We start from the raw sequence: 55165 nt of genomic DNA, 5'->3' as shown, positions 1-55165 counted from the left end.
GCCGAAGTGGCCGGCGTCCGCCGCGATGGCGGCTCCGGTGCGCGGCGCCTGCAGGACAAGCTCAAGGGCTTTGATGGCGCAGGCTATCGCAGCGAGGGCAATGCCGCGGTCGAGAAGGACTGGGCCGAGTTCTAGACCAGGCCAGACGACATTTCCGGGCCCCGTTCGCCAGCGCGAACGGGGCTTTTTTGCGCCTGTTCCGGCACAGATGAAGCAGGTTGGGCCCTGGATGCGTTCGCGCCTGTCTCAAGTCTTGCACACAAGAAGGCACCCGCTTGGCGCCTTTTTGCTTCGCTCGGCAGCAATCTTGCTTGCTTTACCGGGCCTTAACTCGGCACCGGCATATTGTTCGGCGGACGCATTTAATATCTGACGCGGCCGGCCCGCGAGGGCGGCAGCGTGTCGAGTTGAGGCCTGATGACGTCAACACGCCTGACTAGCAGCCTCGGCCAGACGGATCGATCCCTCGATCCGGGCGGATCCCGGCCTTGGGTCGACCGCCCGCATGCGCATGGCGGGCCGGGGTGATCCTCCCGCTCCGTCCGCCCTGCCGCACAATGCCGAACCAGCCAACGAAAATGACCATCCTCTACATTCAACCTAGCCCGATCCGGAGCCTCAATTGACCACCTTTTTCACCGGCAGCATTGCCCGGCGTCTCTATAGCCTGCTGTTTCTGTTTACGATCGGTTTTGCCGGCGTCGTGGTCTTCCAACTGGTCGAGATGCGGCGGAACCTGGTCGAGTTCAAACACGAGGAGCTGCAGAGTGTCGTCGAGGCCGCCATCTCGGTGCTGGCCGATTACGACCAGCAGGTGCAGGACGGCACGCTGAAGCTGGAGGATGCGCAGACCTATGCGGCGGACTCGGTGCGCGCCATGACCTACCAGGACGGGGAATACCTGTTCATCGACAGCTTCGACTATATCAACATCATGCATGCCAAGCAGCCGGAGAAGGAGGGCACCGACCGTGTCGGTGTGACCGACGTCAATGGCAAGTTCTACATGAAGCAGATGATCGACGAGGCCAAGGCCGGCGGTTCGACCTTCATGGACTATGCCTGGAAGGGCCCCGAAGGCGTGTCGCGCGACAAGGTCACCTATGCCCAGGCGTTCGAGCCATGGGGCTGGGTGGTGGCGACCGGCGTGCTGAACGAGACGGTCGATGCCGCATTCGCCTCGGCGGCGTTGACCAGCGCCGAGATCACCGGCGCCATCGTACTGGCCATGCTGGTACTGGGCTTTTTCATCGTGCGCGGTATTACCAAGCCGATCGGCAAGCTCAATGACAATATGGTCGAGATCGCCGGTGGCCGGTTCGAGACCGAAGTGCAGGGCACCGAGCGCAAGGACGAAATCGGTCGCATGGCGCAGGCTGTCGAAGTGTTCCGTGAGAACGGGCTGCGGGTCAGCCAGATGACCGAAGCGGAAGCGGCGCGGATCATCGCCGACCAGGCCGCGCGCCAGCAGATGATGAGCGAGTTGCAGAGCGCCTTCGGCCAGGTGGTGGATGCGGCGATTGCCGGCGACTTCACCCGTCGGGTCGAGACCGAATTCCCCGATCCCGAGCTCAATGGCCTGGCCTCCAGCGTCAACAACCTCGTCAGCAATGTCGACCGCGGCATTGCCGAAACCGGCCGTGTGCTGACGGCATTGGCCCATACCGACCTGACCGTGCGCATGCAGGGCGAGTATGAGGGGGCCTTCGCCAAGCTCAAAGCCGACACCAATGCGGTGGGCGATACGCTGAGCGAAGTGGTGACGCGGCTCAAGGACACCTCGCGGGCACTCAAGACCGCGACCGGCGAAATCCTCTCCGGTGCCAATGATCTGAGCGAGCGCACCACCAAGCAGGCGGCGACCATCGAGGAAACCTCGGCGGCCATGGACCAGCTGGCCTCGACCGTGGCTCAGAACGCGACGCGGGCCCGCGATGCCAGCGTCAATGCCGGCGATGTCACCAAAACCGCCGAAGAGGGTGGCGCGGTGATGGAAAAGGCCAATCTGGCCATGGCGGCGATCGAAGCCTCGTCGGGCAAGATCTCCAACATTATCGGCCTGATCGACGATATCGCCTTCCAGACCAACCTGTTGGCACTGAATGCCTCGGTGGAAGCGGCGCGGGCCGGCGATGCCGGCAAGGGCTTTGCCGTCGTGGCAGTGGAAGTGCGGCGACTGGCGCAGTCGGCCGCCTCGGCTTCAGCCGAGGTGAAGGTGCTGATCGAGCAATCGGCAGGCGAAGTCAGCCAGGGCTCCAAGCTGGTTTCGGATGCGGCCGGGCGGCTTTCGGCCATGCTGTCGGCGGCTCGCGCCAACAGCGTCTTGATGGATGGCATTGCCCGCGACAGCCGTGAACAGGCTTCGGCCATCGAAGAGGTCAATATCGCGGTCCGGCAGATGGACGAGATGACCCAGCACAATGCGGCGCTGGTGGAAGAAACCAATGCGGCCATCGAGCAGACCGAAGCCCAGGCGAGCGAACTCGACAATATCGTCGATGTGTTCACCACCGAAGATGTCCGTCCGGTGGCGGCCGAGCGCACCAGCCGGGTGGCCACGCGGCCTGCGGCCCGACCGGCACCCAGCAAGGTGCAGCAGACGGCCCGCTCCTATCTGAGCAATGGCAATGCCGCGCTCGCAAGCGACTGGAACGAATTCTAGTCGTCGCGCCGAACTGAACTGAACCGGCAGGCCACCCCGCACCAGCGGCGGTGGCCTTTGCTTTGGCAGGCGGGGTCAGGACGGACTGGTCGCCAGAGATCGAAACCCGGATGCAAGGTCAGTCGCCAATTGAGTGGGGCGGCGCGAGCCGAAAAGGGCGTGGCTTGAGGAGAAAATAGTAACAAGTTGTCCAATTTTCGGGTTTTTCCGTAGTTGATCGAAGGACCTCCTTAATATTCGCGGCGCACACTTTTTTCATTGATCGGGGGAGACGTCGCATGGGCAGCCTGTTCGGTGGTTTTGGATTGTCGAGCCGGAACGAAGACCGCTCCAAGATCGATGCGATCATGCGCTCGCAGGCGGTGATCGAGTTTTCGCTCGATGGCAAAGTGCTGACGGCGAACCAGAATTTCCTCGATGTGCTGGGCTACGAGCTGAGCGAGATCGTCGGCCAGCACCACCGCATGTTTGTCGAGCCGGCCGAAGCGCAAAGCGCCGGCTACCGGGCCTTCTGGCAGGAATTGGGGCAGGGCAAGTTCCAGTCCGCCGCCTATCGCCGGATCGGCAAGGGCGGCAAGGAAGTCTGGATCCAGGCGAGCTATAACCCGGTGTTGGGGCCATCCGGCAAACCGATCAAGATCATCAAGTTTGCCAGCGACATTACCGAGCAGACCAACCGCTCAGCCGGCCATCGGGCGCAGATCGAGGCCATCTCGCGGGTACAGGCGGTGATCGAATTCAGTCTCGATGGCACGGTGATCACGGCCAATGAGAATTTCCTGACCGTGCTGGGCTATCGCCTCGAGGAGATCGTCGGCCAGCATCATCGCATGTTCTGCGATCCCGATTTTGCCCGCGGGACGGACTATGCCGCGTTCTGGGAACGGTTGCGGGCAGGCGAATATGTCGTCGCCGAATTTCAGCGTGTCGGCAAGGGCGGCAAGGAAATCTGGATCCAGGCCTCCTACAATCCGATCCTGAATGCCGATGGCAAGCCGGTCAAGGTGATCAAATTTGCCACCGACATCACCGAGCGCAAGCGGGCCGAGGGCATTATCGCGCTGTTGTCGTCGAGCCTTGCCAGGATGGCAGAGGGCGACCTGACCGGGCGGGTGGATATTCAGTTCAGCGGTCAATACGAGCAATTGCGGCTGGCGTTCAACCAGTCGCTGGGACGGCTCTACGATATCGTCACACGGCTGCAGCGCACCTCCCGCTCGCTCAAGACGGCTACGGGAGAAATCCTGTCGGGCGCCAATGATCTGGCAGAGCGCACAACGCGGCAGGCGGCCACCATCGAGGAGACCTCGGCCTCCATCGAGCAGCTCTCCAGCGCCGTGCTGGACAATGCCGAGCGGGCGGCAACAGCCAGCATCAAGGCACAGGCGGTGTCCAGCAATGCCACCGAGGGCGGTGCGGTGATGAACGAGGCCAATGCGGCAATGGCCGGGATCGAGGCGTCGTCGGCCAAGATTTCAAGCATTATCGGGCTGATCGACGACATCGCTTTCCAGACGAACCTTCTGGCGCTCAATGCTTCTGTCGAGGCGGCGCGGGCCGGCGATGCCGGCAAGGGGTTCGCCGTGGTGGCAGTGGAGGTGCGGCGCCTGGCGCAATCGGCGGCGGGCGCTTCGGCCGAGGTCAAGCAATTGATCGAGGCCAGCGCCGACGAGGTGCGGGTGGGCTCCAAACTGGTGGGGCAGGCCGCCGAAAAACTGCGCGATATTCTGTCGGGGGCGCAGGAAAGCTCGAGCCTGATCGACTCCATCGCCCAGGCCAACAGGGAGCAATCGGCTGCGCTCGAGGAAGTGACTGTAGCGGTGCGGCAGATGGACGAAATGACCCAGCACAATGCGGCGCTGGTCGAGCAAACCAATGCTGCAATAGAGCAGACCGAAGCGCAGGCGAGCGGGCTGGACGGCATTATCGACGTGTTCACGCTGGATGAGGACGCGATCGTCGGGGGCAAAGACATCAGGTCATTGCAGCAACGGGCGGGCGCAGCCGGGCGGGTGGTGGCAGCGGCACGGCGCTAGGTGCTGTCACCAATGAAATTGCGGGCGCCGCGGCGGGCGCATGGGGGCAAGTTGCTGGCGGGGCCCACCGGGCCTACGGGACTACCCTAATATTGCCGGCGGGCGACAGCGGGCATCCTGATCGCGTTTGAGGCTTTCACCTGATTCGGGGCCAATGCCAGTGAGCAGGTCCGCGTCGGTGCATAGGGGAGGAACCATGACCCGCCACGCCGAACCGATCATTGACGCCCTGCAATCGCGCCTCGATTTCATCGGAATGGACCAGTCGGCGCGGGATCGCCTGGCGCGGGTGCAGGCCCATGTCGACAGGCACCTGCCGCTGGCCCTGGACAAGTTCTACGCCAAGATATCGGGCGTCCCCGCCGTGCAGAAATTCTTTTCCGGCAAGGAGCAGATGCAGCGGGCCCAGGGCAAGCAGACCGGCCATTGGAAGGCCATCGCGGCGGGCGAGTTCGACAATGCCTATTTCGAGGCCAGCACAAGGGTCGGGCTGCGCCATGCGCAGATCGGGTTGGAGCCGCGCTGGCATATCGGAGGCTATGGCATCATCCTGGAAACCCTGCTGGCGGGGGTGGTGCACGACTTCATGGCCGATGTGCTGGTGCAAAAGAGCGCCATGTTCGGTCGCAAGGCGCCGCTGGATCCCGTGCATGTGCTGGCCGAGGCCGATGCGCTGGGCGCGGCGCTGGCCGATGTGGTCAAATCCATGCTGCTCGATATCGATATCGGGGTGTCCACATATTTCGAGAAGCTCGCGGCGGAAGCCGCCGAACAGCAGGCCGAAGCCGCAGCCAAGATCACGCGGGCGGTGGAGCTGACCGGCGAGGTGCTCAAGGACCTCTCGAAGGGCGATCTCACCAACCGGATCAGCGCCGAGTTCGAGCCCGAATTCGAGCAGATCAAGCAGGACACCAATGCGGTGGCCGAGCGCCTGGCCGATATCGTGATGCAGCTGCGTTCGACCTCGCGATCATTGAAGACGGCGACGGGGGAGATCCTGTCGGGCGCCAACGACCTGAGCGAGCGCACCACAAGGCAGGCGGCCACCATCGAGGAAACCACCGCCTCGGTCGAGCAATTGTCCGGCGCGGTGCTGGACAATGCCAAGCGCGCGGCGACGGCCAGCCAGAAGGCGCAACTGGTGTCGAGCAGCGCCACCGAGGGCGGGCAGGTGATGAACGAGGCCAATGTGGCCATGGCGGCGATCGAAACCTCGTCGGGCAAGATCTCCAATATCATCGGATTGATCGATGACATTGCCTTCCAGACCAATCTGCTGGCCCTGAACGCCTCGGTCGAGGCGGCGCGGGCGGGCGATGCCGGCAAGGGGTTTGCCGTGGTGGCGGTGGAAGTGCGGCGGCTGGCGCAATCGGCGGCTGGCGCATCGGCCGAGGTCAAGCAATTGATCGAGGCCAGCGCCAATGAAGTGCGCAACGGCTCGCGGCTGGTGGGGCTGGCCGCCGAAAAACTGCTCGATATCCTGGCGGGGGCGCAGGAAAGTTCGGGGCTGATCGATGCTATCGCACAGGCCAGCATGGAGCAGTCGGCGGCGCTTGAAGAAGTGACCGTGGCGGTGCGGATCATGGATGAAATGACCCAGCACAATGCGGCGCTGGTGGAAGAGACCAATGCCGCCATCGAGCAGACCGAGGCGCAGGCCAATGCGCTGGATGGGATTGTCGCGGTGTTCAAGGTCGATGAGGCGGAGGCGTCGCCAGGGCGGGCCGAGGGCGTCCGGCAACAGCAATCACGCGCCAATACTGCCGCACGCGCGGGGGGGCGGCGGGACGGCACGGTGGTGGCACTGGCCAAAGAATGGTCTGAATTCTAGCAAGTGCAGTAATTCGTATCGCTTTGTTTACCCTGTATGCGCAGATAGTGGTGGTGCTTGATCTCAATCAAAGCCGGGCCTTCCCGGACCGCCGAGACAGGCCCCGTTACTTGACCGAGCGTATCCATGACCAACTCTGCCCCGCCGATAGCCGAAAACCTGCAGACCCGCCTCGATTTCATCGGACTGGACCAGCAGGCCCGGGCCCGACTTGCCAGTATGCAGGGGCATATCGACAGGCATCTGGAGCCGGCCCTCGCGGCGTTCTACGACAAGCTGGCGAATGTGCCGGCCGTGGCGTCGTTCTTTTCGGGGCGCCCGCAGATGGACCGGGCCAAGGGCAAGCAGGTTGGCCATTGGCAGGCGATTGCCTCGGGCCAGTTTGACGACGACTATCTGCAGGCCAGTACGCAGGTCGGCCTGCGGCATGCCAAGATCGGGCTTGAGCCGCGCTGGCATATCGGGGGCTATGGGTTGATCCTGGATACCCTGGTGCGTGGGGTGATCCATGACATGATGGCCGAGATCGTGGCGCCGCAAACCGGCCTGCTCGGCCGCAAGAAGCCTCTCGACCCTGCGGCCGTGCTGGCCGAAGCCGACGCGATGGCCGAGGGCCTGGTCGACGTGATCAAGGCGACGCTGCTCGATATCGATATCGGGGTGACGGCCTATTTCGACAAGCTGACAGCCGATGCCAGTGCCAGCGAAGCTGCTGCGGCGGCCAAGATCAATCGGGCGGTGACGCTGACCGGCGCGGTGCTCAAGGACATGGCGGCAGGCGACCTGACCAGCCGCATCGATGCCGACTTCGACCCCGAATTCCAGCAGATCAAGGACGATACCAACGCTGTGGCCGACCAATTGGCCAGCATCGTGGCCCAATTGCAGGCGACATCGCGTTCGCTCAAGACGGCGACCGGGGAGATCCTGGCCGGGGCCAATGACCTGGCCGACCGCACCACGCGCCAGGCGGCGACCATCGAGCAAACTTCGGCAGCGGTCGAGCAATTGTCGGTGGCGGTGGTGGAGAACGCCAAGCGGGCCGAGACGGCCAGCGGCAAGGCGCAGGCGGTGTCGCGCAATGCCACCGAGGGCGGCAGCGTGATGGAAGAGGCCAATGGCGCCATGGGGGCGATCCAGACCTCGTCGAGCAAGATTTCCAACATCATTGGCTTGATCGATGACATCGCCTTCCAGACCAATTTGCTGGCGCTGAACGCTTCGGTGGAAGCGGCGCGGGCGGGCGAGGCCGGCAAGGGCTTTGCCGTGGTGGCGGTGGAAGTGCGCCGACTGGCGCAATCGGCGGCGTCGGCATCGGCTGACGTCAAGGTGCTGATCGAGGCCAGCGCCAAGGAAGTCCGGTCGGGATCGCGGCTGGTGGAGCAGGCCTCCGAAAAGCTGCGTGACATCCTGCTGGGCGCGCAGGAAAGCTCGGTGCTGATCGATTCGATCGCCCACGCCAATAAGGAACAGGCGGCGGCGCTGTCCGAAGTCACCATTGCGGTGCGCCAGATGGACGAGATGACCCAGCACAACGCAGCGCTGGTGGAGGAGACCAATGCCGCCATCGAGCAGACCGATGGGCAGGTCCACGAGATGGATCGGATCATCGATATCTTCCGGCTGGACGCTGCCGACGAGCGGCGGAGCGCCGTGGTCGCCATCCCGGCGCACAGCAATGTGCGGCGCCTGGCATCCTGAGGCCGCAATTGCGCCGGAGCGCGGCATTGCCCTGTTGGGTTGATGCGTGCCGGATCGAAACCGCAAAGTGGAGACGGTAGATGGCACGCATCGGCCTGGTGGCGCATGACGACAAGAAGGACGAGCTGGTCGCCTGGGCCCATGCGCACCATGACCGGCTCAGTGCGCACGAATTGTGGGGCACGGGGACAACTGGCAGCCGGGTGAACGCTGCCACCGGACTGCAGGTGCGCCTGCTCAAGAGCGGACCGCTGGGCGGGGACCAGCAATTGGGCGCGATGATTGCCGAGGGGCGGCTGGACGTGCTGATCTTCTTCATCGATCCGCTCTCGGCGCAGCCCCACGACGTCGATGTCAAGGCCCTGACGCGGCTGGCGACGCTTTACGACGTGTTCTTTGCCTGCAACAAATCCACCGCCGAGGCGGTGCTGGCGGCCCTGTGATCCCCAGATTTGCTCTGTTCGAGCCCTCGAGCATGGTTGACCCCTTGGTCAGCTTATGACCAGATGCGGCCAAATGACCCGCAGCAAGCAGGGCCAGGCAACATCAGGAAACGGGACGAATTTGGGTGTCCTTTGACGCAGTCATCGACGTTCGCAACGTCAGCAAGCGCTTTGGCGGTCTCACCGCCGTCAACAATTGTTCGCTCAGTGTGCAACGCGGCTCGATCACCGGGCTGATCGGCCCCAATGGGGCCGGCAAGTCGACATTGTTCAATATCGTGGCCGGCAATATCGTCCCCGATAGCGGGCAGGTGTTGTTCGACGGGCAGGACGTGACCGGGCTGGCCCCGCACCAATTGTTCCGCCAGGGCATGTTGCGCACCTTTCAGATCGCACACGAATTTTCCAACATGACGGCGCTGGAGAACCTGATGATGGTTCCAGGCGACCAGCCGGGGGAGTCGCTGGTCGATTCCTGGCTGCGGCCGCGGCTGGTCAAGGCGCGCGAGACCGAGGTGCGCAAGAAGGCCCTCGACGTCATCGATTTCCTCAAGCTCGGCCATGTGCGCAACGAGCTGGCGGGGAACCTGTCGGGTGGACAAAAAAAGCTGCTCGAACTTGGCCGCACCATGATGGTGGACGCCAAGGTGGTGCTGCTGGACGAGGTGGCGGCAGGCGTCAACAAGACGCTGCTGCATGACCTGGCCGCCAATATCGAGCGCATGAACAAGGAGCTGGGCTATACTTTCTTCGTCATCGAGCACGACATGGATCTGATCGGGCGGCTTTGCGATCCGGTGATCGTGATGGCGCAGGGTGAGAAGATCGCCGAGGGGCCGATGAGCGAAATTCGCGCCAATGCGGCGATTGTCGAGGCCTATTTCGGCTCGCCGGTGGAGGCCGACTGATGGCGCTGATCGAACTCAAGCACGTCGTTGGCGGCTATAGCAGCGTGCCGATCCTCAACGGGGTCGATATTGCCATCGAACAATCCGATATCGGGGTGATCGTGGGGCCCAACGGGGCCGGAAAATCGACGACGCTCAAGGCGATCTTCGGGCTGCTCAAGGTGACCGGCGGCACGATCGAATTCGGCGGCGAGAACATCGCCAATTCCCTGCCCGACAAGCTGGTGCCCAAGGGGCTGAGCTTCGTGCCGCAGGAAAAGAACGTCTTCACCTCGCTGAGTGTGGAAGAGAACCTTGAAATGGGGGCGTTCACCCGCAAGGACGACTATGCCCAAACCATGGCCTGGGTCTACGAAATGTTTCCGGTACTGGCCGAAAAGCGGCGGCAGCCGGCGGGCGAGCTTTCGGGCGGGCAGCGCCAGATGGTGGCCATGGGCCGGGCATTGATGAGCAAGCCGTCGCTGCTGATGCTGGACGAGCCCTCCGCCGGCCTGTCGCCGCGCTATGTGATCGAGATTTTCGAGACCATTGTGCGCGTCAACAAGGAGGGCGTCGGCATCCTGATGGTCGAGCAGAATGCCCGGCAGGCGCTGGCCTTTGCCTCCAAGGGGTTCGTGCTGGCAAGCGGGCGGAACCGGTTCACCGGCACCGGGGCGGAACTGATCGCCGATCCGGAAGTCGCCAAGAGTTTTCTGGGAGGTTAGTCGCTTGGACGAGCTGGTTTTTTTCATCAACCGCGTCTTGATTTCCGGCACGGTGCTGGGCTCGATCTATGCGTTGGGCGCCATTGGCGTCACGTTGATCTTCGGCATTCTGCGTTTCGCTCATTTCGCGCATGGCGACATGATGACCATGGGGGCGTTCATCGCCTTCCTGCTGGCCAGTGTCTGCACGGCGCTGGGCATTGTCACGCCCATTCCCAGCGGCTTTCTGGTGCTGCCGGTGGCCATGGCGATTACCGCGGTGATTGCGCTGGGGCTCGACAAGGGGTTTTACGCACCCTTGCGCAAGCGCGGCGCCAAGCCGGTGACGCTGCTGATTGCCTCGATCGGCGTGACGCTGATCCTGCAGGGCCTGCTGCGGCTGATCTTCGGATCGGGAACGCGCTCGTTCTATCAGAGCGAGCCCAAGGAAATCTTCCGCATCGACATGTCGGCCCTGGGCGGCTCGCGCCCGATCACCATTACCGAACCACAGGTGCTGATGATCGTGGTGACCGCGCTGCTGGTGCTGGGGCTGCACTTCTTCCTGACGCGCTCGCGGCTGGGCAAGGCGATGCGCGCCATGGCCGACAATGCCGACCTGGCGCAGGTTTCGGGCATCAATACCGCGCTGGTGGTGCGGGTGACCTGGATCGTGGCGGGGGCGCTGGCCTGCGTTGCGGGCACCATGCTGGCGCTGGACGTGGCGCTGATGCCGGACCTGGCGTTCAATATCATCCTGCCGATCTTCGCGGCGGCGATCGTGGGTGGCCTCGGCCATGTCTATGGCGCCATTGTCGGGGGCTTCCTCATCGCCTTTGCCGAGACGCTGTCGGTGTTCAACTGGACCTCGGTGCTGCGTCCACTCAATGACTTGCTTCCCGAAGGGATGGCGCTGCCGGCCAACCTGGCGCTGGTGCCCACCGAATACAAACTGACCGTGGCCTTCGTAATCCTGGTGATCACGCTGCTGGCGCGGCCGACCGGTATTTTCAAGGGGGCCTCATCATGAGCGGGGAAGCCCAGGCGAAGCGCATCGATCTCGCCAATCCGACGGTGCGCGCCATCGTACTGTTCAGCGCCATGTTCGTGCTGATCCTGGCGGTTGGCTTTGTGCAGGGCGCGGCCAATAGCGGGCTGCTGCTGACCCAGGCGCTGGCCTATGCGCTGATCGCGCTGGGGCTCAATATCCAATGGGGCTATGGCGGGTTGTTCAACTTTGCCGTGATGGGCTTCATGATGGTGGGCGGCGCCTCCGTGGTGTTCGTGTCGTTTCCAGTCAATGCGCTGTTCTGGGACAGCGAGGGGCCGGTCATGCTGGGGCGGGCGTTGCTGGCGTTCCTGGCCGGCGTACTGCTGGTCTGGGGCGCGCGGCACTCGCATCGCCTCGGGGTTCGCGGGGGCTGGAAGACAGCGCTGCTGGTGCTGGCCTGGTTCATTGCCTATGTGGTTTATCGCAGCCAGATCGACCCGGCGGCCGCCTATATCGAATCCACGGCCGGCTTTGTCGGCGGGCTTGGGCTCAATCCGATCCTGGGCTGGCTGTTCGGCGGGCTGGTCGCAGCTGTCATCGCCTATATTGTCGGGCGGATCAGCCTGGGGCTGCGCACCGATTATCTGGCCATCGCCACGATCGGTATCTCGGAAATCATCCGGGCGCTGCTCAAGAACATGGACTGGCTGACGCGCGGCACCATGACCGCATCGCCGATGCCCTGGCCGGTCAACCTGCCGCAGGATTATCAGGCGCAGGGCATTCCGATCAGCGAATCCTTCGTCTATGCGCGCTTTGGGTTCTTCGCGCTGCTGCTGGCGATCTTCATCGTGGTGTTCTTCTTCGTGCAGCGCGCCTATGGCGGGCCGTGGGGCCGCATGATGCGGGCGATCCGCGACAACCATATCGCCGCCGGTTCGATGGGCAAGAATGTCACTGGGCGGCAGCTGGAACTGTTCGTGTTCGGCTCGGTGCTGATCGGCATGGGTGGCGCGATCCTCGTCACCTTCAACCAGATTTTCGATCCCGCCGGCTATCAGCCGATCAACCATACCTTCATGATCTGGGTGATGGTGATCGTTGGCGGCGCCGGCAATAACTGGGGCGTCCTGCTTGGGGCGGTGCTGATCTATATCGTGTGGATCATTTCCGATCCGCTGGCGCAGGCGATCTTCCTCAACCTGTCGAGCTGGAGCCAGTCGCTCGGCTGGGGCGCGATCCCGGAAATCGACTCGCGCGCGCTGCAGATGCGGGTGTTCGTGTTGGGCATCATCATCACCGTGGCATTGCGCTATGCGCCCAGGGGCCTGTTGCCCGAAGTGGTCAAGCGGGAGGTCTGAGGCTTAGGCAGATGGACCACCCGGACAGGCCGGGTGGTCTTGCCATAGCGCAGGCGATTACGCGCGGGCGCTCACCCAGAGCCATTGCGTCGGGACGTTGTCATAGCCAGTGCCGGCGCGTTCGGTGAGGGTGAGGTCGGCCCAGGGGGCGGCGGCCTGGAAATGGGCGAGCAGGGCCGGAGCCTGCAAATAATTGTAATAGCGGCCCAGGCTGTCGCGGCCCTCTTCGGAGCCGGCCTTGAAGCTGGCGACCAGCAGGCCGCCGGGCCGCAGGGCGCGGTGGATACGGGTGAGGTCATCGGTCAGCTCGCTGCGCGGCGCATGCAGCAGGGCGGCGCTGGCCCAGACCCCGTCATAGGTGGCAATTTCCTCCAGTTCGGCAAAGCGCATCAACCGCACCGGCCGGCCGATGCGGCGCTCGGCCTGGGCGGCGAGGGCGGCGGAGGCGTCGGTGGGTGTCACGGCGAAGCCGCGTTCCAGCATATGGGCGGCATCCTGGCCGCCGCCGGTGCCCAATTCGAGAATGGCGGCGCCGGGCGGCAGCTGCGCCAGAAACGCGTCGAGCTGGGCCTGCGGCAGGTCGCGGGCGCGGCCGGCATAAACAGCGGCGTTGTCGGCGTAGAATTTGAGCGTGGGATCGTCGGCCATGCAGAACTCCAGAAATGCAAAAGGCCCGGGATCGCTCCCGGGCCAGATGTCTCAACGGCTAGGAATTGATCAGGGGATCTGACCCTTGTTGACGATGGTGCCGCCTTCGACGACGAAGTAGTCGATGCCGCCGGCAACGTCGCCCGCTGCGTCGAATTCAACGTCGCCCGATGCGCCACGGTAGTCGATGTCGGTGCCGGCCTTGATCAGCTCGACAGCCTTGGTCCATTCACCCGGCAGGATGATTTCGCCGGGAGCGCTGGCGACTTCACGCAGGGCGGCGGAGACGCCCTGGCGTTCGGCGGAGCCGTTCTTCTCGATGGCCAGAGCCAGCAGGAAGGCAGCGTCGTAGGACTGCGGGCCATAGGTGGTGTCGGGCACGAGGCCGGCATCGGTCGCCAGCTTGGCATAGATGTCATAGGCGTCGCCGGCAGCGGCAGCAGCCTGGGTCAGGATCAGGCCTTCAAGCGAAGCCGCGTCGCGGCTGGCGAGCAGGGCTTCACCGGCCATGCCGTCGCCGCCAACGAACAGATCGAAGCTGCCAGCTTCCAGCGCCTGGTTGAGGATGGCGCCGCCGCCAGCATTTTCGTAGCCGTAGATCACGAGGGTGGTTGCACCCGAGGATTCGATCTGGCCGATTTCCGGACGGTAGTCGGCCTTGCCGTCTTCGTGGGCGACATTGGCCGCAACAGTGCCGCCGCCAGCGGTGAAGGAGGCGACGAACTGGTCAGCCAGGCCCTTGCCGTAGTCATTGTTGACGTAGGTGACGCCGACTTCATTGATGCCCTGCGACAGCAGCAGCTCGGCGGCCTTGGCGCCCTGGAAGGCGTCGGAAACCACGGTGCGGTAGACAAGGTCATTGTCGTCGAGGCCGGTCACGGTCGGCGCGGAAGCGGATGGGGAGATCATCACCACATTGCCGGGGATGGCAGCGGTATTGGCGGCAGCCAGGGTCGAGCCGGTGCAGTAATCGCCGAAGATCGAAGTCACGTTCTCGGTGTTGACCAGACGGTCAGCGGCCGGGCCGGCGGTATCGGCCGAGCAGGCGCCGTCAGCCACGATCGAGACCAGCTTGTTGCCACCCAGAATGCCGCCCTGGGCATTGACGTGGTCGACAGCCAGGTTGCCCGCCGAAACCATGCCGCCGGCAAAGCCGGCGATGGGGCCGGTCACGTCGGCGAGAAAGCCCAGCTTGACGTCGTCGGCCATGGCCGGCATGGCGACCGCGAGAGCCGAGGCGGCAACCGCCAGGGCGAGAGTGTTCTTGAGATTGAGCATTGATGTCCCTCTGCTTGGTTGCCCCGCCGAGGATGCCTTTCCGGCCTCTCTTGACGAGCGGAACAACGCGAAATAGGGGGCGCAACGCGCGCCCCGCTACAGGGACTGTGGCACACTTATAATGATCGAGTCACCCGGTATTGATTGGCGGATCATGGCGTTGCCGGTGTTGCTTAAGAAGCCATGTTTTTGCATTAGTAAGGGGTCATGATCACAAGGGCGCACGGCATGAAGATCTGTATCGTCGGCGCGGTCCTGCTTGCACTGAGCCTGGCGAGCCAGCCGGCACTGGCCCAGTTCACCGTGCTCGACGAAGCGCAGGAGCAGGTGGGTGCACCCGAGGCGCCGGCAGCCGTGCCGCCGCCGATCTGTGGCACGCAGCCCCTGGCGATTGCACGCATGAGCTGGATGTCGGGGGCGCTGCTTGCCGAGATTCATGCGCGGATCCTGGCCAGGGAATTTGGCTGCGATACCAAGATTACTCCGGGCGATCTGGCGGCTATCGGATCGGCCATGGGAACGACAGGGCAGCCGGCGGTGGCGCCTGAATTGTGGATCGGGCGGATTGCCGAGGTGTGGAACCCGGCGATCAAGGCGCAGATGGTGCGCCCGGCCACCACGACCTATGCGGAAAGCAGTTTCGAGGGCTGGTTCACGCCCGGTTATGTGGCTGGTGTGCACCCGGAACTCACCGGGGCGGCGGCACTTCGGGCGGTGGCGCCGACGCTGGGCGGTGGTGCGAAAATCCGCTTCATTTCCTGTCCGTCCGACTGGGGCTGTTCGGTGATCAACCGCAATCTGGTGCGGGCATTTGGGCTGGATGGGGTGCTCGAAATCATCGAGCCGGCCAATCGGTTCGAGATGGACTCCCTGATCGCCGAGGCGGTGAGCCGCACCGAGCCGATCGTGTTCTATTACTGGCAGCCCAATGCGGTGCTGGCGCAGTTCGATTTCAAGCCGCTGGGTTTGGGTGAGTACAATGCCGAAGCATTCAAATGCCTGGCGCAGCTGGCCTGTGCGCAGCCGGTGCCATCGGCATTTGCGCCTGAAAGCGTGGTGGTGGCGCTGGCCGAATGGGTGTTTACCGATATTCCTGCCATCGCATCCTATTTCCAGCGCACCACATTGCCGTTGGCGGAGATGAATATCCTGCTGGCCCGGCTCAACGAGCCGGGGGCGACTGTCGAGGGTATTGCCGACCAGTTCGTCGCCGAGCGTCGTGATATCTGGGGCCATTGGGTGGGGACGGGAACGCCGTAACCCGCCTAAAATCGGGCGAAACTGCGGCAATTCAGTTGGGCGTAATTTATTTTTGTTTGCCGCTCTGATCAGCGCTAGTTGATCTCGTTGGTTGAGAGCAGATTTTTCGGCTGGCGCAATTTCGTGTCAGTCATTTCTAGTTCACATTTCAAGTTTAACTGCATAAACTTTACAGTTGTTACGTAAGTATTGCGCGATTTGACAGGCCACAACTGCCTGACTATGGTTTGCATCCCTACATAAATCCAGGAGACGACCTGATGATATTGAAATCCGGTGGCATTGCCGCCGCGATGACCGTTGCCTTATTGTCGGCAGCAACGGTGCCCGTAGTCGCCCAGGACGTGGATGCGACCGCTTGTGGTACTGACCGTACAATCGACATTGCCGAGATGACCTGGCCCTCAGCGGCTGCCTTGGCCCATATTCACGCAAAAATTCTGGAAACCGGCTTCGGGTGCGATGTGGCCATCGTCACCGGCGACACGGTTCCGACGACCAGTTCAATGGTGATGCGCGGTTCGCCGGCGATTGCGCCAGAACTGTGGACCAGCACCGTGCAGGACCAGTGGGACAGCGCCCTCGAAGAGGGTTCGGTGGTCAAGCTGGGCGAGGCCATTACCGACGGCACCATCGAAGGCTGGTTCATCCCGCGCTATACCCAGGAAGCCAATCCCGAGATCGTCAGCGCCGAAACGGCGATTGCCAATCCGAGCGTGTTTCCCGATCCTGAAGATTCCAGCAAGGGTCGCATCTATTCGTGCCCGCCGGGCTGGGGTTGCGAATTGGCCACGACGGCCCTGTTCGATGCCTATGACATGAGCGGCGCGTGGAACCTGTTCTCGCCGGGTTCTGGCGGTGCGCTCGATGCCTCGATCTCCCGCGCTTTCACGCGCGAAGAGCCGATCCTGTTCTACTATTGGGGTCCGACGGCGATCCTGGGCAAGTTCGATGCGGTGGCGCTCGACATGGGTGAGGCCAAGCCCGAGGTCTATGCCTGCAATACCGATCCCGATTGCGACGAGCCGGCCGGCATCACTGCCTATCCGTCTTCGCCGGCGATCGTCGGCGCTGCTGCCTGGCTGCAGGAAGAGGCGCCCAATGTCGCCAATTACCTGTCCAAGGTCGGCCTGACCAATGCCGAGATCAGCGAATTGCTGGTTTATGGCGATGAAAACCAGGCCGATGCCGCCGCGACCGCAGAGAACTTCCTCAAGACCAAGGAAGACGTGTGGACCGGCTGGGTTGCGCCTGAAGTGGCCGACAAGGTCCGGGCCAGCCTCTAGGGCTGAAGGGTGCTGCGGTTCGCCAGGGCATAGCGCCGGTGGCTGATCCAGCACCCCACTCCCCTACCTCCTCAAGGGCGGTGGGGCCCATCCATTGCCGTATCACCGCTGCAGCAGGAAGCCTCCGGATCAAGTTCGGGGGCTACAGCAGTAGAGGGCAATCAATTCAATTCAATACATTCCCGCCCAATGCCCGAGGGCGCGTTCTCAACGCTCTTCGGCATCGTGCGTCCCTTCCGAGAAAGTGACCAGAAGTGTTTCCGCAATTGTTTGATACGCGCCCGCTGCGGCGGGCCGTCGATGATGGCCTCAACTGGGTGGTGCGCCACTGGGGCGGCTATTTTGAAGCTGCAGCCTATCCGCTGCTGATGTTGCTGAAGGCGATTGAAGACCTGCTGATTGCCACCCCCTGGTGGCTGATCATCGCCATTCTGGCCGGTATTGCCTGGCTGGCGACGCGGCGCTGGCAGTTGCCGACGGTCGTGGTGGCCGGGCTGATGTTTCTGGGGGTCATGGACCTGTGGAAGGACGCCATGACCACCATGGCGCTGATGCTGGCCGCGACGATCACCGCGATCATCGTCTCCATTCCGGTCGGCGTGTGGATGAGCCGCTCGCTGAATGTGCGCAAGTTCATCACCCCGGTGCTGGACCTGATGCAGACGCTGCCGAGCTTCGTCTACTTGATCCCGACGGTGATGATCTTCGGGCCCGGCAAAATTCCGGCACTGATCGCCACCATTGTCTATGCGGCGCCGCCGCTGGTGCGGCTGACCGATCTGGGCCTGCGTTCGGTCGATCCGGCAGTGATGGAAGCCAGTCGGGCATTCGGCACCAATCCGCGCCAGCGCCTGCTGGGCGTGCAGATCCCGCTGGCATTGCCGACCATTCTGGCCGGGATCAACCAGACCACGATGATGGCGTTGTCCATGGTGGTCATCGCCTCGATGATCGGGGCCGGAGGCCTGGGTTATCAGGTGCTGCAGGGCATTGGGCGGCTGGAGGTCAGCCGTGGCCTGTTCGCCGGTCTGGGCATCGTGGTGCTGGCCATCGTGTTCGACCGCATTACCCAGTCCTTTGGGAAACAGCTGCAGGCCCGGATCGGCCTGGCGGAGGCCCGCTCATGAGTGCGACAACCACGACGCCCGATCTCGCCATTGCCATGCGCGGGGTCACCAAGATTTTCGGAGAGCGACCGGAGGCGGCGCTTGAAATGCTGCGATCGGGCAAGTCCAAGTCCGACGTTCAGTCCGAGACCAACCATGTGGTGGGCCTGGACAATGTCTCGCTCGATATCGCCAAAAGCCAGATCTTCGTGGTCATGGGGCTGTCTGGGTCGGGCAAGTCGACCCTGATCCGCCACGTCAACCGACTGATCGAGCCAACGGCGGGCGAGATCGTGGTCAATGGCACCGATGTGCTGAAGATGAGCCTGGATGAACTGCGCACCTATCGGCGGACACAGGTGGCGATGGTGTTCCAGAAGTTCGGCCTGATGCCGCATCGCTCGGTCATCGACAACGTTGCCTACGGGCTGGAGGTGCGGGGCGTCGAGCGCAAGACGCGGCTGGCGGAAGCGGCCAAGTGGATCGAGATCGTCGGGCTGTCCGGCTACGAGAATTCGCAACCGCGGCAATTGTCGGGTGGCCAGCAACAGCGTGTCGGGCTGGCACGGGCGCTGGCGATGGATACCGATATCATCCTGATGGACGAAGCGTTCTCGGCGCTTGATCCACTGATCCGCTCGGGGATGCAGGATCAGCTGATCGAACTGCAAAAGTCGCTGAACAAGACGATCCTGTTCATCACCCATGACTTCGACGAGGCGCTCAAGATCGGCGACCGCATCGCCGTGCTCAAGGATGGAGCGCTGCAGCAGGAGGGCAAGCCCGAGGATATCGTGCTGCGCCCGGCCAATGCCCATATCGAGGAGTTCGTGCGCGAGGTGAACAAGGCGCGGGCCATCCATGTGCGCTCGATCATGGAGCGGGGGGAGCATGAATTGTGCGCGCAGGCCGTATCGAAAGATGCCCGCTGCGAGGATGTGCTGCCGCTGTTTGCCGAACATCAATGGGTGGGGGTGGTCGATGACCAGGGCGCGCAGATCGGCCGGGTGACGGCCAAGCAGGTGATCACGGCCCTGGCGCGCTATACGCCAGGCGTCAATTAACGGCTGGCCGGTCGCGACGGGGCGTGACCGGCCAATGCACGCTCTGCGCGGTTTCGCCTTGATCTCGCTTGAGGGCTGCCATCGGTGACAGCTTCATGACAGCTATCCTTCTGTCGCAGTTGCGTCCGGCACAACGGCACGGATATAAGGGGCGCCGGGAAGCCTGAGACGATGTGCATCGATGCTGAGCCGCGTATGCCGTTCAGCTCGTTCATCGTGGCGGTATTGGGAGTAGTGCCTTGGAATTGAAGCGGATCAACGATCATATCAGCGTCTGCGGGCAGATCGCACCCGAGGACGTTGCCTCGCTGAAAGCCGCCGGCTTCGTCACTATCATCAATAATCGCCCAGACGGCGAATCGCCGGACCAGGTTCCGGGCGCCGAAATAGAAGCAGCCGCCAAGGCCGCCGGACTTGCCTATTATGCCATCCCGCTCGGGCGGGAGGGCGTGTCGCCGGATATGGTAGAGAAGACCCATGCCGCGCTCGAGGGGAGCAATGGCCCGGTTTTCGCGTTCTGCCGGTCGGGGACGCGTTCGACGACGCTGTGGGCCCTGTCCCAGGCTGGTGAAATGGAGGCCGGCGAGATCATCAGCCAGGCCGCCGAGGCCGGCTATGACATGTCGCACCTGGCCGGACATCTCAGCCAGAAATAGACGATATCAAGCGGTTGGGCGGGCAACCGTCACATCCGTTTCGAAACTACTGAGCCGGGCCTTACCGCCCATCACCCCCTCCTGCTCGGACGGAAATCGATGCCAATCAAGAAAATCCTCGTTGCCAACCGCAGCGAAATCGCCATTCGCGTGTTTCGCGCCGCCAATGAACTGGGTCTGAAAACCGTTGCCGCCTTTGCCGAAGAGGACAAGCTGGCGCTGCACCGGTTCAAGGCTGACGAGGCCTATCTGATCGGCGTGGGCAAGGGGCCGGTCGAGGCCTATCTGCAGATCGATGAATATATCCGCATCGCCCGTATCTCGGGCGCCGATGCGATCCATCCCGGCTATGGCCTCCTCTCGGAAAGCCCCGAATTCGTTGATGCCTGCGAGGATGCCGGTATCATCTTTATCGGGCCGCAGGCGCAGACCATGCGCGATCTCGGCAACAAGGTGGCGGCGCGCAATATGGCGATCGCGTCCAAGGTGCCGGTGGTGCCGGCGACCGATGCGCTGCCCGATGATCCCGAGCTGATCCGCAAGATGGCGGCCGAAATCGGCTATCCGCTGATGCTTAAGGCCAGCTGGGGCGGCGGCGGGCGCGGCATGCGCCGCATCATGGATGAAAAGAGCCTGCTGTCGGAAGTCAGCGAAGGCAAGCGCGAGGCCAAGGCGGCGTTCGGCAAGGACGAGATGTATCTCGAAAAGCTGGTCGAACGGGCCCGCCATGTCGAAGTGCAGCTGATCGGCGACGATCACGGCAACCTTGTGCATCTTTATGAACGCGACTGCTCGGTGCAGCGGCGCAACCAGAAAGTGGTCGAGCGGGCGCCAGCGCCTTATCTCGACGACAATGTCCGCAAGGAACTGACCGACGCGGCGGTGCGGCTCGGCAAGGCGGCCAATTATCGTGGCGCCGGCACGGTCGAATTCCTGATGGATGCCGATACCGACAAGTTCTACTTCATCGAAGTGAACCCGCGCATCCAGGTGGAGCATACGGTCACCGAAGAAGTGACAGGTATCGACATCGTCAAGGCGCAGATCCATCTGCTCGACGGCGCGGTGATCGGGACACCCGAAAGCGGCGTGCCGCTGCAGGAAAATATCCGGCTCAATGGCAATGCCATCCAGTGCCGGGTGACCACCGAAGATCCCGAGCACAATTTCATTCCCGACTATGGCCGCATCACCGCCTATCGCGGCGCGACCGGCTTTGGCGTGCGCCTTGATGGTGGCACCGCCTATTCGGGCGCGATCATCACCCGGTTCTATGATCCGCTGCTGGAAAAGGTGACCTGCTGGGCGCCAACGGCCGAGGAAGCCATTGCCCGCATGCATCGCGCGCTGCGCGAATTTCGGATCCGGGGGGTGTCGACCAACCTGGCCTTCCTCGAAAACATCATCACCCATCCCGACTTTGTCGAGAACCGCTATACGACGCGCTTCATCGATACGACGCCCGAGCTGTTCAACTTCAAGCCGCGTAAGGATCGTGCGACCAAGCTGCTCAGCTATATCGCTGACGTGACCGTCAACGGGCATCCCGAGGTGCGCGACCGGCCGCGTCCGCCTGCGGAAGCGGCGGCGCCGATCGTGCCGGAATTCCCGCCCCTCGCCGTCATCGATGGCAGCCGGCAGATTCTGGACAAGCAGGGCCCCAAGGCGCTGGCCGAGTGGATGAAGGCGCAGAACCGCGTGTTGTTCACCGACACGACGATGCGCGATGCGCATCAGTCGCTGCTGGCGACGCGTATGCGCAGCTTCGATATCACCCGCATCGCCCAGGCCTATTCGCGCGGATTGCCTAACCTCTTCAGCCTCGAATGCTGGGGTGGCGCAACGTTCGACGTTTCGATGCGCTTCCTCAATGAGGATCCCTGGGAGCGGCTGGCCAAGGTGCGCGAGGGAGCACCCAATATCCTGACCCAGATGCTGCTACGCGGCAGCAATGGCGTCGGTTACACCAATTATCCCGACAATGTGGTCAAGTTCTTCGTCGCCCAGGCGGCCAAGGGCGGGGTCGATATTTTCCGGGTGTTCGATTGCCTCAACTGGGTCGAGAACATGCGCGTCTCGCTCGACGCGGTGGTCGATGCCGGCAAGGTGGCTGAGGGCGTCATCTGCTATACCGGCGACCTGCTGGACCCGAACCGGGCCAAGTATGACCTGAAATACTATGTGGCCCTGGCCAAGGAACTGGAAGCTGCCGGCGCGCATGTGCTGGGGCTCAAGGACATGGCGGGCCTGTTGCGCCCGGCGGCGGCCAAAAAGCTGATCGAGACGCTGAAGCAGGAAATCTCGCTGCCGATCCACCTGCATACGCACGACACATCGGGTGCGGCTTCGGCCACGGTGCTGGCGGCAGTGGATGCGGGCGTCGATGCGGTGGATGCGGCGATGGACGCGCTCAGCGGCACCACCAGCCAGCCGACGCTGGGTTCGCTGGTGGCGGCCCTGGCCGATGGCGATCGCGATCCCGGGCTGGACGCCAAGGCGATCCGCCAGATCTCGTTCTACTGGGAAGCTGTGCGCACCCAGTACCGCGCCTTTGAAAGCGATCTCAAGGGCGGCGCTTCGGAAGTCTATCTGCACGAAATGCCGGGCGGCCAGTTCACCAATCTCAAGGAACAGGCACGTTCGCTGGGGCTGGAAACGCGCTGGCACGAGGTCGCCCAGACCTATGCCGACGTCAACCAGATGTTTGGCGACATCGTCAAGGTGACGCCAAGCTCCAAGGTGGTTGGCGACATGGCGCTGGCCATGGTTTCGGCCGGGTTGACCCGCGCCGATGTGGAAGACCCCAACCGCGATATCGCGTTCCCCGATTCCGTCGTCGGCTTCTTTGCCGGTGACCTGGGCCAGCCGCCGGGCGGCTTCCCCAAGGCGCTGCAGAAGAAGGTGCTCAAGGGCAAGACCGCGATCACCGAACGGCCAGGTTCTTACCTCAAGGATGTCGATCTCGAAGCCGAACGCAAGAAGGTGGTCGAGGAGTCCGGGCACGAGATCGACGATTTCCGCCTGGCCTCGTATCTGATGTATCCCAAGGTCTATGCCGATTTCGAAAAGACCCAGGATCGCTACGGCCCCACCGAAGTGCTGCCGACGCCGGTCTATTTCTACGGGCTGACCGAGGGCCAGGAACTGCTGGTCGATATCGAAAAGGGCAAGACGCTGGTGCTCCAGTATCTGGGCCGGGCCGAGACCAATGAGAAGGGCGAAGTGCGTGTCTTCTTCGATCTCAATGGCCAGCCGCGCACTATCACGGTGCCGGATCGGTTGAAGGCCGGTGAGATCAAGCTGCGCGCCAAGGCAGTGCTGGGCGATGCCAAGCAGGTCGGCGCGCCGATGCCAGGCGTGATTTCGTCACTGGCGGTCAAGCAGGGGCAGCAGGTGACCGCGGGCGACGTGCTGTGCTCGATCGAGGCGATGAAGATGGAAACCGCCATCCATGCCGAGGCCGATGGGGTGATCGCCGAAGTGCTGGTCAAGCCCGGCGACCAGATCGACGCCAAGGACCTGCTGGTCCGGTTTGAATAACAAAAAGCCCGGAGCGATCCGGGCTTTTTTGTTGTGGCGGTTTGGACTGTTGCCTCAGTCACAGTGCTGTCCCCGGACTTGATCCGGGACCAAGCGCCGCATGTACCGCGCCGAGAGTGGCCCACGGATCAAGTCCGTGGGCAGCGCGGTGGGTGGGGGAGGTCGGCGGCGAGACCGAGGCGGCCTAAAGCCGGCGGGCACTGCCGTCGATGGTCTGGCCGTTGCGCTCACGCATGTCGGCGCGGACCGGGACCGGCAGGCGGCTGACGATCCAGCCCACCATCAGGGGGATCAGGATCAGATCATCGACCCAGCCGATAAACGGCAGGACATCGGGGATGATGTCGAACGGATTGATCAGGTAGAACGCGGTGAACAGCGTTGCTGCCTTGAGGAACAACGGGGTCTCGGGCGCGAAGAAGGCCTTCCAGAGCTGGACGACTTCTTTGCGGAAGAGGACGAGGCGGGGGAGGAGCATCTTGATCATGAGCTATAGATGGTCCGGGCTGACGCCGGATCAAGATCATGCCGATCACAAATTACAGGGGCGGTTACCGCCCCGCTAAGGGCAACAGCTCTGCGCTGAAACGACACGCTTGCGCTATCATCAAGCAGAAACATTGCTCTTCTAGGCTGGCAGGCTTATTTCTCCCTCATCTTGAAGAGGTGTTTCATGGCAGGCCCGTTAGAGCGCAGGCATTCGGTCGGGGTTGATGTCGGTGGCGTGATGGTCGGGGGCGGCGCGCCCGTGGTCGTCCAGTCGATGACCAATACCGATACGGCCGATATCGATGCGACGGTCAAACAGGTGATGCAGCTGGCGCGCGCCGGTTCGGAGATCGTGCGGATCACCGTGGACCGTGACGAGTCGGCGGCGGCGGTGCCCATTATCCGCGACCGGTTGGCGTTCATGGGGTACGATGTGCCGCTGGTGGGGGACTTCCACTATATCGGCCACAAGCTGCTGACCGACCATCCGGCTTGCGCCGAAGCGCTGGCGAAATATCGGGTCAATCCGGGCAATGTGGGCTTCAAGGCAAAGCGGGACACGCAGTTTTCGACGCTGATCGAGATCGCCAACAAGTACAACAAGCCGGTGCGTATCGGGGTGAACTGGGGTTCGCTCGACGAGGAATTGCTCACCAAGCTGATGGACGAGAACGCTGCGTCCGCAACGCCGATTTCGGCGGCTGCAGTGCAGCGCGAGGCGATTATCCAGTCGGCGCTGCTCAGCGCGCAGCGGGCCGAAGAGCTTGGCATGGGGCGCGATCGGATTATCCTCTCGACCAAGGTCTCGGACGTGCAGCACCTGATCGCAGTCTATCAGGACCTGGCGGCGCGTTGCGATTATGCGCTCCATCTCGGGCTGACCGAGGCGGGCATGGGCACCAAGGGTGTCGTCGCCTCGTCGGCGGCACTGGGCATCCTGATGCAGCAGGGCATTGGCGACACGATCCGTATTTCGCTGACGCCCGAGCCAGGCGGCGATCGCACCACCGAGGTCAAGGTGGCGCAGGAATTGCTGCAGACCATGGGCTTCCGCCAGTTTCTGCCGGTGGTAGCTGCCTGCCCAGGTTGCGGGCGCACGACGTCGAACACGTTCCAGCATCTGGCCAAGGACATTCAGGATCACTTGTCGTCCTCTATGCCGGAATGGAAGGAACGCTATCCGGGTGTCGAGGGCCTGTCGGTGGCGGTGATGGGATGCATCGTCAACGGGCCGGGCGAAAGCAAGCATGCCAATATCGGCATTTCGCTGCCGGGCACCGGCGAGACGCCGGCGGCACCGGTGTTTGTCGATGGCCAGAAGGTCGCGACGCTGCGCGGCGCTGATGTTGCCGACCAGTTCAAGGTGATGGTTGCCGACTATATCGAGCGCAAGTTTGGCGCTGGCCAGAAGAGTGCGGCGGAATGAACGAGAAACTGCAGGCCCTGCTGAAGCCGCTTCAGGGCACGTCCCGCCGCTGGATCTGGCTGGGGGCTTTGCTCGTGACGCTGCTGGTGCTCGGGCTGACGGGCAATCTCAGGCAGTTCTAGGGCAAAGCTCGAAGACGCCGGCGGTGACAGCGCTGGCGTGGCGGGCGCTGCCGACATCGGACACCTGATAGTCGATGAGCCGGCGCAGGCGCTGCAGTGGCAGGGCCGCTCGGTAGGGATCACCCACCAGCACATGCTGCCCCACGGCCTGGCAGCGGTCGAGAAAGGCCAGCATGGGCGCTGCAACCGCTGGGTCGTAGAACACGTCCCCGGCCAGCACGATGTCGACGGGCACGGGCAGGCCGGCGACGATATCGGCATCAAGCACCTGCACTGAAATTCCATTGGCCGCCGCATTGAGCCTGAGGGCCACGCGGCCATTGGCGTCGATTTCGGCGGCCAGCACGCTGGCGGCGCCCGCCATGGCGGCGGCGATGGCGACAAGGCCCGAGCCCGAGCCGAGATCGAGCACGCGGTGGCCGCGGACTGTCCCGGGGTGATCCAAGATATAGCGCGCGAGAGCGACGCCGCCGGCCCAGGGATAGGCCCAATAGGGCGCGGGCGGGTCCGGGTCGCGGGATTGCTCCAGCAGGTGGCCAAGGCCGCTGCGGGAATGGGCGGTATGAATGACGATTTCGGGGATTGAGGGAACCGGCAGCAGATGCAGCCGGGTGCGGATGAACGCGGCTGTGTCGAATGGCATTGCCCTGGCTCAGGCCCACCAGGCCGCGAGCAGCACGGCGATGATTTGCAGGGCGCCAAGGCCGAGAGGCCCCCAGACCTTGAGGCGATCGCCGGTCTGGGTGCCGACAGCGGCATCGGCGAGCAGGCTGACGCCGGCCAGGGTGCCAACCCAGAGCAGGCCGGGCAGCGAGGTGGTCAGGATGGCCCAGGCGGCGACCAGTAACAGGGGCAAGGAACGGGCCAGGCCATAAAGCGCAAAGACCCGCGCGGTGTGCGAGCCCTCACCCCCTCTAACGATCAAGCCCGGCAAGAAGATGCCGGCAAGGGAAAAGCCGGTGGCCACCAGAACGTTGATCGCGGTAACGACGACGAGGAAGGCCAGCAGCATGTTGTGTTCCTATTCCGCCGCGACGGGCGGCTGGCAGGCATCGACCCATTTGCCGCCAACCAGTTCGGCCAGTCGGTCGACGCTCATGCGAACCGATGAATGGGTCGAGCCGGCGGCCGGGATGACCTCATCATAGATCCTGAGCGAGGCATCGCAATAGATCGGCAATTGCCGGGGCAGGCCAAAGGGGCAGACGCCGCCGACCTTGTGGCTGGTGAGGTCTTCGACTTCCTCGGCGCCCAGCATGCGCGGGCGGCCACCGAAGGCGGCCTTGGCCTTGGCATTGTCGAGCCGGGCATCGCCCCGCGTCACCAGGAGCAGCACTTCGCCGCCAACGCGGATGCACAGGGTCTTGGCGATCTGGCCGGGCTCGCAATTATGGACGATGGCGGCCAGCTGGACGGTGGCGGTCGATTCGGTGGTTTCGATGATGGCGAGATCGGGGGCACGTGAGGCAAGGTCGGCGCGGACGCTGTCGAGGCTCATGAAATGTCCTTTAGAAAAGGCGGGCGAGGCGCTGCTCGTAATCGTGGCGCAGCTTGTAATGAACGGGGGCGGCAAGGGCGCGCTCGAGCGTGGCGGCGGGAATGTCGCGGATCCCGTCGAGTGCCATCAATTCGCTGACGGTGACGGGCGCTCCGGCAAAGTTTTGGTAACCGACTGGCATGCCGGCTTCGATGGCGCCCGTGGTTATGACGCGGCAATAGGCGCCGGGGCGGCCGGCGCGGTGGAACCGTTTGACGAAGCCGGGATCGCCCATGCGCGCGGCAAACACCATGCAGGGGGTGCGGTGCGAGGTGACTTCCAGCAGCACCGGACCGATGGCGAAGCGATCGCCGACCGACACGGCGCTGCCCGTGATGCCGTCGATGGTGAGGTTTTCGCCAAAGGTGCCGGGGGCGAGCTCGGCGTCGAGTTCGCGGCTCCACCAGGCGTAGTCATCGGCAAAGTAAATGTAGATGGCCTGGTCGATGCCGCCGTGATGGCGGCGGTCGATAATGGCGTCATCGACAAGGCCATCGCGATCGATTTCAACGGGGCCGCTGACGGGGCGCTTGTAGATGCCGGTCAGGGCGGATTTGGCCGGGATCGGCTCGGCCTTGCCGCGATTGACGCTCTCCAGCCGGGCCATGCTCAGTTCTCCCGGCTGCCGAAATAGCGGGCGGTGGCGCGCAGGCCATCGGCCTTGGGACCGAAGGTGCGCAGCGCCGACAGCGCTTCATTGATGATGAGCTTGAGTTCAGCCCGGGCAGCATCGACGCCGACGCGGGCCACGAGGGTCTGCTTGCCCTGGCTGGCGTCCTTGCCGGTGGCCTTGCCCATGGCTTCGGGTGTGGCGGTGACGTCGAGAATGTCATCGGCCAGCTGGAAGGCGCGGCCGGCGGCCTCGGCATAGGCGGTGAGCGCCGAGAGCGCGCGCGGATCGGCATTGCCCAAAAGGGCGCCGATGCGGACGCTGGCGCGGATCAGGGCGCCGGTCTTCATCGCCTGCATGGTGGCGATGCCGCTGGCATCGAGCGGGGCGGTCTCGCCCTCGATGTCGCGCATCTGGCCGCCAGCCATGCCGCCAGCGCCGCTGCCGGCCACCAATTCACTGACCAGCGCGATGCGTACACTGGAATCTGGGTGGCAGTCGGGGTGGGACAGGAGCCCAAAAGCGTGAGTCAGCAGCGCGTCGCCGGCCAGAATGGCGGTGGCTTCGTCATAGGCCTTGTGGACGGTCGGGCGGCCGCGGCGCAGGTCGTCGTCGTCCATGGCCGGCAGGTCATCATGGATCAGCGAGTAGCAATGCACCGCCTCGATGGCCAGACCAGCCAGCAGCGACTGGGCCGGCGGCACGCCAAAGATGGTGGCGGTCTGGCGCACCAGCAGCGGGCGCAGGCGCTTGCCGCCATTGAGGCTGCCATGGCGCATGGCGGCGACGAGCCGGTCGGCGGCCGGGCCGGGACCCGAGAGCCGCGCGGCGGTCAGGTGGCGGTCCAGGGCCGTTTCGACGGCCAGGGCACAATCGGCAATGTCGGCGGCAAAATCATACATGCGCTGTTGCTAGCCAATTGGCTGCAGGGGGGCAAGAGGTGGTAGGGGCCCTGGCGCCCCGGCGGGCGGATCGGATGACCACAGGCCGCGCGGGGATTTTGCCTTTCACCGGAACGGCATCGCCGGTATGCACGGGGCTGGTGTCACAGGGGCAGGGCTGGATGGCGAGACGGCGAGCAAGGGGATGGGGGCGCATCTGGCGCTGGGGCGGCATGGTGCTGGCCGTGCTGGTGGCCATTCCGTTGATCCTGACGCCGGTCTATCTGGTGGTCGATCCGGTTTCGGTGCCGATGCTGGAGCGCTATCTGACCGGGCGGCCGGTGGTGCGCGAGTGGCGCGATATCGACCAGATTTCCGATCGTCTGAAAGCCGCGGTGATCCTGTCGGAGGACGGGCAGTTCTGCCGCCATTGGGGCGTCGATCTCGGTGCGCTGCGCGACGAGGTGGAAAAACTGATGGCGGGGGAGGATGCACGGGGCGCTTCGACAATCACCATGCAGGTGGCGCGGAACCTCTTTCTTTGGAACGACCAGAGTTTTGTGCGCAAGGGCCTCGAGATTCCGCTGGCGCTCTATATCGACCTGGTGATGCCGAAGAAACGGATCATGGAAATCTACCTCAATATTGCCGAATGGGGACCGGACGGGCAGTTCGGCGCGGTAGCTGGTGCGCGCGCCGCTTTTGGCATCGAACCGCAGGATCTGGACTGGCGTACGGCGAGCCTGTTGACCACGGCTCTGCCCAATCCGATGGTGCGCTTGCCAGGCCGGCCTTCGGCGGGTATGCAGCGCATTGCCGGGATCATTGCCGCGCGGGCTCGTCAATATGGCGAGCGCGCTGCCTGCGTGGGGGAAAACGGTCAACTTGCCCTCTAGTCAACGGGCATTTTCTCATCTATAGACACCGCCAACCCCAACAGAGCCAGTCTCTGGGCCGCTCTGGCGGCGCAACGATATTGAATTCGGAGTACCGATCATGGCAGTGCCAAAACGCAAAACATCGCCGATGAAGCGCGGCTTCCGCCGTTCGGCCGATGCGCTTTCCGCATCCTCCTATGTTGAAGACAAGGATAGCGGCGAACTGCGTCGCCCGCATCACGTCGACCTCAAGTCCGGCATGTATCGCGGCCGGCAGGTTCTCGCTCCCGCGAAGAACTAACGAGCCAGCGCCCGTGCGCTCGCTTTGAGAATTATGAAACGGCCGGTTCCGCGTGGGACCGGCCGTTTTGTCTTGCCCGGAACGACGGGCCGGGCGACTAGACTTTGTTGCAATATTGGCCGGCTGCTTGACGATGTATGCAAGCGGCCAAAGACCTGACCGGAGATTTTCCATGAGCATGCGCGTTGAATCGGATTCGATGGGCACCATCAATGTGCCCGCCAACAAGTATTATGGCGCGCAGACGGCCCGCAGCCTTGCCAATTTCGACATCGGCGGCGAGCGCATGCCAACGGAAATCGTCACCGCCTTTGGCATCCTGAAGAAGGCTGCGGCGCTGGCCAACCATAAGCTCGGCCTGCTCGACGAGGCGACGCGCGACCTGATCGTTGCCGCAGCCGACGAAGTGATCTCGGGCAAGCTCGACGAGCATTTCCCGCTGGTGGTGTGGCAAACCGGGTCGGGCACCCAGTCGAACATGAACGTCAACGAGGTGATCTCCAACCGCGGCATCGAGCTTTCGGGCGGTGTCATGGGCTCCAAGAAGCCGGTTCATCCCAATGACCATGTCAATATGAGCCAGTCATCGAACGACACCTATCCGACGGCCATGCATATCGCCGCCGTCGAAGCGCTGGAGAACTATCTGTTCCCGCGCATCGAAGTGCTGCGCGCCACGCTGGCGGCGAAATCGGAAGAGTTCATGGACGTGGTCAAGATCGGCCGCACCCATCTGCAGGACGCGACGCCGCTGACGCTGGGCCAGGAAATGAGCGGCTGGGTCGCCCAGATCGACCTGGCCGTCAAGGCAATCAAGGTGACGCTGCCCCAGCTCAAGGAACTGGCGCTGGGCGGTACCGCCGTCGGCACTGGGCTCAATGCCCATCCCGATTACGCTGTGACCGTCGCGGCCGAAATCGCGGCGCTGACCGGCCAGGACTTCGTGACCGCACCAAACAAATATGCGGTAATGGCCGGCCATGACGCCTTTGTCGGTACGTCGGGGGCCCTGAAGCAGCTGGCCGCCGCGCTGATGAAGATCGCCAATGACGTGCGCTGGCTGGCGTCGGGCCCGCGTTCGGGCCTGGGCGAGCTGACCATTCCGGAAAATGAGCCGGGCTCCTCGATCATGCCGGGCAAGGTCAACCCGACCCAGTCGGAAGCCATGACCATGGTGGCGGTGCAGGTGATGGGCAATGACGCGGCGATCGGCTTTGCCGCCAGCCAGGGCAATTTCGAGCTCAACGTCTTCAAACCGGTGATTGCCTATAATTTCCTGCAGTCGGTGCGGCTGCTGGCTGACTCGGCGCGCTCGTTCAACGACAATTGCGCCATCGGCATCGCACCCGATCGCAAGCGCATCAATGAGCACCTCAACAATTCGCTGATGCTGGTGACGGCGCTCAATCGCAAGATCGGCTATGACAACGCTGCCAAGATCGCCAAGACCGCGCACAAGAACGGCACGACGCTGCGCGAGGAAGCCATCGCACTGGGCCTGCTGAGCGGCGAGGAATTCGACGCCGAAGTGAAGCCCGAATCGATGGTTGGCCCGCTCAAGCGCTAAGCGCTGCATCTCCAGCCTCCCCTTGCGAGGGGAGGCGCTTCTGGCGGCATGTCGGGCCTTTTGTTCGGCCTTTCCGCCTGACTGCAGCTCTGGCATGGTGCGGCCATCGCAACGGAGCCGCTGGCCATGACTGAGACTGTGTTTATCCCTCCCCATGGCAATCGCCGGCGGGACCGCCGCGGCTTCGTGGTGCCGCTGCTGGTATTTCCATTCGCCATCTACAATCTGGTTACGTTCACCGCCTTTGGCGGGCAGCCCAGCGGCTGGGGCAATGGCCTGTTCGTGATCCCGATGGTGTCGGGAACGCCATGGGCTGTTACCGCTGGCGACTTCCTGCTGGTGGTGTCGCTGTTCTGCCTGTTCTTTGAAGTGCTGAAATCAACCCGCACGGGCTCGTCATCGATTCTGGAGCATATGCTCTCGATGGTGCTGTTCGTCGCTTTCCTGATTGAATTCCTGCTGATCGGGGCGGCGTCGAGCTCGGTGTTCTTCCTGCTGATGGTGATGGCGCTGATCGACGTGGTCGCGGGCTTCTCGGTTTCGATTACCAGTGCCAGTCGCGACGTGACGATGGACTAGGCCTTCATCGAAGGCTGGCCTGCAAATGCCGGCTTGTTGCGCTTCCGGTCCTCACGGTGCGCGGCGGCTGCGAGCCGAAGCTGGATTGCCCGGACAGGCCGGGCAATGACGGCGGGAGGGTTTGGGGGCCTGAGAGCAGCTAAACCAGCACGCTCTTGCGATAACCTTGGGGCATGCGGCGGACGCCGCGCTGGGCGCCGGCGGAATAGGCGCCGAGGGCGCCTTCGACGGCAAGGTTGTGCCGCGGCCAGAGCGGGGCAGGCCGGCTGCGTTCGACGAGCAGTTGGCTGACAAAGGTGGCGGTGCTGGTGGTGCGGGTCAAAGAGGGCCGCGGACGCTGCGTTTCGGTCACCATGGGAAGCCCGGGTCTTGGATTGGGGCGGTTCTCGCTGCTGTTTTTGGCCATCGTGCAACCTGCCTGTTCAAAAGCGGGCCACACTGTCTCGGAGTGGAGCATATTAACGGGCCCTTACCCGTTAAGCTGCAATCACCGTGCCATAGGTAAACGAAAGGTTAACGCTGTCCAGCCCAATCGCGCGGAAGCGTTCCAAAACAGGACGCCGTCCCCGGGAGTTTCCGGAAACGGCGTCATGCGGTCGGTTCTGAAGGGTGGACTAGAAGGTGTCCTTGCCCTTGCGGATGGCGGCGAAGACTTCGGCGGGGTCAGCGCCTTCGAGGCCATAATAGCGGGCGATCACCGGATCATCGGCGCGCAGGAACGGGTTTGCCTGCTTCTCGATGCCGAGATTGGCCGGCACGGTAAAGCGCCCGGCGGCACGCAGGGCATGGACCTCGGCGGCGCGGGTCTGCAGCACAGCATTGTCGGGATCGATCGACAGCGCGAACTTGGCGTTGCTGGCGGTGTATTCATGGCCGGGATAAACCAGCGTTGCATCGGGCAGGGCGCGTAGCACCTTGAGGCCTTCCCACATCGGGCCGGGCGTGCCTTCGAACATGCGACCGACGCCGAGCGAGAACAGCGCATCGGCGCTGAACAGGTGCCCGCCAGCGGGATTGTAGAACACGATATGACCCAGCGTGTGGCCCGGGGTCGCGAAGATCTCGAACGTGGTTTCGCCCAGCGCCAGTGTGGTGCCGGGATCGAGCAGCACGTCGAGACCGGGGATATTGTCGGCTTCGGCACGTGGGCCGGAGACGGTGACGCCGAACTCGGCCTTGAGCTCGGGAATGGCTTCGACGTGGTCGATATGATGGTGGGTGATGAAGATGTCGGTCAGGCGCCAGCCGCGATGGAGCAAGGCGTTCTTGATCGGCCCGGCCTCGGGCGCATCGATGGCGGCAGTCCGGCCGGTAGCGGTGTCGTGGGCGAGGTAGCCATAATTGTCACTGCGCGCCTCGAACACGTCGACGATCAAACCCATTAGTCCATTCCTTGCAATTGCAACTGCTTGAAAGCTAGGTGTCGGGAGCCAACATGACAACCTCGGAATCGACAATGCCCCATCCCTTTGGCAAGGTCCGGCCATGACCAGCGACGTTGCCCGCCTGATCGAGTATTACAAATCCCCCTTGGGTCGGATTTCGCGTGCGCTGGTGCGCGAGCAGGTTATCGGGTTGGCCGGCAATGTGCGCGGCAAGCGATTGCTGGGGCTGGGCTTTGCCACGCCCTATCTGCGGTTTGCGCTGGAGCCGGCCGAACGGGTGCTGGCCTTCATGCCCAACCGGCAGGGCGCATCGGCCTGGCCGCGCGAAGGTCCATCGCGCACGGTCCTCTGCGACCCGCTGGAAATGCCGCTGACCGATGCGGCGATCGATCTGACCATCGCCGTGCATGCGCTCGAGCATATCGCCGATGCCGAGGAGCTGATGCGCGAGCTCTGGCGCATTACCGCGCCCAACGGGCAATTGCTGATCGTGGTGCCGCGGCGGCGCGGGATCTGGGCACAACGCGACACGACGCCGTTCGGGACCGGCAATCCCTATTCGGCGGGGCAGCTGGAGCAATTGCTGCGAGACCACAGCTTCGTGCCGGAGGCCTGGCGCGACGGCCTGTTCCTGCCGCCGTTCCAGAGTTCGCTGGTGCTGAAATCGACCCGGTTCTTCGAAGGGGCAGGACGCCTGTTCGGGCCGGCCATGAGCGGGGTCATCTGCGTGCGGGCCCGTAAGGAAGCGTTTCCGGCGGTGCCGCGGCGCAAGCGCGAGGAGCGCTTTGTGCGGGTGCCCGGCCTCAGCCCGGCGACAGCCCGTCTGCGCTAGGACAGGTGCGGCTTTCCTTTGCCATCGGCGCGCACTTTGACTATGGTCCGCGCGGCTTTTCCTGACCTTTGAACCATCCATCATGACCTCTAAACGTCCGACGCCGCAGCCCGGTATTCTCGATATTGCGCCCTATGTGCCCGGCCGTTCTGCCGCTGCGCCAGGGGTGACCCCGATCAAGCTCTCCTCCAATGAGAGCCCGCTCGGCGCTTCGCCGCGTGCCATCGCGGCGTTCCGCTCGGTTGCCGATCATCTGGAGGTCTATCCAGAGGGGACGTCCAAGGTGCTGCGCGTGGCGCTGGCTCAAGTCCATGGCATCGATGTCGAGCGTATCGTCTGCGGCAATGGCTCGGATGACCTGCTGCATCTGCTGGCGCAATGCTATCTGGGCGAGGGCGACGAAGCGGTGATGAGCCAGTATGGCTTTTCGGTCTATCCGATCGTCACCATGGCGGCCGGCGCCAGGATCATCATGGCGCCGGAGGCGGAATACCGCTCCGATGTCGACGCGCTGCTGGCGGCGGTCACTCCGCGGACCAAGATGGTCTTCCTGGCCAATCCGAACAATCCGACCGGCACCTATCTGAGCGCGGCCGAAGTGGCGCGGCTGCATGCTGGATTGCGTGGGGATATCCTGCTGGTCATCGACAGTGCCTATGCCGAATATGTGACGGCGGCCGATTACTCGGTGGGGATCGACCTGGTCGACAGCGCCGACAATGTCGTGATGGTGCGCACCTTCTCCAAGATGGGGCTGGCGGCGGCGCGGATCGGCTGGATGTATGGTCCCGAGCACCTGGTGGATGTGATCAACCGCATTCGCGGGCCGTTCAATGTCAATCTGGCGGGGCAATTGGCGGCCGCCGAGGCGACGCGCGATACCCCATTCAACGACAAGCTGCGCCAGCATAATGCGCAATGGCGCGACTGGCTGACGACAGAGCTTGCCTCCAACCGGCTGCAGGTGCTGCCCAGCCAGGCCAATTTCGTGCTGGTGCTGTTCCCCAGTGAAGCCGAGGCGAACGCGGCATTCGATGCCCTGATGGCCAAAGGGCTGATCGTGCGGCAGGTGGGGGCGGCCTATGGCATCCCCAATGGCCTGCGCATTTCCATCGGCTCGGAAGCCGCGATGCGCGGCGTTGTCGATATTCTCAAGACCACGGTAGGCCGATGAGCGCTCCCTTCAAGAAACTGGCTTTGATCGGCATCGGGCTGATCGGTTCCTCGATTGCGCTGGCGGCGCGTCGACAGGGGCTGGCCGATGTCATCGCCATTTCGACCCGCAAGGCCGAGACGCTGGACGAAGCGCGCGAGCTGGGGCTGGGCGATATCTATACGCTCGATGCCGCTGATGCCGTGCGCGGCGCCGATCTCGTTATTCTCTGCACGCCGGTCGGCGCCTATGAAAGTGTGATGCGTGCGATAGCACCGGCGCTGGAGAAGGGGGCGATCCTGTCCGATGTCGGCTCGGTCAAGGGCCATGTGGTCAAGGTGCTGGCGCCGCTGGTGCCCGAAGGCGTGCACTTGATCCCCGGGCATCCGATCGCCGGCACCGAGCATTCGGGGCCGTCAGCCGGCTTTGCCGAGCTGTTTGCCGGGCGCTGGTGCGTGTTGACGCCGGGCGCTGAGGTCGATCCGGCCCAGACGGAGCGCCTTGCCGGGTTCTGGCGCGCCATGGGCAGCCAGGTCGAAACGATGGACGCGGCGCACCACGACATGGTGCTGGCAATTACCAGCCATATTCCGCACCTTGTCGCCTACAATATCGTCGGCACGGTGGCGGATCTGGAAGCGGCAACGCAGTCGGAAGTCATCAAGTTTTCGGCCTCGGGTTTCCGCGACTTCACCCGTATTGCCGCGTCCGATCCGGTGATGTGGCGCGACGTTTTCCTGACCAATCGCGATGCGGTGCTCGAAATGCTGGGGCGGTTCTCGGAGGACCTGTCGGTGCTGCAGCGGGCGGTGCGGACTGGGGATGGTCCGGCGCTCGAAACCATGTTCACCCGCACCCGTGCCATTCGCCGTTCGATCATCAGTGCGGGACAGGAAACGGCCGCGCCGGATTTCGGCCGCCCGCATGAGGCTACGCCGGCGCCGGTGTCGCCCGTGATTCTGCGCGAGCATGGCGGCGGCGACGACGCCTAAAACGCAATCATGCCGAATGAGAAAGACCTCGCCGCCGCTGGCAGCGAGGTCTTTGCTTTTGGAAGTGCTGGGGCGTCAGAACAGCGGCGGAATGGCGCCGATCGGGATGACGCCGGAGAACACGCGACCCAGGCGGAAATTGACGGTATTGGAATGGTTGCCGTCGACGCCGGGATTGCCAAAGACCAGGGTGCGATAGGGCTCGAGGAGGACGGGTTCCAGCCGCGCCACGACGCCATTGGAAGTCATGGTAATGCGCCCCTCGACCCGTCCGCGATTGTCGAGACTGATCGTGCCCTCGGCATTGAGATTGGCGGCGCCATCGTCGGCGCGTAGCGAGACCAGCTTGAGCTGGCCGTTGGCGGCCTGCCAGTTGCGCAGCAGATCGACATCGCCAAAGCGCCTGATGTCGTCGGGCAAGGCGTGGAGCTCGATCTCGATCTGGGCATTGCCATCGGCGATGGTCATGCCGGGATAGGACAGGCCCTGGACCTGCACATAACCTGCCAGCGCGGCGAGGCCGGCGGTAGCGTCATGCTGTTCGGGTATATCGAGCAGGTGCAGTTCCACCAGCGGGCTTTGGGCAATCACCGTATCGCCCATCAATGTATCGGACCAGACGGCGTCGTGAACCGAGACAGACAGGCGGGCAATCCGCCAATTGTCGAGCCGGAGGCTGGCTTCCAGGCCCGACCAGCTGACGCTGTTCTTGGTGCCGGTAAAGGCGTCGGAAATGGTCACCGGCCCGAGGGCGGAGGCCAGGATGTGGGTGGGGCGATAGACCAGAACGCTGGCGCGAATGCCGGCGATGTCAGCGACCATGTCGCCGCTCACCAGCCTGGCCCCGCTGCAATCGGCATCGAAGCGGAACGGGAAGCCGGTGACATCCAGGCCTTCGCAGGTGAGGCGTGGCGTGGTGACGCCATCGGCCAGGGCCTGGGCCTCGATCTGCTGGCGAAGCTGGCCGGCGAGGAAAAACCAGCCGCCGGTCCAGATCAGGACGACGACAAGAACGACGATGCCAAGGGCGATGATTTTCTTCATGGGCGGCACTTCTATCCTTGGCGACGCGTTGGCGAAAGCCCGGCCGGATGGGCAAGTCCGCGCATGGCGGGGGCGGGCGGGCAAATCCGGGTCGATCCAGTCTTGCATGGTGGCTAGTCAGAAGAGGCTGTTGCCTCACAGGCACAGCTTCTCTAGGATTCTAGCCAGGTCAAGGCAATGCTCGATACATTAAGCACATCAGCGACCCATTGGGTCTTCGGCTACGGATCATTGATCTGGAATCCCGGTTTCACGCATGTTTCCGCGCAGCAGGGCTTGCTGCGGGGGGCGCATCGTAGCCTATCGATTTATTCCCACCATCATCGCGGGACCGAGGCGCAGCCGGGACTGGTGTTTGGGCTGACGCGGGGCGGTTCGTGCCGCGGCATGGTGTTCGAGGTCGCCGATAGCGACTGGCGCGGGGTGCATGATTATCTGCGCGAGCGCGAGCAGGTGACCGGGGTATATCGCGAGGCGATGCGGAAGGTGTGGCTGGCCGATGGGCGCATGGTCGGCGCGCTGGCCTTCGTCGTTGACGAGCGGCATTTCCAATATGCAGGCCGGCTGGAACTGGAGCGGCAACTGGCCATGGTGCAGGCGGGAATGGGCGTTTCGGGGCCCAATATCGATTATGTGCTGAACACGGCGCGGCGCCTGAGCGAACTGGGTATCCGGGATCGGCAGCTGATGGCGCTGGCAGAGATGCTGACGCGGGAGCTCGGGACGGCCTAGGCCCCTCGCGAGGGGCGGTGGCGTGCGGAAGAAAGCGACGAATGGATTCCCGCCTGAGCGGGAATGACCTGGTGGGCTAAAGTCTGAGTGGTGGGGGCGTTAGGCGGCCTGGACTTCGGAAACGGGTTCGGCGCCTTCGAGGTCCCAAATGGTGGCCATGCGTTCGGCATCGGCACCGGGGGTGAGGCAGCGGAACACGCGATCGGCGCAATCGAGCGCGAGGCGAAAACGGGTGCGGCTCATCGGATCGCCGACCAATTCGCCGGTGGAGCCGACCCAGAGCACATGGCTGCCCTTGGCGATGATGTAGAGATCGCGTTCGGCCATGGCGAATTGGTCGAGACTTTCGCCCACCAGTCCATAGGACCGCCCGGAGCGCCCCTGCCAGCTGACCGGCCGGATGAAGGCCGGTGCCACTACCTTATTGTCGCTCAGAAAGGCCATTGTTGCCGTTCCCCTGCTGCGCCAGAAGTAGAACAAAAATAGAACAAAATGCAATAGACGTCAAGCGCCCACACGCAGCACGCCTACATGTAGGCAGGGATCGTTAAAGTTGTCAATATGTAGTGATTAGCGGGCCTTGGAGCGCGATCCCTTGCGGGTATCAATAGCGGCACGCAGACGATCGTCTATGGGGCGGGACAGGCCGCGATCGATCGCATCAAAGATCAGCTCATCCGATTCTGTTTCGATGGCAGCTTTAAGGTGCTCCTGGAAAACATTTGGCGCCAGTCCCGGCTCAATTGGGGCCAAGAACTTGGCTTCGGCGGTGCCCGGCCAGATCACGAGGCTATTGCGGCCCCAGAACAGACCCGAATTGAGCGCTACCGGCACCACCGGCACATTGAGCTCGGCATAGAGTCGGCCAATGCCCTGCCGATATTCAGCGGGGGCGAGCGGCGCCTTGCGGGTGCCTTCGGGGAAAATCACGATGCGGCAGCCGCGTTCGATAGCAGCATGGGCCTGGCGCATCATCGAGGGAATGGCCTCGGCGCCCTTCTTGCGGTCGACTTCGATACAGTCGAGCGAGCGGGCGGCCCAGCCGAAGAAGGGGATGCGCATCAGCTCCTTCTTGACGATATAGGCAGGACGGCCGGTATGGGGGAAGATGGCGAAGACATCCCAATCGCTCTGGTGCTTGGCGGCAATGATGCAGCCGCCCTCGGGGATGTTCTCGGTGCCGGTGACCTTGGTGCGGACACCGGCGATCCAGCGCAGCATCGACAGGTTGGACCGGCACCAGTATTTGGCAATGTTCCAGCTGAGAATGGTGCGGCCACCGGTCACCAGCGCAATGGTGCCGATGCTGACGGCGACAAGCACCGTTTGTCCGATGAAAAAGATATAGAACAGAGCGGACCGAATTGCCTGGACGACCATATGCTTGTCTCGCTCCTGCGCCTGGGCGCCGTGCGCCCTCATGCGCGCCGTCATAGCGGGCGTGAGGGGACTTGGCTAGAGAAAGGCTCAGGAAGTCTCGGCCAGGAAGCGTTGCGTCGTGGTGCGCGAGGTTATGGCAGTGAGCGCGGCGATCACCGGGACGACAGCGGCAATGCCCAGAATTCCATCGATACCGAGGGCAAAACGCCCGAACAGCACGCCGACCTGGGCACTGGCTTCGCCCGACAGGACGTTGCCGGCGGCCATGCCGACCAGGGCGAAGAACAGGACCGCTGCGAGGGCGCCCAGCAGGCCGCCTTGCAGGCCGATAGACAGAAACCGCCCCTGGAATTCGCCGGCAATGAACTTGTTGGAGGCCCCGATATAGTGGAGCACGTCGACAATTTCGCGGTTGGAAGCCATGGCGCCGCGGGTGGCAAAGACGATAGCAAGAACGGTCGCAATCCCGATCAGGGTTAGCACCATCAGCCCGGAAATCACCACGGCGCCGGCCATGGTGTTGAGTTGTTGGCGCCAGGCGGCATGGGTGTCCAGGCTTGCGCCCTTGATGGCGCCGAGATTACGCGTCAGCCCTTCGATATCGGCATCCGTCGGATCGGCGAGTTGCACGATGACGAGGCGCGGCACTTCAATGGCCGTGAGATCGAGGCCGGCACCGAGCCAGGGCTCAAGCAGCTTTTCGCTTTCGGCCAGGGTCAAGGCATGGGCGGCAGCGACGCCGGGCGTGGCTTCGGCCAGCGCAACGGCGGTGCGCAGGTTGGATTCCATCACCTCCCCCTCGACCGGGCGGATCTGGATGGTGACTTCGCGGCCGACATCGGACGACCAAGCGATCGCGGATTTCTGCACCAGCACCACGCCACCAAGCGTCACCGCCGACAGGAAGCTCATGATCGTAATCATCAGCAGCAGGGTGCGGCCAGCGACGCTGCGCTCGGGCACGATCTGGGCCCCGCCGCCGCGGCGCGGCAGGAAAGATTTCAGTTGCTCAATCATGGATCACCAACTCGCCCCTGGAGAGCAACATGCGCGGATAGGAGAACTGGTCGAGCAAGGGCAATTCGTGGGTGGCCAGAATGATGGTCATGCCCAGCGTGCGGTTAAGTTCGGCAAACAGGTGCACCAGGCGGCTCGACAGGTCCGGATCGACATTGCCGGTGGGCTCGTCTGCGAGCAGCACTTTGGGGCGGGCGATGACGGCGCGGGCAATGGCAGCACGCTGTTTCTCACCACCAGAGAGCAGTGAGGGTAGTGCGTTCATGCGTTCGCCCAACCCGACCCATTCGAGCAATTCGGTGACATTGGGGCGATACTCGCTCTCGGGCTGACCCAGGACGCGCAGCGGCAGGGCAACGTTTTCAAACGTGGTCAGATGGTCGAGCAGGCGGAATTCCTGGAAGACGATGCCAATATGGCGGCGCATCTGCAGCAGGCGGTCCTGGCTGAGGTCGGAAACGTCCTCGCCGAACATGGTGACGCGGCCGCGCGATGGCTTGAGCGACAGCAGCAGCAGGCGCAGCAAGCTGGTCTTGCCGGCGCCTGAAGGGCCGGTCAGGAAGTGGAACGAGCCCGGCTCGATCGAAAAGGTCAGGTCCCGCAGGATTTCTGGACCATTGCCGTAGCGCAGGCCCACATCGGAAAACTCGATCAATACAGGCGGCTCCCAATGTTGCGAACGTTACCGGTCGGATCGCCTGACGCGAATCAGGCGTGCGGCCAGTGTATCAGGGTGCGAACCGCATGGCGGCAGCAGGCAGGCTTTGGGATGTGAATACGGTGCAAATGTGGTGCGCCGCCCGCAGGTTTGAGGAGTATTAACACCCTCCGGCTAGGGTCAGGGTCGGCATATTGCCCTCCCCACACGCGGCCGCATGATAATTACCTGTCCTCATTGCCAGACACGATACCAGGTGACCTATGAGGCCATCGGTGCGGCTGGCCGTAAAGTACAGTGTGCCCACTGCCAGGGCGCCTGGAAACAGGTGGCGCTGGATGTCGTCCCGCCTGACTCGGACGACAAGCTTTCCAATAATATGGCCGAGGATGGACTCGACGAAATCATGGCTGATGAAGAGCGCCGCGTTGCGGCTGAACTTGCGGCGCGACTGGCCGCGGTGGCCGAGCAACAGGCAGCGACCGACGCGAATGCGGACAGTATCGATCCGGTGCTGATCCGCAATCGGCAGAAGGCGTTTTCGCGGCGTCAGAACGCCCGAGCCGCAACCTTGCCGCTAGGGCAGGTGCGCCGCGCTGCGCGCATTATGGGCAGCCTGGTGCTGGTCGGGCTGCTGGCTGTCGCTTATTTCGGGCGTGTGCAGATCGTCGAGCAGTTTCCGGCTGCAGCGGGGCTATATGGAAAGGTCGGGCTTGGGGTCAATGTGATCGGGCTCGACATTTCCGGCATCCAGACCATGCGCACGAGGCGCGATGGCAAGGACGTGTTGGTGGTTTCGGCCGAACTGGTCGGGCTGAAGCCTGTGCCGGTGGTTATCCCGCCCGTGGTGGTGACCTTGCTGAACGAGGCGGGCGAGGCCATCTATGAGTGGAGTCTGACGCCGCAGGTCCGTGACCTGATGGCGGGCGAAAGCGCGATGATCGAAACACAATTGACGCAGCCGCCTGCCGATGCGGCACGGGTGCGACTGAGCTTTACGGGCGCAGGCTCGGTTCCAGGGGCCGCCGCCAAGTCAGCGGCAGGGGCCGCCGCAGCAATCTCGGGAAAGGACCACTGATGGCTCGCATACTTGTCGCCGAAGACGATCCATCCGTCCGGGCCTTCGTCGTCAGCGCCCTGACCATGAAGGGGCACGAAGTGGTGGCAGAGGAAGATGGCGGCCTGGCCGCCGAAACGGCCGATGCCGAGCATGGCCGGTTCGACCTGATGCTGTCAGATATCAAGATGCCGATCATGGACGGCATCGCGCTGGCGCTGCATGTGGCGGCCAAGTATCCGCAGATGATCATCGTGCTCATGACCGGCTTTGCCGATCAGCGCGAGCGTGCCCACGGGCTGGATGCGCTGATCTATGATGTCATCGTCAAGCCGTTCACGCTGGCGGACCTGCTGGCCAAGATCGACGATGCACTGGCGGGCAAGCCGGTGGAAGTGGTGTCGCTGGCGCGCCAGGCCATGCAGGGCTAGGCCGGCGCGGCGACAAACTCAGCGTCGATGACTGCCTTTCCCTCGGTGAGGAAATGCGCCATGGCGCGACCCTCCTGCTCGACTTCGGCAAGCGCGCGTTGGCGGAGCCGTTTGAACTGGATGATGGTCAGGCGGACATTGTCTTTCCTGCGCGCGAGAGACCATTTTCCGGCGATAAAGCCATCATGGGTAAAGGTGGGTGGATAGCCATTGACCATAGGCATCAGCCGTTTGGCCTCCGGTGGCTGGATGCGGAGCCGGTTGGCATAGCCCAGCAAGACATTGTCATATTCGGGCAGAAAGCGGACGGGCGCCGGCGTGTCGGCATCGGGGCGCGCCGCATCGGGAAGATCGTAGAGCGTGCGGCCGTCTTCAGCGGTGAAAGTCGCCAATTGCGGGCGCAGGCTCTCGAGTATGGGGGCCAGGCGGGTGAGGCCGCACCAGGTCTGCATATCGCTGATGCTGGCGGGGCCAAAAGCGGCCAGATAGCGCAGCGTCAACTGCTTGAGATCGGCCGGTTCGGCGAGACCGCAGCCGAGCCAGTTTTCCAGGCGCGACAGCAGCGGTGCGCCGCCATGGCCCCAGATGCGGGTCGGTGGAATCTGGATCAGCGTTTCCAGGCATTGCAGCACCTGCGCCAGCACTCGCGGATCCCCATCCGGCCAGGATTGCACCAATTGCTTGCCCAACTCGCCCGCGGTCATCGGCTGCTGATCGAGAAGCGCAACACCCCGTGCATGCAGCGCGGGGCGAGCGGCATTGGTGGCGCTGGCCTTGGCGGCTGAAAGGAATGTGCGCTCCAGCATCGGCTGCACCAGCGGGCGGATCGACAGCAGGTCGGGCACAGTATGCAGGTGCAGCGTGGAACGCATGGTGGTCGCGCGTAGCAGCGATTTGTCCAGGATGGCAGCAGTCAGTGATGCCGGGGTGAAGCCGTCGAGGCGGCTCCACAGCGCCTGATAGGGGCCATTGGTGGTCTGGGCCTGCAGACCGATGAGCAGATCGACGGCGTCGATGACTGGCATGGCGGTGCGCTGCAGCAAGAGCTGGCGTGCCAGCGTGGCGCGGTTGAGCTGGCGATTGGTGAGCGTGGTCATCGATATCTCCTAAGGCCAGGAGAGTATGATGCGGGGGTGCTGACAAGCCCTGTCAGCATCGGTTTGCGTCACTTCGCACACTCGGTATCACCCCGGCTTTCGCCGGGATGACAGTCGGTGGGCGTGATGCGGTCGGCGCCTAGAGCCAGTCGGGGACGCTGTCGAGCGCCAGCAGCTCGTCGATGGATTTGCGGGGGCGGATGACGTGGAAGCGGTCGCCGTCGACCAGGATTTCGGGGATCAGCGGGCGCGAATTGTAGGTCGAGGCCATGACGGCGCCATAGGCGCCGGCGCTCATGACGGCGAGCAGATCGCCCTCCTTCACGCCCGGCATGGTGCGGGCCTTGGCAAGGTAGTCACCGGTCTCGCAGACCGGCCCGACGATATCGGCGGTGATCGGGGCGAGGTTGGAGTGATTGACCGGCACCACATCGTGGTGGGCCTCATAAAGGGTCGGGCGAAGCAGGTCGTTCATCGCCGCGTCGACGATGACGAAATTGGTGCCGCCTTCCTTCACATACTCGACCTTGGTGACCATGATGCCGGCATTGCCGACCAATAGGCGCCCGGGTTCGATGACCAGCTTGACGCCGAGTTGTTCGACCTTGGCGCGCACTACTGATGCATAGGCCTCCGGGCGCGGCGGGGCGTCTTCCTCGGCGTTATAGGGAATGCCGAGACCGCCGCCGACATCGACATGCTCAAGCTGGTGGCCATCGGCGCGCAGCTGCGTCACCAGCTCGGCGAGCAGGGTGAAGGCATCGCCGAAGGGTTCGAGGTCGGTGATCTGGCTGCCGATATGCATGTCGACGCCAACCGGCTGCACATTGGCCATCTCGGCAATGCGGGCATAGACCTCGCGGGCGCGGGCATAGGGGATGCCGAACTTGTTTTCGGCCTTGCCGGTGGAAATCTTGGCGTGGGTACGGGCATCGACATCGGGGTTGATGCGCACCGAGACGCGCGCAATCTTGCCCATGCTGGACGCGACCATGTCGAGGCGTTCCAGCTCGGGTTCGCTTTCGACATTGAAGCAGTGAATTCCGACTTCCAGGCCCCGGCGCATTTCGGCGACGGTCTTGGCGACGCCGGAAAACACGATCATTTCCGGCTTGATGCCGGCGGCCAAGGCACGTTCAAGTTCGCCCAGCGAGACCACGTCGGCGCCGGCGCCTTCGGAGGCCATCAGCTTGAGCACGGCCTGGTTGGAATTGGCTTTCATCGCATAAGCGAGCAGGGTCGGAATGCCCTCAAAGGCCGCCTTGACCACGCGGACATGGCGACGGAGCGTCGCCGATGAATAGACATAGAACGGGGTGCCCACCTTGGCGGCGAGTTCGTTCAGGTTGATGTCCTCGGCATAGAGGGTGCCGTCGCGATGCTCGAAATGGTGGACCAAGGATGTGACTTTCCGGGTTTCCCCACCGCCCGTCCCCCCCGCGAAAGCCGGGGTCCAGTTTCGCTGTAAAGAAAACTGGATTCCGGCTCTCGCCGGAATGACACGGTGGGTGTGTCATGTTGGCAAGACCTCTATGCCAGAGGTCTCAAAAACAAAAGCAAGACTTATCGATCCAGCCCATAAGCCGCTTCGATGCGCCGGGCGACCAGCTCCTGGAGCTGCCAGAGATGGGGGTCCTGAATGCCCATGTCCTCGAGGTGCTTGACGGTGGCGAACAGATATTCGGCCATGGAGCCGCGGCTGCCGACAGCCTTGGCCAGCACGTCGGCGATGGCCTCGTTGGAAAGGCCGGTCACATAGCGGCCGGACTGGCGGTCGATGCAGAAGGTGAGGGCGCGAATGACGCGGTCACCGCTGCGGGCATTGACCCAGCGCGGCGGGAAGGGCGAGGGCCGCCAGCTCATTTCGCGTTCGAACAGCTTGACGAAATTGTCTTCGATCCGGTCGGGCGGCAGGCGATAGAGCGCACCCTTGCAGGCGCCGCCGCGGTCCAGCGCCAGCATCAGGCCGGGATTTTCGTCGCTGCCGCGGTGGCGATTGTTCCAGCCGAGGCAGAAGGCGCGATGCCAGCCGCGGACCAGGCCGGTGCGAATTTCGACAAAATCGCAGGCTGGCTTCCAGATGAGGGAGCCATAGGCGAAGATCCAGATCTCCGGCAGTTTGGGTTCCTGCGCCATGAGCTCGGCCATGGTGGCGAGGTGGTCGTCGCGGGTCGCGGCATGCATGCCCTCGGGCGGCGGCGGCAGGATTTCCGAGATGGTGTCCGGTTGCAGCAAGGCGACATGACGTTCGGACAGGCGCATCTGTCGGGTCTGTCTGCTCACCGGCGGCTCCGTTTATTGCCCCCTCCCAGAGGGAGAGGGCAAGCGTGGCCTATTCGCAGGGCCTATTCAACCCCGCCATCGCCGTGGCCGCCATGCTTCTTCTTGGCCAAGGGGCGCGGCTCATGGGCTTCGCCCGTCAGGATGGTTTTCCAGCGCGCCGCCTGGGCCAGCACATTGGCCGGGGCGGTGCCGCCATAGCTCTGGCGAGCGGCGACGGAGGCTTCGACGGTCACGACCTTGTGGATGCGGCTATCGATGCGCGAATCGACGGACTTGAAGTCCTCGATGGTCAGGCCCTCGAGACCGCAATCCTTCTGTTCGGCTAGGGCAACGATCTGACCGGTGATGTGGTGGGCATCGCGGAAGGGGATGTTGACCTCGCGCACCAGCCAGTCGGCAATGTCGGTGGCGGTGGAGAAGCCGGCGCTGGCCGAGGCGCGCATGCGCTCGCGATTGGCGGTCATGTCGCTGACCATGCCGGTCATCGCCGCCAGCGACAGCGACAGGGAATCAAGGGCGTCGAAAGCGACCTCCTTGTCTTCCTGCATGTCCTTGGAATAGGCGAGGGGCAGGCCCTTCATCACCACGATCAGGCTGGTCAGGGCGCCCAGGATGCGGCCGATCTTGGCGCGCACCAGCTCGGCGGCGTCCGGATTGCGCTTCTGCGGCATGATCGAGGAGCCGGTGGTGAACTTGTCGCTCAACCGGACGAAGCCGAACTGGGCCGATGACCAGATCACCATTTCCTCGGCAAAGCGGCTGAGGTGCATGGCGCAGATCGAGGCAGCTGCCAGGGTTTCGAGGATGAAGTCGCGGTCCGAGACGGCATCGAGCGAATTGGCGGTGGGGCGGTCGAAGCCCAGCTGTTCGGCCGTGCGGTCGCGATCGATAGGATAGGGGGTGCCGGCCAGGGCGGCGGAGCCGAGCGGGCTTTCATTGAGGCGCTTGCGGGCATCGAGGAGACGACCGGCATCGCGGCCGAGCATTTCGACATAGGCCAGCAGGTGGTGGCCAAAGGTCACCGGCTGGGCGCTCTGCAGATGGGTAAAGCCGGGCATGATGGTTTCGGCTTCTGCTTCGGCACGATTGACCAGAGCCAGCTGCAGGGTCGTGACCTGGATGACCAGCGTGTCGATGGTGTCGCGGACATAAAGCTTGAAATCGGTGGCAACCTGATCGTTGCGCGAGCGCGCCGTATGCAGGCGCCCGGCGGCATCGCCGATCTTTTCGCGCAGACGGCTTTCGACATTCATGTGAATGTCCTCGAGCGCACGCGAGAAAGTGAACGTGCCAGCCTCGATCTCGGCGAGCACCTCGGTTAGACCGGCGACGATGGCGTCGCGGTCAGTCTGCGTCAGAATGCCCGTCTCGGCGAGCATTGTGGCATGGGCGATCGATCCGGCAATATCTTGCCTATAGAGTCGCTGGTCAAAGCCGATTGAGGCATTGATCTCTTCCATGATGGCGTCGGGGCCAGTCGAAAACCGTCCGCCCCACATCTTGTTGCTCATCATCTATTCCCTGGAGCTCGCATGACCGAAAAAAGCACACCCCACAGCGAGAAGTCACCGCTTCCCCGGCTGTTCCTGACTCTGGGGCTTGCCAGCGTGGGCGTAGCTATATCGGCCTGGCTTTTCCTAAGCAATGCCGGTGCGGAGGCGAAGGAATGTCCGGTGCAGGCCGAAGCCGCTGCCGCCATCGATGCCGCTGCGGTGGGTGAACTGGCCGCACTCAATGGCACTGGCGAGGGCCGGGGCTATTCGACCATGGCCTTCAAGGACGCGGCGGGCGTCGACACCACTATCGGCGCGTTCAAGGGCAAGGCGCTGCTGGTCAATTTCTGGGCCAGCTGGTGCGTGCCATGCCGCGAGGAAATGCCGGCGCTCGATGCCCTGGCCACCAAGTACAATTCCGACGACTTCATGGTGCTGCCGATCAATCTCGATATCGGCGAGGGCGGGCTGGAAAAGGCCAAGGCCTTCCTCGATGAGGGCCAGTTCGAGAACCTGCCGCTTTATGCCGATTCGACCTTTTCGGCGTTCGAGCGGCTGAAGCGCGAGGCGGTGGCGATCGGCCTGCCGGCAACGCTGGTTCTGGACGAGAATGGCTGTGAACTGGCCGTGTTGCAGGGACCGGCCGAATGGCACACGCCCGATGGCGAAGCCGTGGTCGAGGCGCTGCTTGCGCTCAGGAAGTAACGACGGCTAGATCAGTCGGTCGACGGCGAAACCGCTGTCGACCACCGGCGCCTGGCCCTCGCCGTCGGGGTTCTGAGCGGCGTTTTCGGCTTTTGATTGTTCGATGGCGAGCTGCAATTCCATGTGCAGCATTGCCGCCTTGGCCGGTCCTGCTGTCTGTGGCGTGCTTTCGCGAACCACGATGCGGTTGATCATGACGGCGGGATTGATAGCGAGATCGTTGCTCATCGCGATCAGGCCTGCTTGTCGACCTTGAGCCCCTGGCCCGGCGGCGGCGGTGCCAAGGTGTTCTCGGTCAGCATGGAGATGAGGTTCATCTCCATCTCATGGGTCTTCTTGAGCATAGTGGTCTGAATGGAGCCATGCGTCGCTGCCGTGCGAGCCGACACCAATTGCATGCTCAGATCGGTATCCATTGCCGCCTCCCGTCATGCGACGTTCAAGCTGGGACGTCCAAGCGCCCACCCTAGCGGGGGACGGTAAACGATCCTTTGGCATAAAGGCGCACTTGTCCAGCAAACCGCGGCGTCTATACTTACCATTTATTAACGGCGTCGGCCGGCTCACCGCACCCATAGGCCACCCCAGTCCGTATATAGGAGCAGCGATTCGAATCGCCCTCGGGCAAGGCATGGTGAATGATCGATACTGATATTTTTCTGGTCTTGGTCAATGGCATAGGTCTGATGGGCTTGGTCGCTATTGCCTTTGGAATCGTTGAGCGGCTGAGCTGGCCGCGCCAGCTGCGCTCGGCCTGTCAGGGCCTGATTTTCGGTGCCGGAGCGATGCTGGCCATGCTGTCGCCAGCCGAGATGCCCAATGGCGTATTAATTGATATGCGCGCCATCATTGTCGCCTTTGCCGCGGCGTTTGGCGGTTGGCCCGCGGCCGTGTTCGCGGGCGTGCTTGCAGCGTTGTTTCGGCTCTGGATCGGTGGCGCGGGGGCGACGTTGGGCGCTTTCGGCATCGTGGTGGCAGCAGGACTGGGCCTGGCCTGGCGGCGGTGGCTGCGTCCAAAAGGGCGGCTCAAGGCGCAGCACCTGACCGTGCTCGGGGTCGTGGCGAGTCTCTACCTCCTGGTGGGATTTGTGCAGGGCATGTCCGGCTGGACATTGGTGCTGATCGTCGCGCCCTATATCCTCGTGGCCTCGGTCTTTGCTTCGGTGGTGCTGGGGCTGTTTCTGGATCGCGAACTCAACCAGATTGCGCGCGAAGAGCACTGGAAAACGCGGGCATTGACCGATCCGCTGACGGCCCTGCCGAACCGACGGGCCTTCGAGCGCGGCATGGCGCTGTTGCGGCTCACCCGCAACGAGGCAGCGCTGCTGATCATCGATCTTGATCACTTCAAAGACATCAACGATACGCATGGTCATGCGGCCGGCGACTATGTGTTGCAGCGGGTGGCCCTGGCGCTACGTACCCATGTGCGCCAACGCGATCTTGTCGCGCGGCTCGGCGGCGAGGAGATGGCGGTGCTGCTGCCGGATACCAATCTGGCGCGGGCGCGTCAGATTGCCGGGCGGTTGCGGCGGGCGGTCGAGAATTTGCAGATCGAATGGGATGGTCCGGTGATCGGTGTCACCGCCAGTATCGGCGTCGCGGTCAATCGGGGCGATGTGCCGGCCGTGCAGATGTTTGCGCGGGCCGATGGGGCGCTCTATGCCGCCAAGCGCGATGGCCGCAACCGGGTCAGCGTGGCCGAAGAGATGCGCGATGTCACCCCAATCGGGCCGCTGCCGGTCAGCGCCCGCCCCAGAGGGGCACCGCGCGTCGCTTGAGTGTGGCGGCCAGCACCATGCCGGCGAGGAAGCCGCCGAGATGGGCCCACCAGGCCACCGGCTCATTGGAGCCGATGACGAGGAAAAACAGCTGCGTGGCAATCCAGAAGCCCAGCATCCAGAAAGCCGGGATCGGCAGCGGAATGGGAATGACAATGCGCGCCAGCACGAACACCCGTGCATGTGGATAGAGCAGGACATAGGCCCCCATGACCCCCGCCACCGCGCCCGAGGCGCCGATCAGCGGGCTGATATCATTGGGGTTGAACGCCAGATGGGCGAGCCCGGCAAGGGCAGCACAGGCGAGGTAAAACACCAGGAAGCGGACATGGCCCATGGCGTCTTCGATATTGTCACCGAAGACCCAGAGAAACAGCATGTTGGACAGCAGGTGCATCCAGTTGGCGTGCAGGAACGCATAAGTGAACAGGCCCGCCCAATCGGGCAGCCAGGGCAGCGGCTGCGGATAGACATCGCGCACCACGATCGGGATCATGCCAAATTCCACCGCCAGCAGATCGAAGCTCGACTGGGGCAGCATGGCCTGGATCAGATAGACCAGCGTCGTGAAGGCCATCAGGCCATAGGTGACATAGGGCACCTGCAAGTGGCGCAGCGGGTTGGTGTCGTGGAGCGGCAGGAACATCAGGCGATACCTTCACGACGGGCTGGCAGGGGGCATCAGCCCTTTTTGGTGTCGCCGTAATTGCCGGGAACCCAGAGCACATCCTTGGTGCCGTTGGCGTTGGCAACGCGGCCGAGGACGAACAGCAAGTCGGAGAGCCGGTTGAGATAGCGGATGGCTTCCGGATTGACGTCGGGTTCGGCGGCGGCCAGCTCGACGGTGATGCGTTCGGCGCGGCGCGTTACGGTGCGCGCAATGTGCATCGCGACTGCCAGGGCACTGCCGCCGGGGAGCACGAAGCTGCGCAGCGGTTCCAGCGCATCGTTGAAATGATCGATCTGCTTTTCCAGCCAGAGCGTCTGCACTGCGGTGACATGCAGCGATGGCGGGGCGTCAGCAGCATCGGCGCCCGGCGTGGCAAGATCGGAGCCGACGTCGAAGAGGTCGTTCTGGACGCGCGACAGCACCATGTCGATCTTTGGCATCGTGCCGGTATTGAGGCGCGCCTGGCCGACAAAGGCATTGGCTTCGTCAACCGTGCCATAGGCCTCGACGCGCAGGTCGCACTTGGCGCGGCGCGGGCCGCGCACCAGACCCGTCGTGCCGTCGTCACCGGTCTTGGTATAGATGACGTTGAGCTTGACCATCAGCCGCGCCCGCCGCCGCCAAAGAAGAACAGCGCCGCCAGCAGAAGTACCAAAGCTACGGCCTGGCCCATGACCCGCAGGCGCATCAGTTTCTGGCTGGTATTGCCAGAGCCGCCCTTGAGCATGTTCCAGAGGCCCAGGCCGAGCACCACGACGACGAAGATGAGTGCGAGTGCGATGGCGAAATTGAGTGCTGTCTGCATGATATCCTGCCGATAAACCTAAACGTTCGAGCCGCTGATATAGCCCACAAGACCCTCGGCCAGAGCATCATAAATGGCACGGATTCGGTAGCTGGTGAACAGCTCCTTGTGTGTGGTGAGCCACACCTCGAGCGGTGGGATGGCCAGGTCGAGGTCGAGGATGGTGATATTGGGTGTGCTCTCGGCAAGACTTTGCTGGGCGAAACCGATACCCAATCCGGCTCGGATCAGCTCCCAGATCAGCGGTTGATTGTCGGTGCGCAGGATGAAGTCCTGACGGGTCAGCGGGAAGCCGATGGCATTGGCATGGGCGATGATGGCGTCAGAGCGATCCATGCCGATCAGGTCGTGCTGGCGCAGGTCGTCAATACTGGTGGGAGTGCCCCGCTGCGCCAGGTAATCTGTCCGTGCGCAGGGCACGACGGGCAGGGCGCCGAGGTGGCGGGTCACCAGTTCAAGCTGGGTCGGGCGGAACATGCGAATGGCAATGTCGGCCTCGCGCAGCAGCAGGTTTTCGGCGGAATCCGAGGGCGCGATCTCGATGGCAATGGCGGGATAACGCTGTCGGATCGGACCCAGCAAGCCGGGCAACAGATAGCTCGAAACGACGGTGCTGGCCGTGAGGCGGACAGTGCCGCCGAGGTCAAGCTGGGCGCCTTCAGCGAGGATGGCGGCCTCGGCCAGGGCAGCCTGGGCAGTGCCGACTGGTTCAAAAAGCCGCAGGGCGGTCGCATTGGGTTTGAGGCCGGTCAGCGTGCGCTCGAACAGCGACAGGCCAAGCGCCTGCTCCAGGGCTTCGATGTGACGGCCAAGGGTGGGCTGCGACAGCCCCAACTCGCGGGCGGCGGCCGATAGCGAGCCGTGGGTTATCACTGCGGAAAAGCTGCGCCATAATGACCAGTCTGGCTCGTTATTCATTTTTGAATGTTTGGCCTTTGATTTATGCGAATACCCAAACCTTATTGAATGGAGGATGCTGTGTCCATCACAACGGAGCAGCATCATGAGCAAGGGCAAGATCACCATTCTGGGCATTAATGGCCATGTCGGGCGGGCCGCGGCGGCAGCCTTTGCCGAGGCAGGCTGGAGCGTCAGCGGCTTCGGCCGCAGCAACCGCCATCCACAGGCGGGCGTGAAGTTTATCGCGGGCGATGCCGATAGCGTCGAAGACTTGCGCGCTGCTATCGCCGGCGCCGGTGTGGTCTTCAACGGCCTCAACCTGCCTTACGACAAATGGTTCAATGGCCGGGCCGAGGCGCAGCTGGCTTCGGTGATTGCGGCGATGGGCAGCGATGGCAAGACGATGCTGTTTCCCGGCAATGTCTACAATTATGCGGCAAGTGATCGCCTTATCACGCCCCAGACGCAGCAGCGTCCCGAGCGGCCGCGCGGTGAAATCCGAGTGCGGATGGAAGCCATGCTCAAGGCCGCCTCGGCGCAGGGGGACTTCCAGACTATTGTGCTGCGGGCCGGGGATTTTTATGGACCGGGCAGCCAGCAGGATTGGTTCGACCAGCTGATCCTGCGCGAGGCGGGCAAGGGCAAGGTGACCCTGTCGAGCCATGAAGTGCCCCATAGCTGGGCCTATCTGCCCGATCTGGCCCGCGCCTTTGTGGTGCTGGCCGCGCAGCGGCAGGACCTCGCCAGCTATGAGAACCTGCATTTCCGTGGGCATTTCGCTGCCGCGGGGGAGGTGTTTGCCGCCATCGCGGCAGTGTCGCCGATGAAGCTCACCCGGGTGGCGACGCCGTGGACCATGCTTGGGGCCATGGGGCTGTTCATGCCGGTGATACGCGAAATGGTGAAGATGCGCTATCTCTGGGACAATCCGATGCAGTTGCAGGATGCCCGGCTCGATGCGTTGCTGGGCCCCGATTTCGGCACGCCACTGGCAGAGGCAATGGGCGCGACCGCAGCGCCGTTTTTCCAGCGGCAGGCTCTGGCCGCCTAGAAGCCGAGATAGGTGCGTACATCCTGCGGGGTCCAGCCGGCATCTCGAAGGCTCGCCAGGCTTGGCGAGCCTTTTGACTTGGAGAGCTTGCGGCCCTCGGCGTCGAGGATCAACCTGTGAAAGCTGTAATAGGGCGTGTCGAGATTGAGCAGAAATTGCAGCAGGACGTGGATGTCGGTCGAGGCTTCCATATCGCGGCCGCGGGTCACGTGCGTGATGTGCTGGGCCGCATCATCGACCACGACGCTCAGGTGATAGCTGGTCGGTGTGCCCTTGCGCTGCAGCACGAAATCGCCCCAACGCTCCGGGCGGGCATAGCGGATCTGCGGGCGATCCAAGACGGTGGGGCCGATTACCGAATAAGTGAGCGACCCAGTCATCGCGGTCGCCTTACCCATATCCAGGCGATATTGCACGGCATCGCCGCGCGCCAGTCGCGTCTCCGCCTCATCGGCGGGGAGGTGCCGGCAGGTGCCCGGATAAAGCGGGGCCCCATCGGGATCCCCAGCGCTGGAACGGGCGGCGATATCAGCGCGGCTGCAAAAGCAGGGATAGACAATGTCGAGCCGGCGCAGGGCATTGGCGGCCTGTTCGTAAGCCGGGAAACGCTGGGACTGCCGCATCACCGGCTCGGGCCAATCGAGCCCCAGCCAAGCCAGGTCGGCTTGGATCGCGGCGTCAAATTCGGGTTTACTGCGATCGATGTCGATGTCTTCGATGCGCAACAAAGCCACGCCGCCCAGGAGCGTTGCCGCCTGCCAGGTGAACAGCGCCGAATAGGCATGGCCCAGATGCAAAGGCCCGTTCGGGCTGGGGGCAAATCGCAATATAGGTTGAAATGACACTGCCAAAATTCCTCCAGGCGTTTCTAGCATGAGCCGTTCGTTCCCGTCACCGCGTCTCGATAGTCCCGACGCCATTGCCGTGCATCTCGAGCACCTGGTTCGGCTCGATCCGCGCCTTGCCCTTGTGCGTGAACGGGCAGGCCTTGTCATGCCGCGCATCGCCGAGCCGGGTTTTGCCGGGATCGTCAGGATCATCTGCGGACAGCAATTGTCGGTGGCCAGCGCCAATGCCATCTGGGGGCGGTTTGCCGCCATCGATGGGGCACTGGACCCGATGGGCTATCTTGGGCTCGAGGAAGCAGTGGTGCGCGCCTCGGGTTTTTCAGCGGGCAAGTTCACAACTGTACGCACGATCGCGACCGCCATTGCCAATGGCGAACTGGAGCTGTCGCGGCTGGAAGACCTGCCGCCCGAGGAGGCGGTAGCCTATCTGACAGCGCATAAGGGGATCGGCCAGTGGACGGCGGAGGTCTATCTGATGTTCTGCGCCGGGCATCAGGATGTGTTCCCCGCGGGTGATCTTGCCCTGCAGAAAGCCATGGTTCACGGACTGGGCATTGAGGCGCTGCCCAGGATCGGGCAGTACAGAAATATTGCATCGGCCTGGGCGCCCCACAGGGCAGCTGCAGCGCTGTTGTTCTGGCGATATTACGCCGTTCTCAAATCCCGCGAGGGCGTTGTCGCCTAGGTTCTGAACTCATAAACGGGATTCCCGATTAGGCGCCATCGTGATTCACTCTCCAGGCTAATCGGAGGGTGCGATGGCGCGATTTGATCTGACAGATGTCGAGTGGGAACTCATTAGGCCCCTGTTGCCGAACAAGCCGCGCGGGGTTGCGCGCGTAGACGACCGCAGGGTCCTGAACGGCATATTCTGGGTGTTGAGAACCGGTTCGCCCTGGCGCGACCTGCCCGAGCGCTATGGACCCTCGACAACGGTCTACAACCGCTTCAACCGTTGGGCCAAGGCTGGCGTGTGGGTGCGGGTGTTCCAGGTTCTTGCCGCAAAG

At 63.4% G+C, this 55165-nt stretch carries 59 protein-coding genes (1 of these 59 cut by a window edge); 33 read left to right on the top strand and 26 right to left on the bottom strand.

The window, feature by feature from the left end; translation table 11 throughout:
• The 10 genes from BUA69_RS18790 to BUA69_RS18745 all read left to right on the top strand — a co-directional run.
• Window positions 1-135, top strand: partial view of a methyl-accepting chemotaxis protein gene (locus tag BUA69_RS18790; protein ID WP_052950440.1) — the end only. 1962 nt of this gene lie to the left of the window's left edge; the window shows 135 of its 2097 coding nt (coding positions 1963-2097); its start codon lies off the left edge, out of view; its stop codon occupies window positions 133-135.
• 487 nt (window positions 136-622) lie between these two features.
• Window positions 623-2662 (top strand): methyl-accepting chemotaxis protein, encoded by a 2040-nt coding sequence (locus BUA69_RS18785; RefSeq protein WP_052950439.1) that lies wholly within the window; start codon window positions 623-625, stop codon window positions 2660-2662.
• Window positions 2663-2940: 278 nt separating this feature from the next.
• Complete coding sequence (locus tag BUA69_RS18780) at window positions 2941-4698, top strand: methyl-accepting chemotaxis protein (RefSeq protein ID WP_072866634.1); 1758 nt, start codon at window positions 2941-2943, stop codon at window positions 4696-4698.
• Between the two features lie 196 nt (window positions 4699-4894).
• A complete protein-coding gene (locus BUA69_RS18775) occupies window positions 4895-6529 on the top strand; it encodes a globin-coupled sensor protein (RefSeq protein WP_046134593.1) in 1635 nt (544 codons plus the stop codon).
• Window positions 6530-6655: 126 nt separating this feature from the next.
• The gene (locus BUA69_RS18770; protein WP_052950438.1) at window positions 6656-8230 is read left to right on the top strand and encodes a methyl-accepting chemotaxis protein; all 1575 of its coding nucleotides are present in this window, start codon (window positions 6656-6658) and stop codon (window positions 8228-8230) included.
• A gap of 80 nt (window positions 8231-8310) precedes the next feature.
• The gene (locus BUA69_RS18765) at window positions 8311-8673 is read left to right on the top strand and encodes a methylglyoxal synthase (RefSeq protein ID WP_046134592.1); all 363 of its coding nucleotides are present in this window, start codon (window positions 8311-8313) and stop codon (window positions 8671-8673) included.
• Between the two features lie 125 nt (window positions 8674-8798).
• The gene (locus BUA69_RS18760; RefSeq protein ID WP_046134591.1) at window positions 8799-9581 is read left to right on the top strand and encodes an ABC transporter ATP-binding protein; all 783 of its coding nucleotides are present in this window, start codon (window positions 8799-8801) and stop codon (window positions 9579-9581) included.
• Window positions 9581-10285, top strand: coding sequence for an ABC transporter ATP-binding protein (locus BUA69_RS18755; protein ID WP_046134590.1), 705 nt, complete (start codon window positions 9581-9583; stop codon window positions 10283-10285). Before BUA69_RS18760 ends, BUA69_RS18755 begins: the two co-directional genes overlap by 1 nt.
• Window positions 10286-10289: 4 nt before the next feature.
• Window positions 10290-11294, top strand: coding sequence for a branched-chain amino acid ABC transporter permease (locus tag BUA69_RS18750; RefSeq protein ID WP_046134589.1), 1005 nt, complete (start codon window positions 10290-10292; stop codon window positions 11292-11294).
• Window positions 11291-12616 (top strand): branched-chain amino acid ABC transporter permease, encoded by a 1326-nt coding sequence (locus BUA69_RS18745; RefSeq protein ID WP_046134588.1) that lies wholly within the window; start codon window positions 11291-11293, stop codon window positions 12614-12616. Before BUA69_RS18750 ends, BUA69_RS18745 begins: the two co-directional genes overlap by 4 nt.
• A gap of 57 nt (window positions 12617-12673) precedes the next feature.
• On the opposite strand, the gene BUA69_RS18740 is transcribed toward BUA69_RS18745, so the two are convergent.
• Together BUA69_RS18740 and BUA69_RS18735 are read right to left on the bottom strand one after the other, a co-directional pair.
• Window positions 12674-13264 (bottom strand): class I SAM-dependent methyltransferase, encoded by a 591-nt coding sequence (locus BUA69_RS18740; protein WP_046134587.1) that lies wholly within the window; start codon window positions 13262-13264, stop codon window positions 12674-12676.
• A gap of 69 nt (window positions 13265-13333) precedes the next feature.
• A complete protein-coding gene (locus BUA69_RS18735) occupies window positions 13334-14542 on the bottom strand; it encodes an ABC transporter substrate-binding protein (protein ID WP_046134586.1) in 1209 nt (402 codons plus the stop codon).
• Window positions 14543-14770: 228 nt separating this feature from the next.
• On the opposite strand from BUA69_RS18735, the gene BUA69_RS18730 reads away from it, so the two are divergent.
• The 6 genes from BUA69_RS18730 (at window position 14771) to pyc (ending at window position 23454) form a co-directional block, all read left to right on the top strand.
• Complete coding sequence (locus tag BUA69_RS18730) at window positions 14771-15802, top strand: glycine betaine ABC transporter substrate-binding protein (RefSeq protein WP_046134585.1); 1032 nt, start codon at window positions 14771-14773, stop codon at window positions 15800-15802.
• Between the two features lie 260 nt (window positions 15803-16062).
• Window positions 16063-17088 (top strand): glycine betaine ABC transporter substrate-binding protein, encoded by a 1026-nt coding sequence (locus BUA69_RS18725; RefSeq protein ID WP_046134584.1) that lies wholly within the window; start codon window positions 16063-16065, stop codon window positions 17086-17088.
• Window positions 17089-17342: 254 nt separating this feature from the next.
• Window positions 17343-18215: an ABC transporter permease gene (locus tag BUA69_RS18720; RefSeq protein WP_046134583.1), complete on the top strand. Its 873-nt coding sequence runs from the start codon at window positions 17343-17345 to the stop codon at window positions 18213-18215.
• Window positions 18212-19258, top strand: a complete 1047-nt coding sequence (locus tag BUA69_RS18715) for a quaternary amine ABC transporter ATP-binding protein (protein ID WP_046134582.1) — start codon at window positions 18212-18214, stop codon at window positions 19256-19258. The genes BUA69_RS18720 and BUA69_RS18715 overlap by 4 nt, the downstream gene beginning before the upstream one ends.
• Before the next feature lie 239 nt (window positions 19259-19497).
• Window positions 19498-19914: a protein tyrosine phosphatase family protein gene (locus BUA69_RS18710; protein WP_046134581.1), complete on the top strand. Its 417-nt coding sequence runs from the start codon at window positions 19498-19500 to the stop codon at window positions 19912-19914.
• 99 nt (window positions 19915-20013) lie between these two features.
• The gene (gene pyc, locus BUA69_RS18705; RefSeq protein WP_046134580.1) at window positions 20014-23454 is read left to right on the top strand and encodes a pyruvate carboxylase; all 3441 of its coding nucleotides are present in this window, start codon (window positions 20014-20016) and stop codon (window positions 23452-23454) included.
• Between the two features lie 184 nt (window positions 23455-23638).
• On the opposite strand, the gene BUA69_RS18700 is transcribed toward pyc, so the two are convergent.
• Complete coding sequence (locus tag BUA69_RS18700; RefSeq protein ID WP_046134579.1) at window positions 23639-23941, bottom strand: YkvA family protein; 303 nt, start codon at window positions 23939-23941, stop codon at window positions 23639-23641.
• Between the two features lie 186 nt (window positions 23942-24127).
• Here BUA69_RS18700 and ispG point away from each other — a divergent pair, with 186 nt between their 5' ends.
• The gene (ispG, locus tag BUA69_RS18695) at window positions 24128-25369 is read left to right on the top strand and encodes a flavodoxin-dependent (E)-4-hydroxy-3-methylbut-2-enyl-diphosphate synthase (protein WP_046134578.1); all 1242 of its coding nucleotides are present in this window, start codon (window positions 24128-24130) and stop codon (window positions 25367-25369) included.
• Window positions 25366-25491: a hypothetical protein gene (locus tag BUA69_RS21465; RefSeq protein WP_280136801.1), complete on the top strand. Its 126-nt coding sequence runs from the start codon at window positions 25366-25368 to the stop codon at window positions 25489-25491. Before ispG ends, BUA69_RS21465 begins: the two co-directional genes overlap by 4 nt.
• Here the strand turns inward: BUA69_RS21465 and BUA69_RS18690 are convergent.
• From BUA69_RS18690 to BUA69_RS18670, 5 genes are read right to left on the bottom strand one after another with little or no spacing between them, the layout of a single operon-like run.
• Window positions 25478-26134 carry a class I SAM-dependent methyltransferase gene (locus tag BUA69_RS18690; protein ID WP_046134577.1) on the bottom strand — a complete coding sequence of 219 codons (657 nt, stop codon included), beginning with the start codon at window positions 26132-26134 and terminating at the stop codon, window positions 25478-25480. The genes BUA69_RS21465 and BUA69_RS18690 overlap by 14 nt on opposite strands.
• 9 nt (window positions 26135-26143) lie before the next feature.
• Entirely contained in the window at window positions 26144-26503 is a 360-nt protein-coding gene (locus BUA69_RS18685) for a hypothetical protein (protein ID WP_046134576.1), read from the bottom strand.
• Between the two features lie 9 nt (window positions 26504-26512).
• The gene (locus tag BUA69_RS18680) at window positions 26513-26989 is read right to left on the bottom strand and encodes a YbaK/EbsC family protein (RefSeq protein WP_046134575.1); all 477 of its coding nucleotides are present in this window, start codon (window positions 26987-26989) and stop codon (window positions 26513-26515) included.
• Window positions 26990-26999: 10 nt separating this feature from the next.
• Window positions 27000-27635, bottom strand: coding sequence for an MOSC domain-containing protein (locus BUA69_RS18675; protein WP_046134574.1), 636 nt, complete (start codon window positions 27633-27635; stop codon window positions 27000-27002).
• A gap of 2 nt (window positions 27636-27637) precedes the next feature.
• On the bottom strand, window positions 27638-28540 hold the full coding sequence (locus tag BUA69_RS18670) for a polyprenyl synthetase family protein (RefSeq protein ID WP_046134573.1): 903 nt from the start codon (window positions 28538-28540) through the stop codon (window positions 27638-27640).
• A 74-nt stretch (window positions 28541-28614) separates the two neighbouring features.
• On the opposite strand from BUA69_RS18670, the gene BUA69_RS18665 reads away from it, so the two are divergent.
• From BUA69_RS18665 to BUA69_RS18650, 4 genes are all read left to right on the top strand, one after another.
• Entirely contained in the window at window positions 28615-29415 is an 801-nt protein-coding gene (locus BUA69_RS18665) for a biosynthetic peptidoglycan transglycosylase (protein WP_342079371.1), read from the top strand.
• A 100-nt stretch (window positions 29416-29515) separates the two neighbouring features.
• Window positions 29516-29698, top strand: a complete 183-nt coding sequence (gene rpmF / locus BUA69_RS18660) for a 50S ribosomal protein L32 (RefSeq protein ID WP_046134571.1) — start codon at window positions 29516-29518, stop codon at window positions 29696-29698.
• A gap of 172 nt (window positions 29699-29870) precedes the next feature.
• Window positions 29871-31265 (top strand): class II fumarate hydratase, encoded by a 1395-nt coding sequence (gene fumC / locus BUA69_RS18655; protein ID WP_046134570.1) that lies wholly within the window; start codon window positions 29871-29873, stop codon window positions 31263-31265.
• 126 nt (window positions 31266-31391) lie between these two features.
• On the top strand, window positions 31392-31844 hold the full coding sequence (locus BUA69_RS18650) for a hypothetical protein (protein WP_244468715.1): 453 nt from the start codon (window positions 31392-31394) through the stop codon (window positions 31842-31844).
• A gap of 139 nt (window positions 31845-31983) precedes the next feature.
• On the opposite strand, the gene BUA69_RS18645 is transcribed toward BUA69_RS18650, so the two are convergent.
• Both BUA69_RS18645 and gloB read right to left on the bottom strand, forming a co-directional pair.
• Entirely contained in the window at window positions 31984-32250 is a 267-nt protein-coding gene (locus BUA69_RS18645; protein ID WP_046134569.1) for a hypothetical protein, read from the bottom strand.
• Between the two features lie 208 nt (window positions 32251-32458).
• Complete coding sequence (gene gloB / locus BUA69_RS18640; protein WP_046134568.1) at window positions 32459-33226, bottom strand: hydroxyacylglutathione hydrolase; 768 nt, start codon at window positions 33224-33226, stop codon at window positions 32459-32461.
• A 103-nt stretch (window positions 33227-33329) separates the two neighbouring features.
• Here gloB and BUA69_RS18635 point away from each other — a divergent pair, with 103 nt between their 5' ends.
• The 3 genes from BUA69_RS18635 to BUA69_RS18625 all read left to right on the top strand — a co-directional run bounded on the left by BUA69_RS18635 (window position 33330) and on the right by BUA69_RS18625 (window position 36206).
• Window positions 33330-34061, top strand: a complete 732-nt coding sequence (locus BUA69_RS18635) for a class I SAM-dependent methyltransferase (protein WP_046134567.1) — start codon at window positions 33330-33332, stop codon at window positions 34059-34061.
• 82 nt (window positions 34062-34143) lie between these two features.
• Window positions 34144-35235: a histidinol-phosphate transaminase gene (gene hisC, locus BUA69_RS18630; RefSeq protein WP_046134566.1), complete on the top strand. Its 1092-nt coding sequence runs from the start codon at window positions 34144-34146 to the stop codon at window positions 35233-35235.
• Window positions 35232-36206 (top strand): prephenate/arogenate dehydrogenase family protein, encoded by a 975-nt coding sequence (locus BUA69_RS18625; RefSeq protein WP_046134565.1) that lies wholly within the window; start codon window positions 35232-35234, stop codon window positions 36204-36206. Before hisC ends, BUA69_RS18625 begins: the two co-directional genes overlap by 4 nt.
• 75 nt (window positions 36207-36281) lie before the next feature.
• On the opposite strand, the gene BUA69_RS18620 is transcribed toward BUA69_RS18625, so the two are convergent.
• On the bottom strand, window positions 36282-37250 hold the full coding sequence (locus tag BUA69_RS18620; RefSeq protein ID WP_046134564.1) for a DUF2125 domain-containing protein: 969 nt from the start codon (window positions 37248-37250) through the stop codon (window positions 36282-36284).
• A 177-nt stretch (window positions 37251-37427) separates the two neighbouring features.
• On the opposite strand from BUA69_RS18620, the gene BUA69_RS18615 reads away from it, so the two are divergent.
• On the top strand, window positions 37428-37982 hold the full coding sequence (locus tag BUA69_RS18615; protein ID WP_046134563.1) for a gamma-glutamylcyclotransferase: 555 nt from the start codon (window positions 37428-37430) through the stop codon (window positions 37980-37982).
• Window positions 37983-38081: 99 nt separating this feature from the next.
• Here BUA69_RS18615 and BUA69_RS18610 read toward each other — a convergent pair whose 3' ends face one another.
• From BUA69_RS18610 to ftsE, 4 genes are all read right to left on the bottom strand, one after another.
• A complete protein-coding gene (locus tag BUA69_RS18610; protein ID WP_046134562.1) occupies window positions 38082-38426 on the bottom strand; it encodes a hypothetical protein in 345 nt (114 codons plus the stop codon).
• 126 nt (window positions 38427-38552) lie between these two features.
• Entirely contained in the window at window positions 38553-39404 is an 852-nt protein-coding gene (locus tag BUA69_RS18605; RefSeq protein WP_160300115.1) for a lysophospholipid acyltransferase family protein, read from the bottom strand.
• A 45-nt stretch (window positions 39405-39449) separates the two neighbouring features.
• Window positions 39450-40379, bottom strand: a complete 930-nt coding sequence (locus tag BUA69_RS18600) for a cell division protein FtsX (protein WP_046134561.1) — start codon at window positions 40377-40379, stop codon at window positions 39450-39452.
• Window positions 40372-41034 carry a cell division ATP-binding protein FtsE gene (ftsE, locus tag BUA69_RS18595; RefSeq protein WP_046134560.1) on the bottom strand — a complete coding sequence of 221 codons (663 nt, stop codon included), beginning with the start codon at window positions 41032-41034 and terminating at the stop codon, window positions 40372-40374. Before ftsE ends, BUA69_RS18600 begins: the two co-directional genes overlap by 8 nt.
• 220 nt (window positions 41035-41254) lie before the next feature.
• Here ftsE and BUA69_RS18590 point away from each other — a divergent pair, with 220 nt between their 5' ends.
• Window positions 41255-42115 (top strand): MJ0042-type zinc finger domain-containing protein, encoded by an 861-nt coding sequence (locus tag BUA69_RS18590; protein WP_072866633.1) that lies wholly within the window; start codon window positions 41255-41257, stop codon window positions 42113-42115.
• A complete protein-coding gene (locus BUA69_RS18585; RefSeq protein WP_046134558.1) occupies window positions 42115-42525 on the top strand; it encodes a response regulator in 411 nt (136 codons plus the stop codon). The genes BUA69_RS18590 and BUA69_RS18585 overlap by 1 nt, the downstream gene beginning before the upstream one ends.
• Here BUA69_RS18585 and BUA69_RS18580 read toward each other — a convergent pair.
• The 4 genes from BUA69_RS18580 to argH form a co-directional block, all read right to left on the bottom strand.
• Entirely contained in the window at window positions 42522-43622 is a 1101-nt protein-coding gene (locus tag BUA69_RS18580) for a winged helix DNA-binding domain-containing protein (RefSeq protein WP_046134557.1), read from the bottom strand. The genes BUA69_RS18585 and BUA69_RS18580 overlap by 4 nt on opposite strands.
• 139 nt (window positions 43623-43761) lie before the next feature.
• The gene (gene lysA / locus BUA69_RS18575) at window positions 43762-45021 is read right to left on the bottom strand and encodes a diaminopimelate decarboxylase (protein WP_046134556.1); all 1260 of its coding nucleotides are present in this window, start codon (window positions 45019-45021) and stop codon (window positions 43762-43764) included.
• Between the two features lie 164 nt (window positions 45022-45185).
• Complete coding sequence (locus BUA69_RS18570) at window positions 45186-45905, bottom strand: gamma-glutamylcyclotransferase (RefSeq protein WP_143154586.1); 720 nt, start codon at window positions 45903-45905, stop codon at window positions 45186-45188.
• 62 nt (window positions 45906-45967) lie between these two features.
• A complete protein-coding gene (argH, locus tag BUA69_RS18565; RefSeq protein WP_178371408.1) occupies window positions 45968-47416 on the bottom strand; it encodes an argininosuccinate lyase in 1449 nt (482 codons plus the stop codon).
• A gap of 21 nt (window positions 47417-47437) precedes the next feature.
• Between argH and BUA69_RS18560 the strand changes: the two genes are divergently transcribed.
• Window positions 47438-48103: a TlpA family protein disulfide reductase gene (locus BUA69_RS18560; RefSeq protein WP_046134554.1), complete on the top strand. Its 666-nt coding sequence runs from the start codon at window positions 47438-47440 to the stop codon at window positions 48101-48103.
• Between the two features lie 6 nt (window positions 48104-48109).
• On the opposite strand, the gene BUA69_RS18555 is transcribed toward BUA69_RS18560, so the two are convergent.
• Together BUA69_RS18555 and BUA69_RS18550 are read right to left on the bottom strand one after the other, a co-directional pair.
• Entirely contained in the window at window positions 48110-48331 is a 222-nt protein-coding gene (locus BUA69_RS18555; RefSeq protein ID WP_046134553.1) for a hypothetical protein, read from the bottom strand.
• Between the two features lie 5 nt (window positions 48332-48336).
• Complete coding sequence (locus BUA69_RS18550; RefSeq protein ID WP_046134552.1) at window positions 48337-48519, bottom strand: hypothetical protein; 183 nt, start codon at window positions 48517-48519, stop codon at window positions 48337-48339.
• A 222-nt stretch (window positions 48520-48741) separates the two neighbouring features.
• On the opposite strand from BUA69_RS18550, the gene BUA69_RS18545 reads away from it, so the two are divergent.
• Window positions 48742-49884 (top strand): GGDEF domain-containing protein, encoded by a 1143-nt coding sequence (locus BUA69_RS18545; RefSeq protein WP_046134551.1) that lies wholly within the window; start codon window positions 48742-48744, stop codon window positions 49882-49884.
• On the opposite strand, the gene BUA69_RS18540 is transcribed toward BUA69_RS18545, so the two are convergent.
• Genes BUA69_RS18540 through BUA69_RS18525 form a run of 4 tightly spaced genes read right to left on the bottom strand, consistent with a single transcriptional unit; the run spans window position 49847 to window position 52277 of the window.
• Window positions 49847-50530, bottom strand: a complete 684-nt coding sequence (locus BUA69_RS18540) for a rhomboid family intramembrane serine protease (RefSeq protein ID WP_046134550.1) — start codon at window positions 50528-50530, stop codon at window positions 49847-49849. The two genes, BUA69_RS18545 and BUA69_RS18540, sit on opposite strands and share 38 nt — an antisense overlap.
• Before the next feature lie 35 nt (window positions 50531-50565).
• Complete coding sequence (locus BUA69_RS18535) at window positions 50566-51156, bottom strand: cob(I)yrinic acid a,c-diamide adenosyltransferase (RefSeq protein WP_046134549.1); 591 nt, start codon at window positions 51154-51156, stop codon at window positions 50566-50568.
• A complete protein-coding gene (locus tag BUA69_RS18530) occupies window positions 51156-51359 on the bottom strand; it encodes a twin transmembrane helix small protein (protein ID WP_046134548.1) in 204 nt (67 codons plus the stop codon). Before BUA69_RS18530 ends, BUA69_RS18535 begins: the two co-directional genes overlap by 1 nt.
• Window positions 51360-51377: 18 nt before the next feature.
• Window positions 51378-52277, bottom strand: coding sequence for a LysR family transcriptional regulator (locus BUA69_RS18525; protein WP_046134547.1), 900 nt, complete (start codon window positions 52275-52277; stop codon window positions 51378-51380).
• An 85-nt stretch (window positions 52278-52362) separates the two neighbouring features.
• On the opposite strand from BUA69_RS18525, the gene BUA69_RS18520 reads away from it, so the two are divergent.
• A complete protein-coding gene (locus BUA69_RS18520) occupies window positions 52363-53310 on the top strand; it encodes an NAD-dependent epimerase/dehydratase family protein (RefSeq protein WP_046134546.1) in 948 nt (315 codons plus the stop codon).
• On the opposite strand, the gene gluQRS is transcribed toward BUA69_RS18520, so the two are convergent.
• Window positions 53307-54185, bottom strand: a complete 879-nt coding sequence (gene gluQRS, locus BUA69_RS18515) for a tRNA glutamyl-Q(34) synthetase GluQRS (RefSeq protein ID WP_046134545.1) — start codon at window positions 54183-54185, stop codon at window positions 53307-53309. The two genes, BUA69_RS18520 and gluQRS, sit on opposite strands and share 4 nt — an antisense overlap.
• Here gluQRS and BUA69_RS18510 point away from each other — a divergent pair.
• Both BUA69_RS18510 and BUA69_RS18505 read left to right on the top strand, forming a co-directional pair.
• On the top strand, window positions 54184-54843 hold the full coding sequence (locus BUA69_RS18510) for a DNA-3-methyladenine glycosylase family protein (RefSeq protein WP_046134544.1): 660 nt from the start codon (window positions 54184-54186) through the stop codon (window positions 54841-54843). The genes gluQRS and BUA69_RS18510 overlap by 2 nt on opposite strands.
• Before the next feature lie 73 nt (window positions 54844-54916).
• Window positions 54917-55165, top strand: a 249-nt coding sequence (locus tag BUA69_RS18505) for an IS5 family transposase (protein ID WP_143154584.1), incomplete at its 3' end; no start/stop codon positions are given.

Source organism: Devosia limi DSM 17137, from assembly GCF_900128975.1.
Lineage (GTDB): Bacteria > Pseudomonadota > Alphaproteobacteria > Rhizobiales > Devosiaceae > Devosia > Devosia limi.
The sequence above is the reverse complement of the archived record's forward strand: the minus strand, read 5'-3'. Positions and strand labels throughout refer to the sequence as shown.

Excerpts from the sequence above, each read along its gene's own strand:
- BUA69_RS18780 (WP_072866634.1), top strand. The coding sequence starts at position 2,941 with ATGGGCAGCCTGTTCGGTGGTTTTGGATTGTCGAGCCGGAACGAAGAC.
- BUA69_RS18775 (WP_046134593.1), top strand. The coding sequence starts at position 4,895 with ATGACCCGCCACGCCGAACCGATCATTGACGCCCTGCAATCGCGCCTC.
- BUA69_RS18770 (WP_052950438.1), top strand. The coding sequence starts at position 6,656 with ATGACCAACTCTGCCCCGCCGATAGCCGAAAACCTGCAGACCCGCCTC.
- BUA69_RS18765 (WP_046134592.1), top strand. The coding sequence starts at position 8,311 with ATGGCACGCATCGGCCTGGTGGCGCATGACGACAAGAAGGACGAGCTG.
- BUA69_RS18755 (WP_046134590.1), top strand. The coding sequence starts at position 9,581 with ATGGCGCTGATCGAACTCAAGCACGTCGTTGGCGGCTATAGCAGCGTG.
- BUA69_RS18745 (WP_046134588.1), top strand. The coding sequence starts at position 11,291 with ATGAGCGGGGAAGCCCAGGCGAAGCGCATCGATCTCGCCAATCCGACG.
- BUA69_RS18740 (WP_046134587.1), bottom strand. The coding sequence starts at position 13,264 with ATGGCCGACGATCCCACGCTCAAATTCTACGCCGACAACGCCGCTGTT.
- BUA69_RS18735 (WP_046134586.1), bottom strand. The coding sequence starts at position 14,542 with ATGCTCAATCTCAAGAACACTCTCGCCCTGGCGGTTGCCGCCTCGGCT.
- BUA69_RS18730 (WP_046134585.1), top strand. The coding sequence starts at position 14,771 with ATGAAGATCTGTATCGTCGGCGCGGTCCTGCTTGCACTGAGCCTGGCG.
- BUA69_RS18725 (WP_046134584.1), top strand. The coding sequence starts at position 16,063 with ATGATATTGAAATCCGGTGGCATTGCCGCCGCGATGACCGTTGCCTTA.
- BUA69_RS18715 (WP_046134582.1), top strand. The coding sequence starts at position 18,212 with ATGAGTGCGACAACCACGACGCCCGATCTCGCCATTGCCATGCGCGGG.
- pyc (WP_046134580.1), top strand. The coding sequence starts at position 20,014 with ATGCCAATCAAGAAAATCCTCGTTGCCAACCGCAGCGAAATCGCCATT.
- BUA69_RS18700 (WP_046134579.1), bottom strand. The coding sequence starts at position 23,941 with ATGATCAAGATGCTCCTCCCCCGCCTCGTCCTCTTCCGCAAAGAAGTC.
- ispG (WP_046134578.1), top strand. The coding sequence starts at position 24,128 with ATGGCAGGCCCGTTAGAGCGCAGGCATTCGGTCGGGGTTGATGTCGGT.
- BUA69_RS21465 (WP_280136801.1), top strand. The coding sequence starts at position 25,366 with ATGAACGAGAAACTGCAGGCCCTGCTGAAGCCGCTTCAGGGCACGTCC.
- BUA69_RS18690 (WP_046134577.1), bottom strand. The coding sequence starts at position 26,134 with ATGCCATTCGACACAGCCGCGTTCATCCGCACCCGGCTGCATCTGCTG.
- BUA69_RS18685 (WP_046134576.1), bottom strand. The coding sequence starts at position 26,503 with ATGCTGCTGGCCTTCCTCGTCGTCGTTACCGCGATCAACGTTCTGGTG.
- BUA69_RS18680 (WP_046134575.1), bottom strand. The coding sequence starts at position 26,989 with ATGAGCCTCGACAGCGTCCGCGCCGACCTTGCCTCACGTGCCCCCGAT.
- BUA69_RS18675 (WP_046134574.1), bottom strand. The coding sequence starts at position 27,635 with ATGGCCCGGCTGGAGAGCGTCAATCGCGGCAAGGCCGAGCCGATCCCG.
- BUA69_RS18670 (WP_046134573.1), bottom strand. The coding sequence starts at position 28,540 with ATGTATGATTTTGCCGCCGACATTGCCGATTGTGCCCTGGCCGTCGAA.
- BUA69_RS18665 (WP_342079371.1), top strand. The coding sequence starts at position 28,615 with ATGACCACAGGCCGCGCGGGGATTTTGCCTTTCACCGGAACGGCATCG.
- rpmF (WP_046134571.1), top strand. The coding sequence starts at position 29,516 with ATGGCAGTGCCAAAACGCAAAACATCGCCGATGAAGCGCGGCTTCCGC.
- fumC (WP_046134570.1), top strand. The coding sequence starts at position 29,871 with ATGAGCATGCGCGTTGAATCGGATTCGATGGGCACCATCAATGTGCCC.
- BUA69_RS18650 (WP_244468715.1), top strand. The coding sequence starts at position 31,392 with ATGACTGAGACTGTGTTTATCCCTCCCCATGGCAATCGCCGGCGGGAC.
- BUA69_RS18645 (WP_046134569.1), bottom strand. The coding sequence starts at position 32,250 with ATGGCCAAAAACAGCAGCGAGAACCGCCCCAATCCAAGACCCGGGCTT.
- gloB (WP_046134568.1), bottom strand. The coding sequence starts at position 33,226 with ATGGGTTTGATCGTCGACGTGTTCGAGGCGCGCAGTGACAATTATGGC.
- BUA69_RS18635 (WP_046134567.1), top strand. The coding sequence starts at position 33,330 with ATGACCAGCGACGTTGCCCGCCTGATCGAGTATTACAAATCCCCCTTG.
- hisC (WP_046134566.1), top strand. The coding sequence starts at position 34,144 with ATGACCTCTAAACGTCCGACGCCGCAGCCCGGTATTCTCGATATTGCG.
- BUA69_RS18625 (WP_046134565.1), top strand. The coding sequence starts at position 35,232 with ATGAGCGCTCCCTTCAAGAAACTGGCTTTGATCGGCATCGGGCTGATC.
- BUA69_RS18620 (WP_046134564.1), bottom strand. The coding sequence starts at position 37,250 with ATGAAGAAAATCATCGCCCTTGGCATCGTCGTTCTTGTCGTCGTCCTG.
- BUA69_RS18615 (WP_046134563.1), top strand. The coding sequence starts at position 37,428 with ATGCTCGATACATTAAGCACATCAGCGACCCATTGGGTCTTCGGCTAC.
- BUA69_RS18610 (WP_046134562.1), bottom strand. The coding sequence starts at position 38,426 with ATGGCCTTTCTGAGCGACAATAAGGTAGTGGCACCGGCCTTCATCCGG.
- BUA69_RS18605 (WP_160300115.1), bottom strand. The coding sequence starts at position 39,404 with ATGAGGGCGCACGGCGCCCAGGCGCAGGAGCGAGACAAGCATATGGTC.
- BUA69_RS18600 (WP_046134561.1), bottom strand. The coding sequence starts at position 40,379 with ATGATTGAGCAACTGAAATCTTTCCTGCCGCGCCGCGGCGGCGGGGCC.
- BUA69_RS18590 (WP_072866633.1), top strand. The coding sequence starts at position 41,255 with ATGATAATTACCTGTCCTCATTGCCAGACACGATACCAGGTGACCTAT.
- BUA69_RS18585 (WP_046134558.1), top strand. The coding sequence starts at position 42,115 with ATGGCTCGCATACTTGTCGCCGAAGACGATCCATCCGTCCGGGCCTTC.
- BUA69_RS18580 (WP_046134557.1), bottom strand. The coding sequence starts at position 43,622 with ATGACCACGCTCACCAATCGCCAGCTCAACCGCGCCACGCTGGCACGC.
- argH (WP_178371408.1), bottom strand. The coding sequence starts at position 47,416 with ATGAGCAACAAGATGTGGGGCGGACGGTTTTCGACTGGCCCCGACGCC.
- BUA69_RS18560 (WP_046134554.1), top strand. The coding sequence starts at position 47,438 with ATGACCGAAAAAAGCACACCCCACAGCGAGAAGTCACCGCTTCCCCGG.
- BUA69_RS18555 (WP_046134553.1), bottom strand. The coding sequence starts at position 48,331 with ATGAGCAACGATCTCGCTATCAATCCCGCCGTCATGATCAACCGCATC.
- BUA69_RS18550 (WP_046134552.1), bottom strand. The coding sequence starts at position 48,519 with ATGGATACCGATCTGAGCATGCAATTGGTGTCGGCTCGCACGGCAGCG.
- BUA69_RS18545 (WP_046134551.1), top strand. The coding sequence starts at position 48,742 with ATGATCGATACTGATATTTTTCTGGTCTTGGTCAATGGCATAGGTCTG.
- BUA69_RS18540 (WP_046134550.1), bottom strand. The coding sequence starts at position 50,530 with ATGTTCCTGCCGCTCCACGACACCAACCCGCTGCGCCACTTGCAGGTG.
- BUA69_RS18535 (WP_046134549.1), bottom strand. The coding sequence starts at position 51,156 with ATGGTCAAGCTCAACGTCATCTATACCAAGACCGGTGACGACGGCACG.
- BUA69_RS18530 (WP_046134548.1), bottom strand. The coding sequence starts at position 51,359 with ATGCAGACAGCACTCAATTTCGCCATCGCACTCGCACTCATCTTCGTC.
- BUA69_RS18525 (WP_046134547.1), bottom strand. The coding sequence starts at position 52,277 with ATGAATAACGAGCCAGACTGGTCATTATGGCGCAGCTTTTCCGCAGTG.
- BUA69_RS18520 (WP_046134546.1), top strand. The coding sequence starts at position 52,363 with ATGAGCAAGGGCAAGATCACCATTCTGGGCATTAATGGCCATGTCGGG.
- BUA69_RS18510 (WP_046134544.1), top strand. The coding sequence starts at position 54,184 with ATGAGCCGTTCGTTCCCGTCACCGCGTCTCGATAGTCCCGACGCCATT.
- gluQRS (WP_046134545.1), bottom strand. The coding sequence starts at position 54,185 with ATGCTAGAAACGCCTGGAGGAATTTTGGCAGTGTCATTTCAACCTATA.